The organism is Pseudoalteromonas sp. MMG013, assembly GCF_018100885.1.
In the GTDB taxonomy this organism is placed as follows: domain Bacteria; phylum Pseudomonadota; class Gammaproteobacteria; order Enterobacterales; family Alteromonadaceae; genus Pseudoalteromonas; species Pseudoalteromonas aurantia.
On record NZ_JAGJEE010000009.1, the window covers coordinates 115,343 to 173,013 of the forward strand.

Annotated in this window: 28 protein-coding genes (2 of these 28 running past the window's edge); 5 read left to right on the forward strand and 23 right to left on the reverse strand. The window is 42.1% G+C overall.

Translation table 11 applies throughout. From position 1 onward, the window contains the following. The 20 genes from J8L98_RS10990 to sbnA form a co-directional block, all read right to left on the reverse strand. Positions 1 to 199, reverse strand: the 5' portion of a protein-coding gene (locus J8L98_RS10990) for a non-ribosomal peptide synthase/polyketide synthase (RefSeq protein WP_210996446.1). 22,796 nt of this gene lie to the left of the window's left edge; only the first 199 of its 22,995 coding nucleotides appear in the window; its start codon is at positions 197 to 199; its stop codon lies beyond the left edge, outside the window. Between the two features lie 105 nt (positions 200 to 304). Beyond that, complete coding sequence (locus tag J8L98_RS10995; RefSeq protein WP_210996447.1) at positions 305 to 1,630, reverse strand: NAD(P)/FAD-dependent oxidoreductase; 1,326 nt, start codon at positions 1,628 to 1,630, stop codon at positions 305 to 307. Then, positions 1,631 to 2,407: a DUF6875 domain-containing protein gene (locus J8L98_RS11000; protein ID WP_210996448.1), complete on the reverse strand. Its 777-nt coding sequence runs from the start codon at positions 2,405 to 2,407 to the stop codon at positions 1,631 to 1,633. Positions 2,408 to 2,541: 134 nt separating this feature from the next. Continuing rightward, positions 2,542 to 3,525: a hypothetical protein gene (locus tag J8L98_RS11005; RefSeq protein WP_210996449.1), complete on the reverse strand. Its 984-nt coding sequence runs from the start codon at positions 3,523 to 3,525 to the stop codon at positions 2,542 to 2,544. A 1,137-nt stretch (positions 3,526 to 4,662) separates the two neighbouring features. Then, the gene (locus tag J8L98_RS11010) at positions 4,663 to 5,484 is read right to left on the reverse strand and encodes a hypothetical protein (protein ID WP_210996450.1); all 822 of its coding nucleotides are present in this window, start codon (positions 5,482 to 5,484) and stop codon (positions 4,663 to 4,665) included. A gap of 12 nt (positions 5,485 to 5,496) precedes the next feature. Then, positions 5,497 to 6,279, reverse strand: coding sequence for a thioesterase (locus tag J8L98_RS11015; protein WP_210996451.1), 783 nt, complete (start codon positions 6,277 to 6,279; stop codon positions 5,497 to 5,499). Positions 6,280 to 6,347: 68 nt separating this feature from the next. After that, positions 6,348 to 11,618, reverse strand: coding sequence for a non-ribosomal peptide synthetase (locus J8L98_RS11020; protein ID WP_210996452.1), 5,271 nt, complete (start codon positions 11,616 to 11,618; stop codon positions 6,348 to 6,350). A gap of 228 nt (positions 11,619 to 11,846) precedes the next feature. Continuing rightward, on the reverse strand, positions 11,847 to 13,562 hold the full coding sequence (locus J8L98_RS11025) for a cyclic peptide export ABC transporter (protein WP_210996453.1): 1,716 nt from the start codon (positions 13,560 to 13,562) through the stop codon (positions 11,847 to 11,849). 9 nt (positions 13,563 to 13,571) lie between these two features. Beyond that, positions 13,572 to 15,938: a penicillin acylase family protein gene (locus tag J8L98_RS11030; protein WP_210996454.1), complete on the reverse strand. Its 2,367-nt coding sequence runs from the start codon at positions 15,936 to 15,938 to the stop codon at positions 13,572 to 13,574. A 65-nt stretch (positions 15,939 to 16,003) separates the two neighbouring features. Beyond that, complete coding sequence (locus J8L98_RS11035; RefSeq protein WP_210996455.1) at positions 16,004 to 20,437, reverse strand: type I polyketide synthase; 4,434 nt, start codon at positions 20,435 to 20,437, stop codon at positions 16,004 to 16,006. A gap of 99 nt (positions 20,438 to 20,536) precedes the next feature. Then, a complete protein-coding gene (locus tag J8L98_RS11040; protein WP_210996456.1) occupies positions 20,537 to 21,391 on the reverse strand; it encodes a cupin-like domain-containing protein in 855 nt (284 codons plus the stop codon). A 77-nt stretch (positions 21,392 to 21,468) separates the two neighbouring features. Next, on the reverse strand, positions 21,469 to 22,437 hold the full coding sequence (locus J8L98_RS11045; protein ID WP_210996457.1) for a hypothetical protein: 969 nt from the start codon (positions 22,435 to 22,437) through the stop codon (positions 21,469 to 21,471). A 15-nt stretch (positions 22,438 to 22,452) separates the two neighbouring features. Further along, complete coding sequence (locus J8L98_RS11050; protein ID WP_210996458.1) at positions 22,453 to 23,283, reverse strand: sulfotransferase family 2 domain-containing protein; 831 nt, start codon at positions 23,281 to 23,283, stop codon at positions 22,453 to 22,455. An 8-nt stretch (positions 23,284 to 23,291) separates the two neighbouring features. Continuing rightward, entirely contained in the window at positions 23,292 to 28,679 is a 5,388-nt protein-coding gene (locus J8L98_RS11055) for a non-ribosomal peptide synthetase (RefSeq protein WP_210996459.1), read from the reverse strand. Positions 28,680 to 28,760: 81 nt separating this feature from the next. Next, entirely contained in the window at positions 28,761 to 29,576 is an 816-nt protein-coding gene (locus J8L98_RS11060; RefSeq protein WP_210996460.1) for a methyltransferase domain-containing protein, read from the reverse strand. Between the two features lie 61 nt (positions 29,577 to 29,637). Then, a complete protein-coding gene (locus tag J8L98_RS11065) occupies positions 29,638 to 31,026 on the reverse strand; it encodes a hypothetical protein (RefSeq protein WP_210996461.1) in 1,389 nt (462 codons plus the stop codon). A 73-nt stretch (positions 31,027 to 31,099) separates the two neighbouring features. Continuing rightward, a complete protein-coding gene (locus J8L98_RS11070) occupies positions 31,100 to 34,507 on the reverse strand; it encodes a non-ribosomal peptide synthetase (RefSeq protein WP_210996462.1) in 3,408 nt (1,135 codons plus the stop codon). Continuing rightward, entirely contained in the window at positions 34,504 to 42,129 is a 7,626-nt protein-coding gene (locus J8L98_RS11075; protein WP_210996463.1) for a non-ribosomal peptide synthetase, read from the reverse strand. The genes J8L98_RS11070 and J8L98_RS11075 overlap by 4 nt, the downstream gene beginning before the upstream one ends. Beyond that, a complete protein-coding gene (locus J8L98_RS11080; RefSeq protein ID WP_210996464.1) occupies positions 42,126 to 45,461 on the reverse strand; it encodes a condensation domain-containing protein in 3,336 nt (1,111 codons plus the stop codon). The genes J8L98_RS11075 and J8L98_RS11080 overlap by 4 nt, the downstream gene beginning before the upstream one ends. Positions 45,462 to 45,552: 91 nt before the next feature. After that, the gene (gene sbnA, locus J8L98_RS11085; protein ID WP_210996465.1) at positions 45,553 to 46,488 is read right to left on the reverse strand and encodes a 2,3-diaminopropionate biosynthesis protein SbnA; all 936 of its coding nucleotides are present in this window, start codon (positions 46,486 to 46,488) and stop codon (positions 45,553 to 45,555) included. Positions 46,489 to 47,548: 1,060 nt separating this feature from the next. Between sbnA and J8L98_RS11090 the strand changes: the two genes are divergently transcribed. The 5 genes from J8L98_RS11090 to J8L98_RS11110 all read left to right on the forward strand — a co-directional run bounded on the left by J8L98_RS11090 (position 47,549) and on the right by J8L98_RS11110 (position 52,554). Beyond that, positions 47,549 to 47,725, forward strand: a complete 177-nt coding sequence (locus tag J8L98_RS11090; RefSeq protein ID WP_210996466.1) for a bacteriocin — start codon at positions 47,549 to 47,551, stop codon at positions 47,723 to 47,725. A 119-nt stretch (positions 47,726 to 47,844) separates the two neighbouring features. Beyond that, the gene (locus J8L98_RS11095) at positions 47,845 to 48,918 is read left to right on the forward strand and encodes a hypothetical protein (protein ID WP_210996467.1); all 1,074 of its coding nucleotides are present in this window, start codon (positions 47,845 to 47,847) and stop codon (positions 48,916 to 48,918) included. Next, positions 48,918 to 50,768 (forward strand): asparagine synthetase B family protein, encoded by a 1,851-nt coding sequence (locus tag J8L98_RS11100; RefSeq protein WP_210996468.1) that lies wholly within the window; start codon positions 48,918 to 48,920, stop codon positions 50,766 to 50,768. Before J8L98_RS11095 ends, J8L98_RS11100 begins: the two co-directional genes overlap by 1 nt. Then, positions 50,753 to 51,610 carry a transketolase gene (locus tag J8L98_RS11105; RefSeq protein ID WP_210996469.1) on the forward strand — a complete coding sequence of 286 codons (858 nt, stop codon included), beginning with the start codon at positions 50,753 to 50,755 and terminating at the stop codon, positions 51,608 to 51,610. Before J8L98_RS11100 ends, J8L98_RS11105 begins: the two co-directional genes overlap by 16 nt. Beyond that, entirely contained in the window at positions 51,607 to 52,554 is a 948-nt protein-coding gene (locus tag J8L98_RS11110; protein WP_210996470.1) for a hypothetical protein, read from the forward strand. The genes J8L98_RS11105 and J8L98_RS11110 overlap by 4 nt, the downstream gene beginning before the upstream one ends. Positions 52,555 to 52,600: 46 nt before the next feature. Here J8L98_RS11110 and J8L98_RS11115 read toward each other — a convergent pair whose 3' ends face one another. The 3 genes from J8L98_RS11115 to J8L98_RS11125 form a co-directional block, all read right to left on the reverse strand. Then, entirely contained in the window at positions 52,601 to 54,379 is a 1,779-nt protein-coding gene (locus tag J8L98_RS11115; protein WP_210996471.1) for a M1 family aminopeptidase, read from the reverse strand. Then, a complete protein-coding gene (locus tag J8L98_RS11120) occupies positions 54,380 to 55,132 on the reverse strand; it encodes a TrmH family RNA methyltransferase (protein WP_210996472.1) in 753 nt (250 codons plus the stop codon). A 13-nt stretch (positions 55,133 to 55,145) separates the two neighbouring features. After that, the coding region annotated (locus tag J8L98_RS11125; protein WP_210996473.1) for a non-ribosomal peptide synthetase crosses the window boundary (this coding region is incomplete at its 5' end): on the reverse strand, positions 55,146 to 57,671 show 2,526 of its 3,435 nt. Its footprint extends 909 nt past the window's final position.

Consider the following 57,671-nt stretch of genomic DNA (forward strand, 5'->3'; position numbering starts at 1 on the left):
GGTAAAGTAGAATGACACGATCACCCTTATTCGCCTTTTGTAATATTGTATTAGCTAGCGTATTGGATTTTTGAAATAGTTCTAGGTAGCTGGTTTCAGTCCTTTCATTTCCATTATCAAAAATAAAGGCTGTTTTGTTTCCGTTTTCTTCGGCTCTGATTTTTAATAAGTCAATTAACGTCATGTTTAAAGAATTCAAATTGTTTACTGGCATCTGGTTTTGATCGCTGTTTTTATTTTACTTTGCAGCTGATAGCGCAAAGTTAGCCATTATTGGCGCACTCAGAAGGTACTTTTAGTTGATTTAAATTAGAGAGAAAATCAGACTAAATAAAACCATAGTAGTTGCAACTGCTATACATGCTGCTACTGAGTTTATTATCCTGTTTTGTTTTATTGAGCGTACTAACGCCTGCTTATATGGCACAGTTGTGTGCGCAATCATGGTGTACATTGGTAGCCAATGTTCAGGGAATAATTTATTTAGAATTAGATCTAACTTCTTGCGCATTAAGAAGATAGGAGACTTTACTTTATCTTTTAGTTCAGTAAAGTTTTCTTTCGATAGCTGAGCTAACACATCCGTATGCGGACGTCTTAAAGATTCATAGCCTTTAAATGCGTTAGAAAGGTCAAATTGAGTTGCTTGGAGTGAGTCTAGCAACACACAGCAATCTTCAAATGCAGAGTTCATTCCTTGGCCATAGAATGGGTATTGTGCATGACAGGCATCACCGACTAACACCATCCAATCTTTGTAATACCACTGACTCGTTTTTGTGGTGATTAATGAGCCTACTGCATTACGTTCCCACTCTTCAACTAAGCTTGGTAACATACTCACTAGGTCACAGAAATGCGTATTAAAGAAGTTTTCCACTTCTTTCTTTGTAGACACCTTTTCAAAACTAAATTCACCAACAAATGGCATAAAAACAGATAAAGTGTGCGTACCGTCAAGATTAGGGTGAGAGACAATCAAGCCATGTTCTCTAGGCCAAATATGCAGTGCATCTAATTGAATGAGCGAAGTGCTATCATCTTTGGCCGGTAGAGAGAGTTCTTTGTAACCCCACTCTAAAAACTCTTGCTGATAACTCGCTCGCTCACCTCTTTGCATCTCTTTACGTACGTTTGAAAAGGCCCCGTCAGCACCAATCACCCATTTGTGTTTAATGACTTTGATTTGGCTGTCTAATTCTATTTCAATCGTTCTTGCATCTTTATTGGCTTTTACAAACCGGTGATTAAAATGCAATGTAACCTTTTCGGACTGATCTGCCTTGTCCAATAACAATCGATTTAACTCATTGCGATCAATGGAATGTAAAACCTGCTTGCTGTTATTACCATATGCCTGAAATATGGCTTCCCCATCAGGGCTATGAATCACCCGGCCTTTCATCACAACAGCACGCTCTAGCACCGTATCGAGCAGGCCTACTCGTTTAAGAGCTTCCATACCACGCTTCGACAAACCAAGGTTAATCGAACGTCCAGCCTCCTCACGATTTATCCTTGGGTCTGATCTTTTTTCATAGACATCAACCTCTAAGCCTTGCTGCGCTAGAGACAGTGCCAATAAAGAACCAGATAATCCCCCACCCACAATAGCAATACGGTCACTCATTTAGTATTCCTTCTTTGAAGCACACAAACCCATTGCATGTTTACAAGTTTGGCTTTCCATTACTTCTGCAAACTTAGTTGACATTGAAGCATCGAGTTCTATTTCTAAACTAATTAGCATATCTAAGGATTTTGTGAACTGAACATCGTTTAATTCACCTTTGAGGTTTCGTAGATAAGAACGCAAGAACAATATACGTTCTTCAATTAAATATTTTGGAGACATCATAAACGGCAGATCCGAATCTACCATATGCCTGATAGCTAACAGAGGTACTGGACTGCGCAACGGTTTGAAATTTGGATTTCTCAGCCCAGAGCCTTCGTTTTTGGAGTGAAACTCACCCAACATTAGCCCTTGTTCAACAAAATATGGTTTTAACGCATTTTGTACTTCATCCACTAAATGGGTTTGATCTCGTCCTAACGATGTAAACACGACAATAAACGCATTATTCAAATTTCTATTTTGATTACTTCCGCTTTTTTGCACGAATAAATCACCAAACTCTTTGATGATTTTTGACATGCTGCATGTATCCAACAGCTCCTGCTCTATTTTGGCAAGATAAATTGAATTCGATTTAAGAGAAAATGGTACAAATGGGCAAACAGCACCACTTCTGCCTAAATCTTTATGGGGCTTTGCTAAATACTCATGAACCCAATCGACTACCTGAACTATTTTCGGGTCATCCAAATGACTCTGATCTAAATTTTCGATGGCAACGAGTTGATGTTTTTGATGTGGTTTTATTATTATATTGTCGTCTAACATAATGTTTAATTTTCCTTATCAATTATACCCTCCAAGTCCAGTTAGAAAATACAATTGGCGTAAATGAAGAACTACAGACAATACCCGCTTATAAAGCTAAAGAGAGGCGACTGTAGTTTTGATTTACATAGCAACTACGCAAACGCAACGGCTATATTTCTCTTACCTGAACTAGGCTCGTAATTATTTGATGAATGCGTCCATGTCATGTTGTTTTGAATCACAAAATCACCTGGCTTTAAGTCAATCGTCAATTTGCTTGAAAACAATTGAGAGAAGTCTAAACCAGAACGATAGACCCGCTTTTCTCTTACTGGATCCATCTGCTCGCTCTTCATGTCGCTCGGAGGGTAGCGGAATAGTCCCCACTGTTTTAAGAGTCTCAGGTATTCATCAAACGCATCGAAGTCAACACCTGCCATATTTGCCCAGTAGGTATGTACATCTTTAGATAGGATTTTCGAGTAAGACTTTCTTGCTTGAGCTAATGCGTCATAAAACTTAGCATCAGTACCTGGAATTGAGTGCTCTTCTAGGACTATATCTGACTCTAATAACACATCTTTTTCAGGATCAATAGATAACATTGCTCGTGCTTTAGCAATTTCATTCGTCGTTAGCTTTTTATCCCCATACTTGATCCTAACACCTCGTTCTTTAAGAAACTCCCAGCAAGGTGAATTGGGGTCAAGATGTAGTAGGATCGTTTCCCCACCAATCACATCATTTTCGTGACAGTAAAATGAAGCCAGTTGCATGTCGGAAAATCGGGAGCTTTCGCAGTGAGGTGGAATAACTTGATAATCAGTTCGAGGGTTGGAAGTCATAAAGTATTTACCAACGTTATCTCTTATTTCCCTAAGAGTGGCAAAACCAGACTGTAATTTAAGTTGATCACCTAATTCGAATTTTTTAGCGATAGTAAGCATTAACTCATCAGCTTGTTCTTTATCTACATTCCTTATTATGACTACTGAATCATTTTGCAGTGAAGTACAGACATCTTCTACTTTAAAATCATCGCTCTTATATTCGACCAACTTACTTCTGTCTTCAAGAATATCTCTTTCATTCTGACTTTTCCCATTTTCCATAATATGAAGGCTATCTTTTTGCAAACCAATACTCTCTTGTTATAAATTATTCTGGCAAGCAGTAGCATTTTAGAATCCATTAAAAAATCCGTGCTAGCTGTAGTTGCAGTAAGCAATTTCTCCTACCGAATTAAGTCAGATATGAAGTGACTACTTACTCAAGCCAGATACTTATTATTATTGTGCAACATTACACAATGAAGTGGGCATCGTTAAACGATACCTGCCGACACCAGCTATATTCGACATTTTAAAGCCGAAAGTATAATTTTATGCAATGCTTATCTATACATAAAAAAATATTATTAATTTAATACTACACGGTAAGAAACTGTAAATAAAGACTAATTTTTCAATAGGCAAATCTCAAAAAACACGATACGGGAATTTCAAGTTTTACGAAATACGCAATACTTTAAGATTACTACTACATACGCGGGCCACCCCTTAATTGCTATAATACGTATCCCTCTTTTGATTATTAACAAATAAAAAATAATAAAAATAGACCCATTACGTCATATATTGGATCTATAAAGCGTTTTTAAAGCCATTTCTTTGTTACATTTTCCCGATAATATAAGCGGCAAACAAGCTTAGTTTAATGGCCTTATAGATAGCCAGTCGTGATTTTTGACAAAAACATGGTAAAAAAGGCTGAGCCAAACGTTCCATTACTAGAAACGCGCATTAATAATAATATTATTTTTAAATCGGTACTCTAAAGAGAGCATCGTGTTGTGAATTGAATACATTTGAAATAACGCGGTGCAGAAAACCATAAGCTCAAACATATATCTAAATAAAAAATGTGAGGACAGCATCGTAGTTACATGAGTTTCTTTTTTACTTCTATGTACTGTATGATAGCAGCAGTGATTAGCCTCACCGACCGCTATACTCGTATTTCTATAAGCAGCATTGTAATTTAATATCAAATATACTTGGTCGCTGCTCTAAGCGTAATAGCAGCTTTTCGTCTGTACTTCGCTATGGGTTGCAATACTTTAAATGTCATTCTCAATGGCCCTGAACTATGTAACCACAATTTAGTATGATGTGTTCTTTTGGTGTAATGAAGCACGCCTTAAACATGCTCGCACCGTAAAAGCGCCAAGGAACGCAAATTTTATATGATTAACCCACCTTGAAAATATAACACTATGCAAATAAGAGCATATTTGCCGAATGTTCAGTGCTTGCATTTTGATTTAAGTGTGTAGGTTGCCAATATAGCGCTTTTTCATACCCTAAGTACTGACTCAATAATCGACCGCTTTGCTCACTGAACAAATACTCCAGTTCCAATGTCAGGCCATTCTGTTGATTAATATATCGTTGTGCGCTTAGGTGATAGCTCGTGATATATTGTGCAATACAGAACCTAGTTAACTCGTCTTTATACTGCTTATCATCGTAATTCATAACATGATGTGATTTTAATAAAGTGGGGTAACAAGGGTCCCAAGGGTCTTGGGACCAACCTCGACCAGCATGATCTATCCAATGATTAAATGGCGTAGAGCGTTCATTCTTAAGTTTCACGAATGATTCAAGTGTCGCCTTATACCCGCGTTTCAAAAATATCACCTTGATACTGCCTAGAGCATTTTCAACTGTATCTAAGTGAGGCAGCCACCAATGGGATACATCTCCAACATAGGCGTAATACCTGCGTGCAATTCGCATAAATTCTATATGAAACTCAACTCTTTTATCGCAGTCATTCCAGTGTATTAAAGGCGGCCTTTCATGACTCATTAAGCTATCAGGTAGAGCCATTTTCAACGCACCTGCGATGCTGGTTGAACCACACCGCCCAGTCCCAATGACAATTACAATCTGTCCTAATGTTTTACGTTTAGGGAGAGTATTCGCAAGGTATGCTTCGAACTTTGCTAAAAATGGGTCTTCACGTCCCAAAGTAGGATGCCCCTCTGCCAATGAACCAAGATATTGATTAATCTCTTGCTGAGTTAACAAAGCGAATTCCTTTTAAATTGTGATCATATCCAAATGGTGGCCAATATGGCGTGTTAATTGTTGCAAGTCGTGATTAAAATAAAAATGATCACCTTTGAGCACGTTAACATCGGGTACTGACGTGGTGTACTGCTGCCATTCATTCAAACGATGAACATCGACAAAAGGGTCACTATCTCCAGAGAAAACAACAACTTTTTGCTCAAGCAGCAGATCGGCTTTGCATTCAAAGGTTTCACCCACACTAAAGTCTGCTCTTATGGACGGTAACACAAGCTCCATAAGCTCTTCATTTTCCCATAGAATTTCAGGCGTACCGTTATATTGCTTTAAGCGTTCAATCAACGCTTCTTTGGGTAATTTATGTATCCCTTCTTGCTGTTCGATATGCGGCGCATTTTTTGCGGATAACATGACCAATTTCGGTATCGGTAAACACCTTCTTTGTAACTCACGAGCCAATTCGAACGCTACCAAAGCCCCATTACTATGGCCAAAAAATGCAAATGGCACATCAAGTAATCCAGAGATTTCGTCCACAAGCTCATTAATTAAACTATCCATATGCCTGTGTGCTGGCTCCATTAGTCTGCAACCACGCCCAGGCGGTTCAATACCAATTACTTCCCAAGAGATGGGTAAATGCGCTTGCCAACTTTTATATAACGTTGCACTACCGCCTGAATAGGGAAAACAAAAAAGTCGCATCGGCGCATAGGCGTTGTTGGACTTCCTAACTAACCAGCGGCTGCACTTTTTATGATTCTGTTGAGGTCTATTGAATACTGGTTGCATTATTTTTTCTTATAAAAAAACTTAAAAACATGATGCCTACGCAAGTAAGCATCACAAACGGTTGTGGATTATCGCTTTCCTTTATTTATTCTACGTAGCGAGTTCTTCCTTTTATCTGCTCGTGATTGTGCAGCGCTATTCTGATCTATTTGAACTTCCGATGCTAAATGAGCAGCTAACTTACGAATGCTACTGTGCTTATACAGATCTGTTAATGCTATTGATTTATCAGACAACTCTTGCTGAAGCCTTGCATACATTTTGGTTAACAACACAGAGTTGCCCCCTAATTCAAAGAAGCCATCATTCACATCAACTGCCGACTCTTCAACTTGGTTGACTTGTGCCCACACTCTCAGTAAAAGTTGCTCATAGTGATTACTCGGCTTTTCAACCTGTCGTTTTAAGTCTCCAACAGAACTCACTTTCGGTAGTTTGCTTCTATCAATCTTACCAAGCTCAGTTACAGGCATCTCGTCAACTCTGACAATAAACGCAGGCTGCATATAATTTGGCAAAAGCTGTTGTAAAAATTGCTTAAGCTCAAGCTCAATATTTACCTTATTAGCCACCACGTAGCCAACTAATGCCATCTCTTCATTTGCTAATATATCTACTTTAACAACGGCTTGTACGATGTCAGGGTGACTTAATAGTGACGCTTCCACTTCGGCAATATCAATTCTATGGCCACGAATATTGACCTGCGTTCCTGCACGACCAATGACTCTTAAATCGCCGTTCATATCTATCATCGCCATATCCCCAGTACGATACCAGGTTTGAGAACCGCCACATGCCAGCTGAACGAACTGCTCGCGGGTCAACTCCTCGGCCATGAAGTATCCGCCTGACAAGTTGGCACCACTCACATAAAGCTCTCCTAAAACACCTCTAGGTAATGGATGCTTACCCTCTGCATCCGTAATAAGTAACTGCGTGTTATATAGCGGCTGACCGACTTGGACATTGGCATTTTGGGGCACATACTCCTGCGGCACTTTGAAATAACTGACATCAGAGCTTATTTCTGTAGACCCATAAAAATAAGTGAGCTGCAATGATGGTTGATGTTGCTGAATTGACTTAACTAACTCGCCTTTTAACACATCTGCACCAATAAACCAGTGTTTAAGAGTTGTTATTGTTCTGAATATATCCCCATGCGTTCTTAAAATCATTTCCAACAGCGAAGGTGAGGAGGCTGTAAAAGTAACGCCTCTTTGCACTATGGCATCCAGCAATAGCTTTGGTTGATTCAGCGCTTGTGCATTCGCAAAAGTGAGTGTTGCACCACAGCTCAAAGCAAATATTAACTCTCGCTCGCCACGTACATAGTTCATGGGGGTACAGTGTAATAACTTATCTTCCACTGTGAGTGAGAATTCATCTCGCATCCACACAGTGCGATTGATTAAACCACGATGTAAGCCTTTTACCGCTTTTGGCTGACCGGTAGACCCTGACGTAAACAATAGATAAGCAACATCTTCGTCACATATTTTGCTATTAACATTGTCACATGAGTATTGTGACAACGAAAGTTCACCGACGCTGATCTGCCGATATTCAGAGGCCCACTCCAGTACTTGATCATTCGTTAAAACGCATGTTGGTTTACAAGTGCTAAGCATATATTTACGGCGTTCCATCGGTATGGATGGATCAAAAAATAGCGCTGTGGCACCTGCTTTTAGCACCGCCAAGAAAGCAACAACCATATCAATATCGCGCGGGAAATATAACGCCAATATATCCCCTTTGCAGACGCCTTGAGCAATGAGATAGTGACTTAGTTGGTTTGCCTTGTCATTTAAACAACCATACGAAATTTGTTGCTGCTCCTGTTGAACAGCTATCTGCATTGGATTAGCCACTGCTTGTTGTTCAAATAATTGATGTACACCTTGTACATCATGCGTTCTTTGTTGGCCGCTTTCTAAAGCCGGCTCAACCACATTATGAAAGTCACTAGACAGTAACGGTACTTCGCTCAACTTCACGTTGATATTGGAAGTACAGTAGTTAAGCATAGACTGGTATAAAGTGGCTAACATCTCAATACGTTCCTTACTGAATAAGGATGTATTGTAATTAATCGATACATTCAACTGGCCATCAACCTCGCAGACCGTAAATAGTAAGTCTGTTTGTGCCATATCATTCTCTAAGGGGTATGGACAAAGGTTGAAATTACCAAATTGCAGATTACCACGCCCACTGACAAATGCTTCAGCCCCTTTGAGGGTATGCGCTTTATGCAATACAAAGCGAACATTAGGGAATAGCTGATCAGCCGACCTATCCAACGGTTCACAAAACGACTCCATCATGCGAGAAGTTGTAACATGGCGGTGAGTTAACAGTTCCTTCATCAGTGCTGTTAACTCTGCTACGTAGGCCGTAAACGTTTGCTCAGCTTCATAGTTAAACGGTACAAGTTTAACGTCGACAAAACAGCCAATCACATTCTCGCTTTCAACCCCTTGACGCCTTGAAACAGGAGTTCCCAAGACAAACTTGTCTGCATGCGTATATTTGTGCATCAGCAGTTGAAAAATAGCCAATAAGTAATTAAAGAAGGTCGTACCTTTTGTTTGGCAATATGTATTTATCGCTACTAAATCAATATCTTCCAGTTTGAAATGCGCAGTTTTTCCTTGAAAGTTAAAATTTGCAGGTCGAGCAAAATCTACAGGTAAAGGCACAGAATTTAGCTTACCACCGACTTTACTTGTCCAGATTGGAAAATCAGTTGCATTTGGTAGTCCTTGATCGTGCCAATGTTCTTGAGATAACATCAATTCGTTGTATTGTATTGTGTTACTCTCAAGCCCTGCATTCTCATAAAGCTCAAGTAGCTCTTTGATCAACACAAGTACTGACCAAAAGTCCCCAGCAATATGATGTAATACACAATGGAGTAAAGAGCTATGATTAGAATTTAAAAAGCAATGGATTCTAAGTACAGGCTCACAGGCTAAATTAAATGGCTTTCTGGCTTCCTCACGCACCGTACTTTTCAGCGCATCTTCATCCCAAGTCGTGGCATCGGTGACGGTTAAAGGAAGATGGTCATCTATGATACGTTCAACAGGCTGACCGTCTACTTCAGGATAAGTGGCATTGAGAATACGGTGTCTCTTTAGTAAAGCCGCAACAGCATTACGCAGCCGTGTTGGGTCTATCCCTGTGTTGATCTCAAACGGAACAGAAATATTGTAAATGCCCTCTTGTTCATGGATATGTTGCAATTTCCAAAAGTTGAGCTGGCTATCAGTTAATTGGTGGACTTTGTCAAAGAGTTGAACCTGCTTAGAGTGTACTCGCTGAGGCTGGTTAATCAACATTTGTTCGCACTCTTGTATTGTAATGCCGTACAAAATGTCCGTTAGCTGTAAAGACAACCCTAGCTGCTTTTCAAATTGCCCTTGTAGCTGAACCGCGGTAATAGAGTCAACACCTAGGCTACTGATACTCATAGTGTGATCGAGTGCCTTCGGGCTGATATCCAAAACCTGCGCCAATATTGAAATTATCCGTTGAAGTATGTCAGATTGATCTTGATTGGCTGGCACCTGCTCAGAAACAGATTCAACACTGCTCTGCCTGTCTCGATAAATATATTCAATATCATCAGCTAAGTATCTTTTTTTACATTCACGGCGGCGAATTTTGCCACTCGACGTTTTCAATACTCTATTTGGTCGCGTCAATACAACATCATGTAGACTCAATCCACAAGCTCGACGAATCGCAAGTTTTATACGCTGTACACAGGCTTCTTTATCTAATTTGCGAAGCTCCGTACGTTTTATTTCATTTACCAGTACTAATTGTTCAGTACCATCGATATTAACGCTGAAGCAGGCGCCACTTGAGATATTAAGTTCTCGTACTGCTTGCTGAACAGCAAACTCAATATCTTGAGGGTAATAGTTTTTACCTCGGATAATAATCAAATCTTTCAAGCGCCCTGTGATAAAGAGCTGTCCTCGCAAAACGAAGCCCAAATCACCGGTTCGCATATATGCTTCAGAGCTTTCCGCTAATTTAGCGTTATATGCCTGCTCGTTCAATTCGCTGCGATTCCAATACCCTAGTGTCGTGCTATCTCCTCTTAGCCAAATTTCGCCAACACTTCCTTCCGTGCATAGCTGCTGTGTTTGATAATTAACCACGCAGGCCTCTGAATCTAAGATAGAACCACAGCCAACAACCGTCACCGCATCAGGTGAATCACTAGACACTTCTACTGCTTGATTATTTTTAAGCGCATTTACACACACCGTCACTTCTATCGGTAACGCTGAAGCCTCCCCACCAGTTGTTAATAAGGTAGACTCAGCAAGCCCATAGCAAGGGTAAAACGCCCGTGGAGAAAATCCACATTCCGCAAAAGCTTCGCTAAATAGTGCCAAAGTTTTAGGATTGATTGGCTCAGCACCATTAAATGCTACTTTCCAAGATGATAAGTCTAAACTTTGCTTCTGTTGCTCTGTGATACGCTCAGCACAAACTTGGTAAGCAAAGTTTGGTCCACCACTTGTGGAGATTTTCCGGCTCGAGATTAATTCCAACCAACGAATTGGGTTTTGTAAAAAAGCGGCTGGTGACATAAGCACAGCACTAGTGCCTAAGTAAATTGGTTGCAAAATATTACCGATCAAGCCCATATCATGATATTGCGGTAACCATCCAGCAACAGTGGTAGAGCTGTCATGAGCAAACTTTTCTTTAATGAACTGTTGATTCGCTAGCAAGTTCCCATGACTTACCATCACACCTTTTGGATCACCTGTAGAGCCTGAGGTGTACTGTAGGAATGCCAGTTCGTTCAAACTACTTTGAACCGCTTGAACATCAACCCAATCTGTTCGCAAGCCTTCATCAATGTCAAAGTTTCTGTTCACGAACCAGCTTTCTTCTGATAACCATTTATTTGCTTGTTCTTGATTATGCTTATCTAAGACAAACATTGACGCACCAGAGTCTTTGGCTATCGTAGAGAGTTTCATCCAATCTTCTTTACGGCCACTTGGTGGATAAACTGGCACAGCCACTAGACCAACATACAAACAAGCAAAAAACGCTTGAATAAATTCCAGGCCAGGCTGAAACATCAATACAACGCGATCGCCTTTTTGTGTCCGCTCACTAAGAAATTGAGCAATATTTTTTATGTTGTTATTCAACTGTGCATAGTTTAGTAGCTCTACTTGGCCATTATCTTTAACAAACTCATATGCTAGCGTTGAAGGGGTTGCTATCGCATGCAAGCTTACATAATCATAAATCGTTGTTGGGACGTAAGCACATGGAGTGTCATCGGTATGCATGATAGTTATTTCCTTAACTTCTTATATTGCTCAAAGAGCCATGCAGCAGGTTTCATTGATGAAAAGTGACACATCAAGAACACCACTACATAAACAGCTTGGTTTCAAATTTTATATAACCATTGAACTTCAATGGATTAGTATTTTCTCAATATTAACATATTGATAAACTATTAAAGTAAAAAAGAGCGTTGCACCAATCTCAAAGACAAACAACACTCCTCATATTTAGCTCACTGCTTCTGGTTCCATGTCTGGCATCGTATTAGATAGGTTAATCAATTGCCCGTCTTCCATCCTTATCAGCTGATCGGCGATATCGAAGTACTTATCGTCATGACTAACAATGACAACGATTTTCCCCATATTCTTCAGTTCAGGAAGGATCTCCGTATAAAAGTACTTTCTGAAATATGGATCTTGATCAGCTGCCCACTCATCAAACAAGCATATTTTCCGATCTTCCAAAAAGCAGTTTATTAGGGCGAGCCTTTTCTTTTGTCCATCAGAGAGCTTTATCGTTGAGTAGCACCCATTCTCGATGGAAACTTTATCTTTGAGCCCTAATTTATCTAAATAATATTGTGCTCGCTTAAGATGTTCATCTGACGCTATAAACAAACGCTGAAATAAATAGAAATCTGTGAATACCGTACTAATATGACTTCGCGCCGTATCTATATTTTGGGCATCCACTTTGGTCTTTCCAAAATAGATAGCACCACCACTTGGACGATATTGACACGATATCACTTTTGATATGGTTGATTTACCAGATCCATTGCCGCCTGTGATCACCGCAATTTCACCCGCTTTCAAGGTCACATTGACAGGGCCAACTTGAAATCCATCTTGATCGCCATAACGATAGCCAACTTTATCAAGTGTGATACTGTCAAACTCTTCAATATTTGGCTTTAGCCCTTGTGCTTCTAACGGCATTTCTTTAAGTAAATGTTGTAATTTCCTTAACGAAACCATTCCCACCGTCAGCGGCGTGATCAGGTTCATAATTGAGTTAAGCGGCGCGGACAAGTATAAAATTGCCATCACCGTACTGATTAAACTTTCATTAGACAATGCAATTTGGTCAGCTAGGATAAACGTTGCAAAGGCTATGATCAGAAAGTTAATCATACCTCCAGCGTTGTTAGCAGCAATGATAAGCGCCTGGCCTTTTACCTGCTTATTAACAAAGTTACTCTCAAAAACTTCACTGTTAAGCCTTTCTAGTTCCAGTCTTTTTTCTCTGTTTAATTTAAGCTCTTTGTGTCCTGCATGGGTGGCCGTGAAGTTGCTCTGAATATGATCAAACGTATCGCGAGAACGATTCAAAAAAGATTGACCAATAAAAGTGGGAATGCGGTATAAAATAATGCCGCCTATCACAACACTGGTAACTAGCCAAAATACACGAATATCCAAAAATGCTAGGAACATCATAATCCCTAACACAGATGCAAGGTTAATCAGTATTTGCGGGTATACCGCTGCACCATTCATGATCCTAGGCAAGTCAAATGTAAAGGCCACGGTTAGACGATCATGGCCAATTCGTTCAAGCGCATCTAAAGGTAGTTGATTAATACGAGTAACAATATACTGCCTCAAGTAGCTCGATGAGCGAATCACTATCTTATTGAAAATCATTTGAGAGGTTGTTCTTAGCGCGAGAATAACAGCACACAACCCCAAAAACGCGTAAAAGAATTCTGGCTGATTCACTTCAGCTGCCCAGAGGACAAGCGGTTCATTTTTTTCAAATGTGACAAACAATGATTCTTGCTGATTAATTGACATCATGATCAGCGGGATCACCAGTGCATAGAAAATCCCAGCCAGTGCGCCCAGCGTAATCGTTAAAAAAACTCGTTTAGGGTAAAGTGAGGACATTAGATAGAACATGCCACTCAATTTACTTTCCGTGATATTTATTTTATTCATAAGGTGTATTTATTTTTCTCTGGCTGAAAAGGGCACTAACGTACCGCTATTATGCAAACGCACAAAGTCATCATAGTGCTCACTTAATAGATGACCAGATTGACCTGCGTCTATAGAAAACAGTCCCTCTAAAGGTTCTTGCATATCTATAACTTGCTTATAACTGGCACCGAGTGATTTCACATACCCAATGCCCTTTTGATAGCGTCCTTGGGAGACATTTACACTATAAACACTACCATCTGCTGAGTCTGAAACATTAAAGACTCGCTGCAAAAATTCATGTTGACCAAATCCTAAGTGAGGCAACTCCACTTTGTGTATATCCCCCCAATGCCAAGAGTCAACATTTTCACTACCAAAGTGCAAATGCAAATCTTTAAACGCTTTATTTAAAGCCTGTAGTGCGATATCTTCACAGTTTTCATTATTCGTCGTACGAATATCATCACACCAAGGGTGATTCATGTCTGACATGATACTTTGCATCAGTAATGGACGAGGGCGCTGCACAGCGGCACTGAGGATGCTCTCATTTTGGCTAAATGTGAGATCTGGTTGTAGGTCATCTTCGAAAACTAACTGAGTAAAAGCATCATACCAAGCGCGAAATATCGTTGCAGACACAGACTGAAGTGACGCCTCTAAGTCCCACTCCTTGAGGTGTGCTAACAACGCCTGCTGCTGCGGTGTTTTACCTGATAGCGTATTCAAAAATAACTGTGCTTTTTCCCCTAGAGGGCTGTAGGTATCTGTTTGCATGGCGGCCATGAACGCCTTATCCATCTTCTGATCCATCGATATTTTATTTGTGATCATATCTGTAATGCGATCAGCACGATAAGCAGGTTGCCAGTTATTGGATAAAACATTAGGGTACTCATTACTGTGTATTTGATTATTTGCAGAAACAACAAATCCTTGTGCAGGGTTATAAGTCTTTGGCAATTGCTGAAAAGGAATATACCCCTGCCATTGATGCGCATCAGACACATCATTGATAAATCGGCTATCATAATCACGTGCAGGTATATTTCCCGCCACCGTCATCCCAATATTCCCATTAATATCCGAGTACACAAAGTTCAATGCTGGTGCATGAAACTGACTAAGCGCTTGATTGAAACTAGACCAGTTTGTCGCTTTATTTAGCGCTAATAATGCCTCTAAAGTAGTATCTTCTGCGTCAAGTGCACTCCAGCGCAACGCTAACGTACTTCCATCATTATGAATAAAGTCACTGATAATAGGGCCATGACGGCTTTCTCTTACAGTCCAACTGACAGGTGCAATTTTTGGGCGTAAAAAACTTGGAAAAGGAGAAGCTATAGAAACCGTTTCTGTTCGCGTATCAAAAGCAGTCCATTGACCACCTACCTTGTATTGCATGGGATTAGTTTGGTCAACTTCCTCTCTAAATAGATCTTGCACGTCCGCTGCGAGGTTGGTTCCCGCCCATGCAATGTGCTCATTATTACCAAAAACAATGACAGGGATCCCAGGTAATGACGCTCCCTGCACCATCAAATCACCACCTTTTAACGATGCTAAATAAAAATGAGATGGCAAACTCAAACCTAGGTGCGGATCGCCAGCCAAAAGTGGCTTCCCTGACAAACTATACGCTCCCGAGATAGCCCAAGCATTGCTACCAACACCTTCTTTACCCCACCCAGATGTTGTAAAGACTTCATCCACACTGCTTAATAACACGTTGATTGCTTGCTCGTAATGTGCGCTATTACCTGCACTTTGCAGCGCATCAAATCCCAATAACTGCGCGAATTTTCTATCACCAAGATGTTGCAGTAATACCTCATTGCTCAGTTCATCGCGAAAGTTAGCCCCCAAATCCAAGGCCATCAGCTTGACGAGCATAATCGCATCGGCAGGCTCACACTTCATCGGCGTTATATCCAGCATGTAAAACTCTGGTGGCAATAAGTTATCCGTTTCGATCCAAGCGTTCACCCCATCACAATAGGCAGATAAAACCTCTTTGGTACTATCTGCCAACGTTTGATACGCCTGTACACTGACTTTTTCTATCCCTAATGTGCGAATAAACCGGTCTGAGTTTAACGCGCTTTGTCCCAATACTTCACTTAATTTACCCTTAGCCAATCGTTTATTGAACTCCATTTGCCACAAACGATCCTGTGCATGGGCATAGCCCAAACCATAGTAAGCACCGAGCTCGGCGTTAGCAGAAATATTGGTGACTCCCATTGGAGTTCGCGCAAGCTCGATAGTCTGAGTTTGAGAATACACTAAGTTGGTTATGGCTTTCGGTAGCGTTTGCAAATACATCAACCAACCAGCACTTAGCAGTATAACCAAGGGGATAACGAGCCATACAATGAACAACCACAGCATAGGGAATCTTATTTTTGCCTTTGCTATAAAACTCATTGGGCTTATAGAACTGTCTTTACACATCGTTAAAAAACCACTTCTTCAAATTCATCTTCATTCTCATTATTGCTATTCATCACGGCGTCAATTTCTTCCGCCATGTCAATAAAAGCAGAACACTCTAAAAACCTTTTTGTTGGAATACTCACACCAAATGCCTTTTCAATCTGTGCCAACACTTTAAGTCCAATCAATGAATCTCCACCGAGAAGTAAAAAGTCGTCAGATTTTTTAACATTCGAAAGGCGCATGGTCGAGCACCAAATATCAGCCAGAACTTGCTGAGTTGTCGTATCAAACTGCTCAGTTGCATGGATATCCGACTGGGTAACAGTACTTGGTACTGCTTCTGATATGCGTCGCTGCCCCACAATATGATCAGATAGGGCACGTGAGGACACAACAATAGGGGTTGAGGGTTTGCTTTGCAAGATACGCGATAACATATCGAACCCCTCTGTACTTTTAAGGGTATGAGGGTTATTCGCTTTAAGGTGCGCTAATACCTCACTCTCGCCTTGAGCACGCTCCCACCTATCCCAGACCACTGATATAACAGACGTTTCTCCTTCACTTTGAGTACTCAATCCATTCATATAAGCGTTGGCCGCAGCATATTCGAATTGTCCGATGCCACCTATCAAGCTAGAGATGGATGAAAACAGCACCATAAAGTCACAGCCTTGCTGTTTAGCCAGCGCTAACAGCTTTTGGCTGCCCTCAACTTTAGGTGACAAGCTTGCTGATAAACTACCCGCTGACTTCTCCGTGACAATTTCCTGACTTTTGACACCCGCTAGATGGAAAATTCCATTCAGTGGCAGCCCACTACAACGAGACACAAGTCGCTCATTAGTTAACTCCAGCGACTCCACCGAGCTGGATACAACAGACAAGCTCAAACATTGAGCTTTTAATGCCAAAAGGAATTTCACCAGTACTTTATTCGCGTCACTCGTGCTTTCGTCATTAAGCATATCGGGCCACTGTTCATCATCAGGAAGTGCGTGTCTTAACAATACAGTTAAATGCACTTTGTATGAATTGGATAGCCACTGACATAGTTGTTTACCCAGTTCACCGTTGGCCCCCGTTACCAAATAGTGACCTTGGTCTTGTATAGGTTGTCCTGCATCTTGAACTAGATCATGAGGCTCTAAGCGCTCAGACCAAGCCATACCGAACCTAAATCGTTGCACTGTGTACTGTGATTGGCCCACCAGCATATGTGCAAGTTTGGATTGATAATTAGCAGAACTCAATTCATCCTCATGATGACATACATCAATACAAGTCACTGAGGTATCATGTAATTCTTCGTCTAGCACCATACACGCCGCGCCTAACGCCCTAAAGGTGGCAGTGCTAGCTAAGGGATTACCTTGTGCATTCACTGGACAATTGAGTACTTTGACTTGTCTAATGCTGTGATGCTTGTCTTGATCTAACACTTTTGCAATATTCATGATATCGCATAAATATGGCTGCAACATATCATCATGACCTTGAAGTGGCTGAGCATAGAAAATGCTATGCACAGTTACTCTGCTCAGTGTCATAAACTCAAGCAATGCGGCTAAATCACTGTACACCCCTGTACGTACAACTAATTCCTTGCCTTCTTGCAAAACAAGTTGCTGTCCTAATAGAACGTGGATGATTGTATGCCCTGTTGATTTCAACGCTGACACAATACACTTTGCCAATCCATCTCCCTTTGAAAGCACTAAATGGCAACGGGCAGCTTCATCTGGCTTGTTGTAAGCGTCTACAAGTTGCTTAATCACTGGCACCCAGGCTTTTGGTGTTGCACAGTTTGGTGAAGGTCTATCAACAAGTTCTGATGACACCCAAAACTGAGTACGCTTAAATGGATAATTAGGTAATGAGCAACGCTGAGCTGAAATTGGGTGGTATACGCTATGCCAATCAATATCAATCCCCGCAACCCAGCATTGGCCTAGTGCCAACATCAATTGCGACCACTGTTTGTGTTGGCTTAGTTCCGAGAATTGCTGTGAGGCCAATATTTGTGAATAAGTAATACCATTTTGCTTGGCCAATTCCCCTAGTACTGCTGCTGGGCCCATCTCAACAAACAAATGATTTGGGTAGCTCACTTTAAGTACTTCCATGGCATCAACAAACTGTACCGACTGGCGCGCATGTTGTAACCAATAGTCAACATCTTTAGCTTGAGTCTGCGTCAACCACTGACCAGTTAATGTTGACACAATGGGTAGATTCAAATCACCAAATGTGAGGGTTGAGAGCCTAGTTTGTAATGCTTCAAGAATAGCTGTCACACTCTCACAATGAAAAGCCCTGGTTGTTGGTAATAGTTTGTGAGCAATATCTACCTTAGACAAATTAGCTTGCAACTGTATGATTTTCGCATCAGGCCCAGCAATCACAAGCCTTTGTGGTGCATTGTAAGCAACTACCTCACAGCCATTTGGTAAGTGACTATGGATATCTGACGCACTGGCTGCAACAGATAACATTTTTCCTGGGGTTGTTTTTTGCATGAGTTGCGCGCGTGTCACCACCAGCTGTAGTGCATCTTTTAAATCCCAAACCCCGGCCAAACAGGCCGCGACTATTTCGCCCAACGAGTGACCAACCATCGCAACAGGCTTAACACCCCAGCTCATATATAATTTGGCAAGTGCATACTCAAAACAGAACATTAGAGGCTGCGTTATATTCGTTTCATTCACAGCCTGTTGATCAATCGAAACCGAGCTGTCTGAAAAATAATCGAGCAGTACTATGTCACTGACCGTGCTCAACTGCCGTGCACACAGCTCTATATTGCTTCTAAAAACTGGTGAGTATTTATATAGGGCTATGCCCATTCCTAGATACTGACACCCCTGTCCAGGAAACATAAACACAACACCATCATTGGCCAACTCTGTATTAGTCTGATGTTCATTGTTGATATGTTTTATGCCAGAGTTTGGGCAGGGGACTAGAGCACCGCGGGTTTTGAGTATGGAACGACCAAATGCAAGTGTGAAGGCAGCGTTGTGCAGATCATTGTTACTTTTTTCATGCAAATGATTTTGCAAACGCTTTGCGTACTCGCTCAGTATGTCATGACCATAAGCCGATATAGGCATCGCCATCATGGGTATAGTTTCGCTCGGTTGTTGCGGTTTCACATACTCCTGAACCACCAAATGACAGTTGGTACCACCTATACCAAATGCACTCACTCCAGCGATCCGTGGCTTATTATCTGACCACTGTCGAAGCTCCGTATTAACAAATAGCGCAGAGTTTTCGAAGTCTATAGCTGGGTTAGGTGAAACAAAGTTTACAGATGCTGGTATTTGTTTATTTTTGATTGCTAAAATTACTTTGAGCAAACTTGCTATGCCTGCGGCTGAACCACAATGTCCGATGTTGCTTTTTACCGAGCCGAGCGCACAAAAACCTTTTTGCGATGTTGATGCGCCAAATGCAGATTGTAAGGCCGCGACCTCTATCGGATCCCCCACTAAGGTTCCCGTCCCATGTGCCTCAATATATGAAATGTCTTGCCCTGAAATCCCCGCCAGTTCCCACGCTTCTTTAATAACTTCTGTTTGACCGATTTGTGAAGGTGCGCTAAACCCAACTTTATCATTACCATCATTGTTAATCGCATACCCACTAATCACAGCATGAATATTATCTTTATCTGCAATAGCATCCGTTAACCGTTTAAGTACGACAACCCCACATCCATCAGCAAAGATAGTCCCTTGAGCATCTTTATCAAACACTCGACAATGACCGTCAGGAGAGAAGATACTGCCGGGCTCAAATTGATAGCCTTCACGCATGGCCAGATCAACTCTCACCCCACCAGCGAGCGCCATATCCGTTTCATAATTTAACAAACTAGAACACGCTTGGCTGACAGCAACCAATGATGTTGAACATGCAGTATTAATGCTCACACAAGGACCCTTTAGGCCCAACTTATAAGCAACAAGCGTAGTTAAGTAGTCTTTGTCATTGCCCCACAGAACTTTCGCTAATCCTGTTCTATCAACATACGTACGATTTGGGTAAAGGTTTTCCAAAAGGTAGGTGCTGATACTTGAGCCCGCAAAAATGCCACAGCGAACATCTTCAACTTCACCAATATTGGTGTATCCGGCATCCTCTATGGCGTGGTAGCAAGATTCTAGAAATATACGTTGTTGTGGGTCTAACACCTCTGCATCAGCAGGAGTCATGTTAAAAAATTCCGCATCAAATGCTTTTATATCATTTAGTGTGCTATGTGCATGGATAAAATTACTATTTTCACTCTGGTGATGAGCAGCGCTACTTTGCTCCTTTCGCTCAATAGACTCACGCCCCGAGGCTAAGTTCTCCCAATAGGCTTGCAAATTTTCTGCTTGCGGAAAACGTCCTGCCATCCCAACAATGGCAATTAAACTACTACTGTCTTGCTCTGTCATTTTATTTAATTCTTTATCATTATATTCAGTCGGTTAGATTAAACTAACAGCCAAGCTTCTGGCTTATTCCCTATGAGGTTAAGGCTCTACTACAACGCATCACAACACAGCTTGTTTAATTCTTCTCATCATGTACATCGGCGCATTAATTGCGCTTAAGCTGGCTGGGTAATTTAATTTCCAATTCTTTAATGAAGAAGACCAAAAGTAGGCAATTGACATGTTCCACCCAGCACCTTGTGTGACATGCAGCCAATGTACGGGGATAAACAATACATCTCCTGGACGTACAATCAAGTCAATGCTTTCAAGCTGGCCGACTTGTGGATACACACTAAGATCAACACCTTGGTTGTTGGGAAAAGCATCCCGGTTAAGCTGATAGAAATTGATTAAACTACGATTGAAATATTTTGAAAGCGTAGGAAAAGGTGCCAGCGATTTGAATTGCTCAGGTGAGTACAGTCGAACATGCTTTTCACCGCTAATTTGTGTCAACATTGCTTCCGAATAAGGGTGAAAATGACCCACACACTGCGTATTTCTACCCACAAAGACTTCCGCAAAATCTTTTTTAATTTGTGCAAGAACATCAGGTTCAGATGAAACTTCCTTGAGCTTAGGCAGAAGATGCAGCTTCAAGCCTGGAACATATATTTCGGAATGTGGGTCTGTGGGATTAACGCACGACTTAATAATATTGCAAAAACTATCAGGGCGCTGAGTAATACTCTGAAAGTCTATCTGGGCTGTATCAAAAGGTGTACTTCTCAATGGCGAAAGAACTTCTTTTTCACTTTCGATTAATGCAACCAGATCCTCTGCCTGCCAATTCAGGATATCCGATGATAACGCATTTCTTATTAGCAACGGTCGGTTTTGCGAGATAGCACTTTGCAGCATTTCACGATTATTGGCTGCGTTCTGTGAGTCCATTTCTATATTACTATTCATATCTATTCTCGATTAATGCTCAGCTAGTTTTTTTTGTAAAATAGCAGGCAAGCTTTACGCATTGCCCATTCACATATTTAGGACAAAATCGTCCCTATTCCTTGTTGTTTTGAAGCTTCACATACGTAGTAGCCCGTCGCTATATCAAACACAGCCATACCCATCGGGTTCAACATAACCACATCATCATCATTAATAGTGCTAAAAACTTTGCTACACACAAGCTCTGCCAAGCTAGTGGTTTCTTCTTTATTTAATAGCCCAGCTTTATACATGTATTCCACGTCGGTGTTTTGGCGACAAATCTCTTCCCATTTATCCACCAACATACAATTAACCTGCCCTCTAAACTGTGCATCATAATCTCGTAAAGATACGTTCAAATGAAGTGACCCAGGTTTTGCTTTACCGTGCATATACCCTTTAGCAGAAGTGGTCGCTGTAATTATCATATCGGCATCAGCAAAAGCTTCTTCCCAACTACTCACAGCGTTTACTCGGCTGGCTAGATTCTGTGGAACTGACGCAATATCCACCCCTCTTGGGTCATAAATCCTAATGCTGCTCACTTTGTCTGCAAACAAAGCTGAGATCATCGCAAGGTGATGTTGTGCTATCACGCCAAATCCAAGTATGCTGATATCCCACTGTTGGCGATGTGGCTTTGCTTCAAAATATTCTCTGATCACCAACCCAGTTACCGCAGCAGTGCGCATCGCGCTAACTAACGACGAGTTGATAATACTCTTTGGCACACCTGTCTTGGTATCATTCAAAATAGTGACTGATTGCGCCCTTGGTATTCCTAATTCTAAGTTTCCAGGGAAACTCGCTATCCATTTAATACCCGCAAGATCAACTTCTCCACCCAAGTGTGCTGGCATCGCGATGATACGGTTGGGGCTATTTTCAAAAGTAACATAAGGCTTGATCGGCTGACAATAATCTTCTTGGTATATCGCCTCGCAAGCATCACTCACTTTATCGATCAATAGGTTCCAGTTAACTTCCAAGTTTGTTAAATCCTGATGTGACAGGTACTGCATATGTTCTCCTAGCAATTATAAAGGGGTAACTTTGTATATAAGGTTTAAAAATAGTTGTTTGAATGCGCTGGCCGCATGTAATGCTTCATTGCGAGCGGTGAACTTTTCAAGTTTAAGGTCATGCCCTGCTTCGGCATTTCGTCGCTGAAACAGTTCACAGGCAAACTGATATAGCTCTATATCAAAACAGTTTCTTTCTTCTACCTGTTGTCGTGTTTGTGGCTCTAATCCATCAAACTTAAATTTATTGGTCGCGGTATTCTTGCGTTGATAATAAGTAATAGGCCAATTCATTGTTTGGCAAATATATAGTAATGATGCGTCAAACTGTTCGGTAATACCAAAAGCAGCAAAACGATGCGCTAAGTTATATTGTGCTGCCTCTAGGTGCTCCTTAGTAACCACTTCATTGGCTGTATTAAAGGATTGCCCACACAGCATTCTCACCTGGCAGTTATCTAACTCCGCAGACGCATTAGACGTAAGAAACTCTCTAATGCTCACCTTATTACTTACCAACCAATCATGCAGATAATGGTTTTCCAGCGTCATAATATAAAAGTAATAAGAGATCAAACGCTCCACCGGATCTCTTAAGAAAGTGATATGTGGTACGTCTTGGATCGAAGGGTCAAAGCCATACGGAAAATGCCCAGTGATCAAGTGAATATCAGCTTTATCTTGCTCGCTCAACGAAACAAAAGTTTCCAGTTGTTGAGTCGCGGTTTGCTGACCCTTTTCAATGTAAAAGTCAAACACATTGTTTGGGTCATACAAACTACGTAATATATGCCCAAACGTCGTGCCCCCTGTGCGGGGGATATGACTGAAAGCAATTCTTTGCATGGTCACTCCTATATCGCCATCTTTAATCGTAATTTTTCAATCAAAGACAATGATTGACTTGAGTCACTAGCGCGCAAAGTCTCACTGTATATTTGACATATAGTCGATGCTAACTCGTCAGGGCAATCTCTCAATAAATAGTGACCCACATCTGGATACTCCACAAGCATCACTTCAGCGCTTATTTGCAACCAATGTTTAAACTTGTGTTGATACCCTTTAGTCAGATGGTCATGTGTACCCGTAACGCAATATAACGGCAATGGGAGTTTAGATAACTGTCCATTTCTGATTGCCACAAGCTGATTGTTATAAAACACTTGAGCTAAATAAGTGTCGTATTTGAAATCCTTCAAAAAGAAATTTAATTCCGCAGGGTCTTCAGGTAGCGGTGCGCCCATACTGTTTAAGAAATCAACAACTTCAGTATCACTTCGTGTATCCCGTGGTGTCATTTTAACTCGTTGCAATGCCCCGCCCACCATCAGCCCAGTAATGGGAAGGTTGGCATTTTGCAGAGCATATGTAATAGAGATAGCCATTGCAGAGCCATTACACTGACCAAATACCAAAATTGGCGTGTTGATGTGTTCTTTAACAAACTCAACGGCCTGTTCTGTGAGACTATTAATAGCCTCCATCATCGCCGCATCATCGGGTGCCTTATCACGAGGTAAACGCAGTCCATATAGTTCGATGTCTACTTCTTTATTATCTAGCGCACTTGCGACATCTTTAAAGCTAATGGCATCACCACCAGAATTGGAGATACCGATCACCGTAAGCTTGGGTTTGTTGGTGTATTTTGTTAGCTTCTGGAGTGTTTGTTGAGCAAGCTTATCGCTATTTTCATCAACAAACTCTGCCAACGATTCGATTGTTGGGTAATCATAAATGTTAACAACCGACAAACCGCCACCAAACTTAGCAGCAATTTGAATCGCTTTAAACGAGTCTCCCCCCAATGCAAAGTAATTATCATTGACCCCCAGCTCTTGCTCTTTGAGCACTTCTTGCCAGACTTCCGCTAATTTAATTTGTGTTGGTGTTGAAGGTTTAACTTTACTGTCACTCATCACCAAGGAAATATCCATAGCTAACAGCTTTGGTCTATCTAACTTACCGCTTTTGTTCAGTGGGAGTTGTTTATGTGTCATCACAACATTTGGGATCATATAAAATGGTAACACTCTGCGTAACTGAGACAAAATAGCCTTGTTATCCAACTCTTCATTAGATTCAAGGTGAGCCACCAGTATCGTCCCTTTTTCGGGCTGATTGACATCTAGCACGACCGCATTTTTTATTCCCGATAACAGCTTTAAATGCTTCTCTATTTCTTCCAGTTCAATACGATAACCATGTATCTTCACTTGCTTATCTTTTCGACCGAAGAACTCAATCGTGCCATCTTTTGCGTAACGACCAATGTCACCCGTTTTGTATAAACGCTGCTTATAATGGTCCACAAAAGGACTCGTCATAAATGCAGCCGCTGTTTTTTCGGGATTATTAATATACCCACGACCTACGCCCACACCAGAGACAACAATTTCACCTTTCACGCCATGAGGCACCACCCTCATAGCAGGGTCAACAATGTAAATATCAAAATTCTTCAGCGTTTTACCAATCGGTACTGTATCGGTGAGGTTTTCAGCAGTCGCTAAATGATGCGTAATATCATCAGAAGCCTCTGTTGGGCCATACGCATTGAACACTGGAATATGGCTAAACTTCCCAAACCATTTCTTCAATAAAAAAGCATCTAGTGTTTCACCTGTCACCATCAAAAATTCCAATGTAGGGAGCGCTTTGATGTCACGAGCTTCTAGTTGATCCAATAACAACCCTAAATAAGATGGCACAACTTCTAAAATTGAAATCTTGTCAGTCTGTAAAGAGTCAACGAATCTGTCAATATCCAGTACTTTGTCTTGTGTGTAAATGTAGGTTGTCCCACCGACCAAGAGAGGACAGAACATTTGCCAAACGGAAATATCGAAGTTTTGAGAGGCATTTTGCACCAGACGTGATTGCGTATTCATACGCAGATCTTCTACTTTGTTTAGCATATGGTTCAATGCACCAATATGCTCAACCTGCGCTCCCTTTGGCTTACCCGTCGAACCAGAAGTAAAGATCACATAGCTTAAGCTATCCACAGATACCGTTTTATCAATCTTCTTTGCGCTGATAGTCTCGTCTATTAAAATAGATTCATTAAAAGGCGTAACCTGACCTTGCCATTCAACCGCTAAGCTTTCCCACTCTACTGCACTGACGACTAATTCAACCTGCGCATCTTCCAACATAGAAGCAATTCGCTGTGCAGGCAGTTCAGGGTCCACAGGAACATACCCTTTGCCCAGTTTCCAAGTGGCTAATATACTCAGGACCAGAGGGATCCCCCTAGGCATAACCAATGCGATGAGCCCCTCGTCAGGCCCACTTATGTACTGTTGTAAATGGTTTGCCAGTCGGTTTGAATAGCTCTCTAGTTGAGCATAAGTTACTTTTTCTTGTTCACAGATCAGTGCCACTTTATCTGCATATTGCGCACTCGTGCGCGAAATAATGTCATGAGGACACAGCGCTGGTAAATCTAGGGTATTTTGTTTTGCCCATTCACTTTGTAGCTGCTTGTCGGCCTCTGACAGAATATCAATTTCATTGAGCATAATGTGAGGATTAGCCGTTACATCTAGTAGCAGCTGACGATAAATATTCGCCAGCTTGTTCAGGTCTTCATGAGCGTAGCGGCCAGAGTCATACTTAAAGTACATATGAATATTATCGCTGGTCACGATATCCAAAGAGATTGGATAATGACTTGACTCCTCCATCTGGAAGTCACTCAATGTCAGTGATTTATCTTCACTTGCTCCAGCCTGTGAACTAGGCATATTTTGTACGACCAAGAGCGTGTTAAATAGCGCGACCCCATTGGTCACACCGCTTAACTTTGTGACCTCTTGTATTGGCAAGCTGCTATGCCGCTCTCGCTCAGCTTGTTGCCCTTGCAGCGCTACAACCCATTGCGCCATGCTCCCTTCATTTGGGATTTTGCTAACGATAGGTAGTGTATTCATGAACATGCCCAGCATGTTCTCAATTCCTTCAACTTCCGCTGGTCGCCCTGCCACGACAGTACCGAATACCACTTTACTATCACCACTGTAACGATGTAGTAAATAACTCCAACACGCACTTAATAAAGCGTTTGGCGTCACACTCATTGACTTTGCAGCAGTATAAAGCTGGCTCGATTGCTGCCCGTCTAAGCTTAACGTAACCTGCTCTCTTGCTTTACTCTGGACCTCTATTGGTAACTCAATATTCAAACTTGTAGGGGTATTAAACCCGCCTACTTGGTCTTGCCAATAACGCTTGGAATCATCTAATGGTTTTTCGCTCAACCACTTAGAATAAACCTTTGCTGGAATTTCTCGCTCTGCTAATCCTTTGCCTTTGTTAAAATAATTATCCCATAACTGGTCCATAAACAGTCGTTGACTCCACCCATCTAAAACAATGTGGTGAGCAATAAACGCAACATGGTAGTGTTCATCATCCAACTTAAATACCGACAACTTCGTCAATGGACCTGAGTTTAAATCTAGCGCTTTATGCTGTTCAATATGTTGCGAGATATGCGTATGCGGTTCATCAGTTACGGACAAATCTACATATTCAAAACCACTGACTACTTTGCTCAATACAACTTGATGTATGACTTCACTATTGATGTCAGTGAACACAGTTCTCAATGCACTAGCACATTGAACAACATGCTGATAAGCAGAATGTAACCGCTCTATATCAACATCACCAGTCATATTGATTGAGCCTACACTGACATATGCAGAGCGATTAATTAAACTTTCAAAATAAATACCATGTTGTAATGGCGTTATACGGTGCACCGACTCCATTTGTGGATAAAGAGTTACAAGACGCTCTAGCTGATCTTCGGATAGTTCTGCATTGGTATCACTCGCTAAAATTGCTTTATTATAATTTGCACAAAGACTCTGCGCTTGATTGAGAAACTCAGATTTGAATGCTGAAACCAGCTTGGTAAGCGCGTCTTTTTCTGACGCATGTAGCGCGAGGACTAGCTCATCATTACCACAAAATGCAGACACATGTACCTTATTCTTGATATTGTGTGCAACGTCCGCCACCACTGACGGGCTGATGTGCCTTAGTTGTATTTGATCAGAAAACTTGGGCGCACACTCTAAGTAACTGACCACCACAGCCAGCGCATTCTCATGAGGACATGCCCCACCGAAAACACTACGATCGCGGTTAGCTTTGTCATGAGCATCAAGTTTGAGGTGCTTTAAAGTCTGCCATACAGGTGATCTTTCCTGTGCATTTATCTGCCAAAGGTACCCAAGCTCCACACCCGCAATGTCATTGCTTACATCAACCCCTTGAGTAATTAAATCTCGCAGTCCCGAACGGCATACTAAAGCAACGTTCTTATTATCTAGGCCGCTTACCAAAGTACTCTCAACTAATGCAGATAAAACCATTTCACTTGTTGTATTAGCTTTGTCAGCGAGCTGTTTAAGCGTAGCAAAAGACAAGCCAGTACTAATTTGCTCTGAAAAGCAGTAACCAGATACAACATTGTCATTAGGCGCATTGAGTAACGGTGCACTGCTGTTTTGCAGCTGCTCTGAGAAGTAACTCGGCCAAATGCTCGCCAAGCTGGTTTTAGATAAAGGGTGTACTGTAGCTGAGCAATTTAGAAATTGCTCAGCTATCAACGACACAGTGCTTGTGTCTGCAATTAACCCATGTAATGCCAAAACAAATTCAACGTGCTGTTCATCGACAGGTTGCCAAAGTGCACAGCACACCTTGATATTTGACGTATCAAAACGCACTAAATCAAGTAGATTCTCTTGTGTTATCCCTGACAGCTTAGGAAGTGGTTCGTTTGCTAACTGAGCGCCAACTTGTAGCAAATGTTCGCCCTGTGCACTTTGACTTAGGTACGCTCTTAAAATCGCATACTGCTCCACAAGCGTGTAATACGTTTTTTCAACTTGGTCAACTTGAGTTTTATGAACAGTGAAACTCAACTGATGAAAAGCCGAGCCCCCTATTACCGTTGATGATCCAGCTAAAGATTTCTGTAATTCCGTCAATGGAATACTTACAGGTTGGACATCCCGACGAGACAATACTTGGTCAAAGGAATGCTCCTCCAGCACAAGCAACAGTGTGTCTTTGTGTTGCTTAAAATATGCAATATCTTCTTGCGTCAAAGCGCCCTGTGGCGCTGTGATAGAGATATTCTGGTCTCTATTCTCAAGTTTTACTTTTTTGGAAGCTAAATACTCTAGAAATGAGAAGATGCCAAATTCTTCTTTGTGCACTACAAAATCCTATTTTTATCAGAGTCTAATTTAAGAGATTGTGAATAGAGCTTTTTAAATTTAAAAAGCTCCTTTTTAGTACTACTTTGTATTACTTGGCTGTAGCAACCACGATACTCGTTTCGCATTTTTGTAATCAGTAAGTTGGCGCCAGTCGTCCACCCCTTGCTGATGCCAATCAACCTCTGTTGCATTGAAGTCAAAATGACTAAACATCATTCGCAGCGCATCGTTGGTTGCCCAAGCCATCAAACCACTCTTGTCAATGGTGGCCCCCGGCGCATTAGGGTCTTCATATAGCAGTACGATTGAGCCAGAAGGTTGTTTAACGATTTTTCTTAAATGGTTGAAGATATTCCATTTCCCTGTTTGCCTATTGTTCAATTGAACTGAGTCAATAGAACGATTAACGATATAGTTAACCATTTTATTTCTAAAGTTCTTAAACATTGGTTCACGAGCAACCCATGTGTCTAAAATAAACAAAGATGGTTGAATTCGTTTTACTTCTGCCAACACTTCAAACTGCGACACTAAATGAGAAAATACGCCAAAACACAAAATAACATCGAACTCGCCAGGTTCCACCGTTCTTAGGAATGCGGTGAGATCACATTGCTCAAAGTCATACTTACTTCTGTCAATTTGCATTTTTTCCATATTGCTAAATGCTTCATCTACCGCTTCTTGACGACCTTCAACACCTTTGACATAACTCGCACCGCACTGCAATGCGGAATATGAAAAGCGGCCATCATGCGATGCTAAATCCAGAACACGTTTGCCTTCGAAAAATTTGCGGTTTCTTGCAATCAACACTTCCGTTCGCCAATTTAAGCGCTTTGCGTGTGCTAATACCTTGCTGCTTTCAAGATAAGGTGTATTTGTAAAGTCCACGTACATTTGTTACTGCCTCTTATTCTGTTCCGAACTAAAATCTTTAACTATTCAGTTTTGTTTAACGCTTTGACACTTCGATGATCATGCCTTCTTTAGCTCCTTTAGCAGCATTAATTACGCCATCCGAGTTACCTTTTTCTTTCATACGACTTTGCGTGCCACCATATCCGTCACCTAAGGTAAAGGTGCCTAGTATGATGTCATAGTCTTTGAGGCCACAATCGCCAGATTGCGCCGTGAAAGGGACAGATTCACAAAACTTTTGAACAAGCCAACTCTTTTGTTGCAACGCAGTATCTATAGCAGCTATCCACTGTTCGTCGGTCATTGTTCGCCCGATGAATACATCATCTCCTTGCTTACCTGTTGCATCTTTGATAACTAGATTGTCTTTTTCTGAACGCAAATACTCACTCATCGGAACTGACTGGCCGTCAACATCGATATTTGCGTTCTTAAGCTCCCAGCATAGAGGAATATATTTGTCTATCGCTTCGCGCTCGGCGTCACTAAAATGCACACTGTTTTTGTACTCGTGAAGCAAGGCAAAATTCAACTTATTGTTATAAGCAAAACATAACGGGTTATCAGGCCAAATAAGGTTGTTGTTAGAAAATGCGTGGAGTAACTCAGAACACACATTCTTTGCGTTTGTTGTGATGACGACATGAACGCGATGCTCTCCTGCATACAGCACATCACCTTCAAGGTTGAGCGGGGTTAACTCATTAATAACTGGAATTATTTTCCCAGTTAATCCTTTCTTGGCAACTTCCTCCTCAAAGACACTGAATACTAACTTTTCTCTTTGTTTTGCCACGTCAGTCAGCTGTTCATTGCCAACCATTGCCATATTAAAGTGTCCATCGATACCCAGTTGATGAGCATACTTCGTAACTTCATCTGCAATAAAACGTGCGAAGCATCTAATCGTATTTCTAACTGCAAATTCATATTCATCAGCATGTTGTTCAAAGAAACGGCTAACCGGCAGTTCATTACGATACATACTAAAAAAGAACGGTAGGTTCCAGCCACCCAGTGTCGTTGAGCAGTTGAGTTCCAGCGCCTTTAAACCTGTGTTGGTCAATATGAAATCATTTCTGGCGATTGCCGGCTTATAAAACCCATTAGAAGCGGCGCATGCCTGTACTATGTCATCTCTTTTGTAACCATAAAAAGACTTCAATTTTTCCGCATCATAGCCAAAGATCCGCTCGGGAATATAAGAAACGAGCTCCAGCACTTTCTTACTCGCCTGTGCAAACTCATCTGCAAGTTCTTTGTCCATCAAGATGGGCACTGATTGCAGTGGTACATGGTAGTTTTTTAAATGCTCAGACATTTTTACCGTTGAATAATCAATAGGTAACTGACACTCTTTGTTATTTTTTATAAACTCTAGGTATTCGCTACCTAGACAGCTTAGATCGTAGTAATTTTCCATATTTGTACCTTTTACTGTCTACTTCATCACAGACTTAATTTAATAACCTACAAGCCAAATGCTTACCCAGCGCCTAAATTAAAATGTTTTCTTCAATGTGTTCTTCTGATTGTATCGACTCATCCAACGCCTTAGCCATGTCTAAAAGTCGAGGGTGTTGGAACATATCTGCCACAACCAACTCCAAGCCTAACGCTTTAAGCTTGGAAGATACTTGTACCGCCATAATTGAATTGCCCCCAAGAGCAAAAAAATTATCTTCTTTACTTATCTTGCTTACACCCAAAACGTCTTGCCAAATTGCAGCTAACTTGATCTCGCTGTCAGACTCTGGTGCGACGTATTGTCTTTGTGATCCCCCTGCATTATGTGTAGGGAGCGCCTTTTTATCTATCTTGCCATTCGGGGTCTTTGGCCACTGCTGTTGGAGTAGTAAAATATTTGGCACCATATAATTTGGTAACACACGACTTAACTGCGCCTTTAACTGAGCTACATATACTGACTCATCCCCCACCACCGCTGGCTCTGCCGGTTGCACATAGCCCACCAACTGATTGTTACCATGCACCTGAGCCGCAATAACAACCGCTGAACTCACTGCCTCTAGTGCCGCTAACTGGGTTTCTATCTCTGCAAGCTCTATTCTGTGACCATGTATTTTCACTTGCTCATCACTTCGCCCTTTAAACTCCAGTTGACCTTGCAAGTTATAACGCACTAGGTCCCCTGTCTTATACAAACGTGCTGAACTCCAAGACTTACCCGGCTCATAATAAGGATTCGCTACAAAACGCGATTGGGTCAGCTCTCTTTGACCAAGATATCCTCTCGCAAGCCCCGCTCCACTTATATATAACTCTCCTATTGCACCTTGCGGTAACAGCCGTTGCTGGCTGTCCAATACCAGTAGCTGGGTATTGGCTATGGGTCGTCCTAAATGACACTCCCCTGCCTTGAGCTCTCCCATGCTCGACCATACCGTGCTCTCCGTCGGACCATACATATTAAACACTCTACCCGCTGGGCAATGTGCATAGAGTCGCTTAAGTAATTCTTGTGGTAACGCTTCACCACCACTTAACATCGTCAGCACCTGGCTACTTTGCCATCCCGCATCAAGTAGCATCTTCCAACTGCTCGGGGTCGCCTGCATTAAACTCACTTCATGCTTTAACAATAATGTCGCTAGCTGCTCTGGGGCTCTTTGCTGCTCCTCGTTTGCCAACACCAAGGCACTACCCGTAGACAAGCTCAAATAAAGCTCTAAAACGTGAATATCAAAGTTCATTGACGTCAAGCCCAGTACTCTATCCGATGGCCCTATCGGGAAACTCTGCTTCATACTATCAATGAAGTTGCACACCGAACTGTGCTCTACCATCACACCTTTGGGTTTTCCTGTTGAGCCCGACGTATACAAGACATAAGCTAGATTGTTTGTCGTTAGCTCATTCACCTGTGGTCTATCGCTTGGGTATGTCTGGCTTATATCATCCACACAAATTGTGTGATGGGTCGTTACTATCTCTTTGGCATTAACCTCTGAACTCACCAACACATGAGAGATTTGTGAGTCTTGCAGCATAAATGCCAAACGCTCTTTGGGATAAGATGGGTCAAGCGGAACATACGCTCCTCCTGCTTTTAAAATCCCCAGCATACCAACAACCATATCTATCGAACGCTCTACGCACAGTCCAACCAATGTATCTGGCTTAACACCACACTGCGTAATTAAATAGTTGGCGACCTGATTTGCACGCGCATTGAGCTGCCCGTAGGTCAGTTGCTGTTGAGCAAAAAACACCGCTGGAGCATCACTGTGCTCCGCTGCATAATGTTCAAATTGCTGATGTACTAGCTGGCTAACATTACCCAATTGCTCGCCATTGTTATCGGACAACAGCGCCTGTTTATCCAATTGAGATAAGCCACCAACCAACTCCATTGCAGGGTGTTGAGTCGCTACGGCACAAAGTTGTTTGATGGTGTTACTCAAGTATTTGCTTATCTGCTCAATAAAATCAGGACAGAATAAGTCTTTATTATATATAAAGTTAATGTTTAGGCCGCTGTCTTTGAGAGCAAAGTTAATGCTCAAATCAAACTTGGCCTGTACCTGCTTCGTATGGAATGGCGTAACAGTCATACCTGATAAAGACACAGACTCTGTAAAGTTGGTTTGACCCAAACCAAAATCAGAGTTCATCGTCATTAATATTTGAAATAGAGGGCTGTATGCGGTACTGCGCTCAGATACCAACTTGTCTACCAATTGTTCAAATGGCACATCTTGATTGACTTGTGCGCCTAAATGCACCTGCTTGATATGCTGTAGGTACGCCTCTAGCGTGTCATGTGCTGTGCTCACTCTAAATGCAAGTGTGTTGGCAAAAAATCCGATCAGATCATGCAGTGTTGACTGCATTCGATTAGCAATAGGTGTACCAATAACAATGTCTTGAGAATGGCTAAATTTAGACAGCGTGAGCGCTAATGCACTATGTAATAGCATAAATGGTGTCACTTCATACAACTGTGCAACATCTCGTAATTTCACGACCTGTTCTGCTGGCAATGACTGAAACACCAACGCACCACGGTGCCGTGCTTTTTCAGGCCTATTCGCACGTAACGGTAAGCTGTGTAATGACGGTGCGCCTTGTAAACTGGTTTGCCAATAAGCGATTTGTTTTTCAAGCGCATTGGTGCCTAAATGTTTACGTTGCCACAGAGCAAAATCTGAGTATTGAAGCGCTAGCGCAGGCAAAGGGTTTGGTAGCCCATTTGCATATGCCTGGTATAGAGTGAAAAACTCTTTACTTAAAACCTCCATCGACCAACCATCTGATGCAATATGGTGCATGCTTAATGTCAATATGCCGGTATCAGATGACACACTGTAATAGCCGATGCGCAACATCAAGTCCTCGGCTAAATTAAAGGGTGCCTGAATGTCTCTAAAGACACGTTCTTTGAGTTGTCCATCTTCATAGTCTGAGCATTGATCACTGAGATCCTGAACAGTTAACTCAAAGTCAATGTCAGACATCGAACGGATTTGCTGTATTACTAACCCATTTTGTTCGAAGTACACAGTTCGCAATATTTCATGGCGTTCGATTATGGCCTCAAACACTTTCTTAATCAGTGCAGTATCAATCTGCCCATGCATCTTAAACACCAAAGGCATATTGTACTCAGTCGAGCCACCTTGTAGGTTATCGATAAGCCATAATCGCTGCTGTGAAAATGATGTTGAACATCCTTTATTGTCTTTTAGCACCGGTTTTATTGGTGCCTGTTCCTTGTCTTGCTGTAACCAAGTAATCAGATCCATCTTATTTTGTTTGATTTCACTTAATAGTTCAGGTGTTAGTAAAGACCTGTCTCCAACCACTTTGAGCGATTGATCATCATTTAGCGCAAGCCTGATATTACACTTTTTTAACTTGGCAAATAATTCATCTAGTATCATATGTTAAATTCAACTTCTTCATCATTCAGTTCATAATTATCAGCAAGCTGTAGCCCTTCTTGATGCTGTAAACCATCAATATGTTTTGCAATCGCTCGACCGTTACCTAAGGTGAAAATCTGCTCAAGCTTTAGCTCAACGTCAAATGCTGAATTAACGGCTGTGATAAGTTTAATGGCAAGCAGTGAATGCCCACCCAATGCAAAGAAGCTTGCAGTAACACTCACTTTACTTTCATCAATCATCAGTAACGAAGCCAAGATTGAAACTAAACGCACTTCGCTGTCAGACTCTGGTGCGACGTATTGGCTTTGTGATCCCCCTACATTGGGTGTAGGGAGCGCCTTTTTATCTATCTTGCCATTCGGGGTCTTTGGCCACTGCTGTTGGAGTAGTAAAATATTTGGCACCATATAATTTGGTAACACACGACTTAACTGCGCCTTTAACTGAGCTACATATACTGACTCATCCCCCACCACCGCTGGCTCTGCCGGTTGCACATAGCCCACCAACTGATTGTTACCATGCACCTGAGCCGCAATAACAACCGCTGAACTCACTGCCTCTAGTGCCGCTAACTGGGTTTCTATCTCTGCAAGCTCTATTCTGTGACCATGTATTTTCACTTGCTCATCACTTCGCCCTTTAAACTCCAGTTGACCTTGCAAGTTATAACGCACTAGGTCCCCTGTCTTATACAAACGTGCTGAACTCCAAGACTTACCCGGCTCATAATAAGGATTCGCTACAAAACGCGATTGGGTCAGCTCTCTTTGACCAAGATATCCTCTCGCAAGCCCCGCTCCACTTATATATAACTCTCCTATTGCACCTTGCGGTAACAGCCGTTGCTGGCTGTCCAATACCAGTAGCTGGGTATTGGCTATGGGTCGTCCTAAATGACACTCCCCTGCCTTGAGCTCTCCCATGCTCGACCATACCGTGCTCTCCGTCGGACCATACATATTAAACACTCTACCCGCTGGGCAATGTGCATAGAGTCGCTTAAGTAATTCTTGTGGTAACGCTTCACCACCACTTAACATCGTCAGCACCTGGCTACTTTGCCATCCCGCATCAAGTAGCATCTTCCAACTGCTCGGGGTCGCCTGCATTAAACTCACTTCATGCTTTAACAATAATGTCGCTAGCTGCTCTGGGGCTCTTTGCTGCTCCTCGTTTGCCAACACCAAGGCACTACCCGTAGACAAGCTCAAATAAAGCTCTAAAACGTGAATATCAAAGTTCATTGACGTCAAGCCCAGTACTCTATCCGATGGCCCTATCGGGAAACTCTGCTTCATACTATCAATGAAGTTGCACACCGAACTGTGCTCTACCATCACACCTTTGGGTTTTCCTGTTGAGCCCGACGTATACAAGACATAAGCTAGATTGTTTGTCGTTAGCTCATTCACCTGTGGTCTATCGCTTGGGTATGTCTGGCTTATATCATCCACACAAATTGTGTGATGGGTCGTTACTATCTCTTTGGCATTAACCTCTGAACTCACCAACACATGAGAGATTTGTGAGTCTTGCAGCATAAATGCCAAACGCTCTTTGGGATAAGATGGGTCAAGCGGAACATACGCTCCTCCTGCTTTTAAAATCCCCAGCATACCAACAACCATATCTATCGAACGCTCTACGCACAGTCCAACCAATGTATCTGGCTTAACACCACACTGCGTAATTAAATAGTTGGCGACCTGATTTGCACGCGCATTGAGCTGCCCGTAGGTCAGTTGCTGTTGAGCAAAAAACACCGCTGGAGCATCACTGTGCTCCGCTGCATAATGTTCAAATTGCTGATGTACTAGCTGGCTGCCTTGCGTGCTTTCAAACTCACCTAGACCAAGTGCTTTGAGGTAAGTAGTTTGTGCATTTGACAGTATCTCTAACTGACCCATTTGCAGTTGAGCTGATTGACGCAAAGCCGATATTAACGACGCAAAGTTGTCAGCTACTTGCTGCATTGTGTCCGCATAAAAGAGGTCTGTGTTGTACTCCCAAGTCAGGTGAATACAACCATCCTTATCAAAGGCACTCAGTTGAATATCAAACTTAGAAAACACTTCGTCGTGCTCATAAGATCCAATTTTCAGATCAGGAATATCAAAGCTTTCATGTTGGTAGTTATGATAAATAAAGGCAATTTGGAACAAAGCATGATGCTGCTGTGAGCGTGTCGGATTAAGCTTTTCAACCAGTAGCTCAAATGGCAATGACTGATTATCCATGGCACCGGCATGTACTCCTTTACACTGCTCTACAAACTCAGCAAAAGTGTCATTTGGCGAAACAAATGTACGCAACACTAAGTTGTTAACAAAGTTACCTATTAGCGCGGTAAGTTGTTCACTTTGCCTGTTCGCCACAACTGTGCCCATAACGACTTCTTCTTGCTGGCTATACGTAGCAATTAATAAAGCCAAGGCACTTTGCATGATCACAAATGGGCTTGTTTGAAATTCTCTTGCAATCGAAAATACATTGTCACTTAACTCTAAACTAAGCTGCTGTGATAACTTAGCTCCAGCAAAGCTTTGCTGTTTAGGTCGTGTATGGTCCAGTGGAAATTGATGCACTGTTGGTAAGCCTTGTAGCTGTTCCAGCCAGTAATCAAGTTGCGAATTCAAAAGCTGCTGCTGTGTGTCACTGCTCTGCCACAGAGCATAATCAGCAAATTGGATTTCAAGTGGTTCAGGCTTTGCTTTGCCATATAAAGCATATTGATAAAAATCTGAAAAGTCTTTAAGTAATACACTTCTAGACCACCCATCCGACGCAATATGGTGAGTACACAATAAAAATACATAGTGATCATTTGGCAATGCAATCAACTGCGCTCGTAGTAACACATCCTTTGATAAATCAAAGTGACGATTCGCTTCGCGATGGATTAACGTGTTTATTTGCTGCTGTAGATCTTTGCTTTCATCCAATACATGAATGGGTACGTTAAATTCAAACTCGTCCAATACCACTTGTGTGCCACTTCCATGAGCATCATTTTTATAAACGGTTCGCAAAATATGGTGTCGTTCAATGACCTCAGAGAGGCTCCACTGCAGTGCTTGATGCACTAATTCACCCTCTAACGTTAAAACAATAAATTCATTATAGTGAGAGTTGTTCGCGTACAACTGTTCAATAAACCAGATCCGTTGCTGCCCAAAAGACAGAGCTCCGATTTCATTTTCTGGATGTCGAATAATACGCTCATCAACTTTGGTGTGTGCGCTAGTGACTAATTTCGCGAGCTGTTCTAGCGTTTCTGTTTCAAACAATTGACGCAAAGATAAAGAAACATCGAGATCAGACTCAACTCTTTGTTGTACTCTTGTTGCCAGCAAAGAATGCCCACCCAATGCAAAGAAGTTGTCATCAAGGCTCACGCGATCCAGCGCAAACAGTTCAGCCCATATATCTGCCAGTTTGCGCTCTATGTCATTTCTTGGCGCACGATATGGCGCTTGGTTATGCTCTAACGAGATATGTGGTAATAGATTACGAGCCAGTTTGCCATTTGGGGTAAGCGGCAGAGTATCTAGCACCATATAAGCGGTTGGTACCATGAAGTCAGCTAATTGTCGGGATAACTTACTTTTTAGTATTTCTTGAAGCTCAGTATGATCTGCATGATGGGTGACAATATAAGCCGCCAAAAATGCCTGTTGCTGCGCATCATGTTGTACGGCGACTGCAGCATCTATCACTTCAGAACACGCTATCAACTTGGCTTCAATCTCTTCTAGCTCAACGCGAAACCCTCTCACTTTGGTCTGAGTATCATTACGACCAAGGTAATTTAGGGTGCCATCTGGATTCCAGCTAGCCAAGTCTCCGGTTCGATAAACCCTTTGAACTTCGCCATGAAGGCTAATATCCTTAAACGCTAAATTCGTTTTCTCTATATCTTTATAATAGCCACGCGCTAGTCCATCACCTGAGATATAAAGCTCACCCGGTGCGTAAATGTAGTTTGGTTGCATATGACTGGTGAGAATAAAAAACTGTGTATTAGCAATAGGTCCACCAATTTTGTTGTCAGCGGCGATGGGTTTAATTGCTGACCAAATACTCGTTTCTGTCGGACCGTAAACGTTAAAGCAACCTTCAGGTATTATCGCTTTGAGCGCTTGGGATACTTGCTCTGGAATAGCTTCTCCCCCTACTAGGCAACATGTGATGTTACTCAAAGCTTGGCGACTGCGTTGTTCTTTGAGCAGTTCCTTTATGTGCGATGGGGTCATTTGTAAGTGTGTCACCCCGTGTGTATCGATAAGCTCTGATACACTTACAGCTAACGCATTGCTGCTCAGGTACTTTTGCTGAGCCTGCATGCGTTTGAAGTGTCGTTGTAATTGGCAAATATTTTCCAGTCCATCAACAACAGTCGATTCATCGACACCAAAGTCAATCAAGCACGCAAGCTCATCTATACCAGCTTGGTGAATGCGAGCCAACGTATTTAAGCTGTCTTCAATACTACCTATCAAGCTATATTCACCAAAATACCGTTTGAACGCCGCATCCAGTATTTGCTCTAGGTGCTCTGGATTATCTAAGTCCAGTCCAGATGACTGTGTAACTGACTTAAGTAAATCTACGGAGGTACGCAAATACTCCCTAAATGCGGGGGCGACTTGTTGTGCGATTAACGCTTGGTCATCGTTGACAAACGTATGGACCATCAACGTCACTTTTCCAGCATTCGAGTCTAATCCAGCTTTCTCTCTGGCTTGGCGATATATCGTTACTTTTTCTGCCAACTCTTCGAAACTTTGACCAAGTAAGTGCGTTAACACATGAAAACCATGCTCGCCAGCATAAGCAAATGCGTCTTTACTTTTGGCAACGGTCAGCCAAATTGGCATTTCCGCCTGTTGTAACTTCGGGTATATATTAACCGAAACGGTTTGTCCTAACCCATTTTCTCGCTCAAGTGGCTCCCCTCGCCAAAGCTGCCTAATTTGTTCAAGCGCCGTGTTATTGGCTGTTCTTCTATCTTCGTAATTACTGGGTACCAATACAAAATCATTGGGATGCCAGCCTGGTGCAATGGACATCCCCACTCGACCGTTAGAGATATTGTCTAAAACAGCCCATTCTTCTGCGACACGGATCGGATCATGTAACGGTAATACAACACTACCCGCCCTAATTTGTAGGTGTTCAGTGCGCCCCGCCACGGCCGCGCCAACGACGGCTGGGTTAGGAAATCCCCCTCCAAATTGGTGAAAGTGTCGCTCTGGCAACCAAACGGCTTCAAAACCATGCTTATCCGCAAACTCAGTCGAAGCAAAAAGTAGCTGGTATGGATTTGCAACTTCTGCATTTGACGAAAAGAAACTCAAGCTAAAAGTAATTTCTTTATCACCCACAGGCGCCATCACTTTTTTTATTCGTTCAGGCTGAATGACAACCTTTGCGCCACGACTGAGGCTCCAAAACAGCTCTAATACAGAGATATCAAAACTAGTACTGGTCGCAGCAAGCCAAGTTTCTTGTTCATTACTTGTTCTACTAACAAGCCTGTCTAGATGATTAAATAAATTAACTGGCCCTCGGTGTTCCACCATCACACCCTTTGGCTGTCCAGTCGACCCCGATGTGTAAATCATGTACGCCAAGCTAGAACTGTCCACCTGACAGTCAGCCAGATTATCACCGCTGTATTTATCGAACAGTACAGAGCTTAATAACTCATCCACCACAACCGCTTTTGTTTTAAACTGCTCAGGTAGCATGTCTATCGTTTTTCGACTACACAGCACCTTGCTCGGCTGGCTATGTGTCAACATGTAGTCAATGCGACTTAGAGGGTAACTTGGGTCTAACGGAATATAGGCTGCCCCCGCTTTTAAACAGCTGAACAGTGAAATAACCAAGTCAATTGAGCGATCCATAAAAACAGCAACAAATTGTCCGACCATTTGCTGTTGATGACTCATATATCGAGCCAACTTGTTTGCGCTAACATTGAGCTCTTGGTAACTAATCGCTGAGTCGCTCATTTTCAACGCTATATTGTGAGCGGTTTGGGCTGCTTGGTACTCTATTGTATGATGAATACAAGCCGTGTTTTTTTGCCACTGATGGCTCGTATCATTCCACAGCTTCAAATTTTGCGTCTGCGCATCACTGAGGTGACTTAAGCTAGCTAAAGGTTTGGTAGAGTGGCAAGTTGCCGCATCCAACAGCTGCAACATGCTATGCGCAATCGCTTCTATTTGCTTATCACAAAACAGACTCGTGTTATATTCCCAGCGCATGTCACTATCATTTTGACCAGTCAACACATTAAGCGTTAAATCTAATTTAGCCTTTTGCTGTTGTGCAAGCTCTAGTTCCTGCATGCCACCAAGTTGCGAAGGTATAAGCTGTTGTTGAGCTTGCTGCACTGTGAGCATAATTTGAAACAGAGGGTTATAAGTTCTGTTTCTACCAATATTCAGCTCTTCAAGCAGTAGTTCAAGCGACACATGGTGTTGTGAATCTAACAGAAAGCGCTCTTTACACTGTGCTACCCACTGTTGCAAACTCAGAGATTCGTCAATCTGATTTCTAACAACGAGCGTATTTAAAAACAGTCCAACCGATTCTTGGTAGTCTCCTTGGTGACGCAAACTAACTGGCACACCAAATACAATGTCATCACTATTTGAGTATCGCCCAATCACGACCGCAAAAACTGCTTGCATTAGGTTAAATACCGAGCAGGCATTACTCTGACAAAAAGCGTTTATTTGCGCATGTAATGGCGCCTTGATACGCACGCTGACAACAGCACCAATGTTGTGGGCATCAGGTACTCTTGGGCTGTGTGTATGCAGTTCATGTAATTGAGGTAATTCAGATAAACGCTTTTTCCAATGCTGTTTCGAATGTTCAAGTTGCTCAGTCATAAACTGTGCTGACTCGTCCCGAGCAAATTGAAGAAAATGTGATTCTGAGGCTATTGAAAGGTGTGCCCCTTGCTCAATAGCCAAATAGTTTTTCAACAACGCTCGTAACACCAAAGACAATGAAATACCATCACAGATAATGTGATGAATGCTCAGCAAAAGTATGCTTTCTCCTGTGTTCATTGACACCAGTCCAACACGCATGGGGGTATCATTTTGTAGCTCAACTGGCTGAGATAAATATGAACAGACCACCTGTTCTAGTTCGTCTGGGGTGCTGCAAATCAACGAGTCAATATCAGGACATTGGTGGGTAATAAATTGCTCTATTCGCGCATTTTTTCGTTCAAAAGCAAGCGACAGTATTGGGTGCTGTTTGACCGTCGTAGCTAAAGCCTGCTGAAGTACTGATATAGAAATTGCGTTATCAAATCGATATCCTTTCGTTTGCTTATATGCAGAGCCAAGCTCGGTCAATTCTTCAAGTAACCATATCCGCTGCTGTAACATTGTGATAGGTGCGCGTTCCAATGCCGTCTCTTGCTCGCGTAAATGACTCAGCAATGCTTGCTTGTGAGTTCTTAATGTAGATATAAATTGTTCAGTGTACTGCGCTTCTTCTGCTTCTACTTTTAACTGTTCTTGCTCAATGGATAAAGTAATACCGTGCACGTCACAGTAATCCAATAATGCTTCAAGATTCATATCAAAAGCTCCTTTTTAACCGGCTTCTCGTTTTCTGTCTTTTGATTTGTTAGCGCAAGACTCACCAATGTATCTAACTGACGCAGCGTCGCATTGTTAAAGAACTCACTTAAATTGAGCTGCACTGCATACTTAAGCCTGATCTGAGAAAGCACTTTTGCAGCTTGAATGGAGTTACCCCCTAACTGTAAAAAGTTATCATCCATATACACTTTGCCCAGTTGTAATGTTGATGCCAGTATCGCGTGTAATTCGTGTTGCAGATCTGTGCTTGGTGGTACGCCAGCAAGTCGCTGCTCAGCTACATTCTCACACAGCGCCAGCAATGCATTTTGGTCGATTTTGTTGTGCGCATTAATTGGCCAGTGCGGTAATTTATGAATGTGGGCTGGCTGTTGGTAGTGCGCCAATTTAAGGGTTAAGTGGGCTCGGATATCACCATCATCGATATCCGCAGTGCTGATAATAAATACATGTAAAACAGTCAGGCCATTTTGTTCAAGTGCAACGACGCGCGATTCCTTGACCACAGGGTGCGCTAACAGTACATGTTCGATCTCCGAAGGTTCAATGCGATATCCGTTAACTTTTACCTGCCTATCTCGTCTTGCTATAAAGTGTAAGATTCCGTCAGGGCAAATCACACCTAGATCCCCAGTCCGATAAGTACGTAAACCGCCTGACTCCATGAATGGCTGGAAACCTTGCTCCGTAATGTAGCCCTGTGCCAACGCATTACCCACAAAGGTAATTTCTCCAAGCTGATTAGCAGTGCATAGCAGGTTAGACTCATCGCGTATTTCAATATGCCCTTGAGTTGTATACGCCCCAATCGCCACTCGCCGAGTCGATAAACCTCTTTGCTCTTTTAACTCAAATACACTGAGTGCCTGTTGAGTTTCCGTCGCACCATACATGCTAACAAACCGTGCATTTGGCATAACTTGCCGAACTTTTTCTAGCAATTCACGAGGTAAAGGTTCGCCACAGAAAAGTACCAACTTAACTTTTGGCAGTGAAATTGTATTGTCTGCAAGTAAAAACCGTGCGAAAGATGGTGTTAAGTTTAAAACTTGTACCGAGTGCTCTTGTAACCAGTTTCCACAGTAAGTCGCCGAGAACTGTTGCTCGTTAGGGATACAAAGTGAAGCGCCTCGACATAATGTCATCAGCACATCTCTGTGCAACGGATCATGTCCAATGCCTGAAAGCATCCCTCCTCTATCACCACTATCTAACTGATAATCAATATTAAAGTTTGATAAAGCACGATGCCAGTATGTTGAATTAGACATCACCAGTTTAGGAGAACCAGTACTGCCACTGGTTATACTCAAGTAGGCGCTGTCTAGTTCATTCACTTCCCACTGGAACAAGGTGTCAGGGATCGAGGAACCCATTTGTGCATGTTCAGAGTTTAAGGCTAATGTATAGCAAGCCATCTCCTCTTTGCCCCACGACTTGCTTTGACCTGTATTTAATATACACACGACATCACCCATCGCCAGAATAGTGTCGATTTGTGCCACAGGGCGTTCTTCAGATATCAATACAAATTGGCGTTTCGCCAATAATGCAGCCAGCATTGCAATAACAGTCAAGGGACTACGCTTGCCAATAATAGCGACCGGTTGTGTGGGCAAATTCTGAAGCAATTTAGCGTAGTACTTAACGTACCCAAACAGCGTTGCATAACTTAACACCGTATTATCGGATACAATCGCAGGGTTTGAAGAAGCCAGATGCGCCTGAGAAAAAATATCACATAGTACATTATCGGCCGCTGTCACTGGCTGTTGGCTGGTCGCTTTAGAGACAAGTTTTACAGGGTTACCCATACTTACTTTAGAGATAGGCAATAGATCGTTTTCAAGTACCTGTTCTAACGCATTTTGGAAGCTCGTCAGTAAAGAGCTTACAAATACATCGCCCATCACCTGTTTTTTAAATGTACAGCTTAACTCGTAATTATCTCCAGCATTGTGAACATAGAATGTGAGATCGAAGCTCGGTTCACCGCGCTGAACTGATACAGCACTCACTTTGGCATCAGCCATTGAGAATACATCTCGAAACTCATTTTGGTAATTGAAATACACATTAAATATAGGCTGAGAATCGTTTCTTCTTGGGATGTTAGTTGCTTCCATTACATATTCAAATGGGAAATGTTGATACTTAGAAGCGCGTCCAGTCGCTTCACTAAGAGATGCGATAAATGATCTCATTGTGTTCTTAGGTCTAATCTGACTACGGATCGCTAAGTGGTTGATAAAACAACCAACAAGCTGCTGAAGGTGACTATCATCACGACCAGATGCTGGGGTCCCAGCAACAATATCTGACTGGCCCGTGTATTTATATAAAACAACTTTAAATACAGCGAACAGTAATGCGAACGGAGATAGCTTATGCAAGTTACAGTACTGCTTAATCCTTTGAGATTTTAAAGCTGGAATAAAGGATTTGACGTAACAATTATCGCCAGAGGAATAGGTGGCATGCTCAGGAAACTGTATCGCGCCTTGGTAGTCCTTAAGCTGTGTCTGCCAATACTCAGCAGCTTCATTCGCAGCGGCTGTTTTCAACCATTTTTGCTGCGCCAGCGCATAATCCTTGTATTGATATGTTAGAGTCGTCAGCTGCGGCTGATGGTCATGTAGCAAAGCATTGTAGATTTTAAGCAAGTCTTCAATAAAGATCTGAGTAGACCAACCGTCTGTAACAATGTGATGCATCGCAAGCACCAAAGTGTGCTCTAACTCACCCAATCGTACAACGCTTAGGTGGAACAGTGGAGATTGGCTTAGTTCAAAGGTTCTTGCCTTTTCTCGCTCCAATACTTTATTCAACAATTGCGGCTCTTGAGTAAGATCGATTTCACTCATAGGTGCCGCAAAGTCCGTGTTGTAGCTAACACTGTAGTTACCATCAACTTGCTTAAATTGAGAGGCCAACACCTGATGACGAACAACTAATTCGAATAAAGCTCTGCGAAGAATAGGCGTGTTAAGCTTGCCGACAAGTTCAACAATACCTAACGGCATATTACTACTTTTATGCGCCCCCAAAGAAGCCAACATCAAAAATCTCTGTTGTGTATAAGAGATTACACTGTCCTGAACAACGACTCCTGGCTCCAAAACCGATAGTATGCCGGTGGGTTTGCTCAACCTTTTCAACAACTCCATCTTATGTGCTGAAATAGCCTGTTTTAATTGGGCACTCACCCCACTTTTTGGCAGTTTACCGACTAAATTTCCATTTTTGACGCTTAATGAAGCACCAATTCGCTCTAATTCTTCTAAAACAAGCTCTACATTTGTAAACACTGCTGCTCCCAACAACCGCTTCCTTCAAATATTGCCTAACCAATTATTAAATATTGAAAATTTATGTTCAGCCCCCTGCACATAAATCTATTTATTCAATATGTTTAGCGACCCACTCTTGGTCATAAATGGTGTTCAAGTAATTACTTCCTGAATCTGCGGCTATCGCCACCACAGTACTTCCGGCAGGTATATTATGTTGATATTGCTCTATACCCGACAGTAATGTACCTGTCGAGCCACCAGCTAAAAATCCAAACCTTTTTGCCATGCGATGACACATCTCAACGGTTTCTTTTTCTTTAACTACCACAACATCGTCAGCAACTTCAGGGCAAAATATTTTAGGCAACACATTACCGCCAATGCCGGGTATGTTGCGGTTCTTTATTTCTTTACCGAATAGGCTGGACCCCTCAGGCTCAACAGCAATGACTTTTACGTGTGGTAAGTGTTCTTCGAAGTACTTCTGACACCCCATCATAGTGCCGCTACTGCCTACACCGACGAATAAAAAGTCGATATCAGAAATATTTTTATGGATCGCTGCTGCGGTATACTTGTAATGAGAGCGCCAATTTGCCGAGTTTGAATATTGGTCTACCCAAACAGCATCTGGGTTTTGAGTGAGAATTTCATCAATTTTACGCAAGCGTTCTTTAACATAGCCACCATCTATCTTTGTGGTCACGGAAATAACTTCAGCACCAAATGCTCGCATCAAATTAACATTGCTTGGCGATATGTTCGGGTCTGTCACACAAGTGAATTGATAACCACGCTCAGCACAAATCATTGCCAGCGCAACCCCCATATTTCCCGAAGAAGATTCAACAACTGTTTGGCCTTTTTTAATCAAGTTCTTTTGTTCGATCTCTTTGATCATTTCAAGGGCCGGTTTATGTTTAACAGACCCTGATAAATTCATATTCTCTAGTTTTAAAACGACGTATCTATCAGATAGAAAATTATCCAAGTTGAGAAACTCTTCGTTTTTAATTATTTCCGATGTCTTGTCAAAAACCATTTTATTTTGTATTCCCTAGCCAACTAACAGGTGTTTTCAAGGTCATGTAAAACACACTAAAGCCGCAACATGAGCAGTAGCTAATTATGTTTAACAACAAAGAGGGTTTAAGCTATCAATTTCTGCATTATAAAGATGTGTCTGCGTGCAAAGCTTTTTGCACGAAGCACCTATGGAAATATCAAATAAACAAAAATGTCGTTAACACTTTACTGCAAGTTACAATGACTCTTTCAAACGTTTTAACCTTTCCTCATGTTTAAAATGTAACGTCCCTATTCCAAAGTGAATCACTTTATAAACATTTCCATCTCTTTTTGGAAAGACTTAATTATTAAGAATACCGAAATATTAACCTTGTTTTCGATACAAAACCACCGTTAAGTCAAAAAACAAATTAATTAATATGAAAGTTACCTGTTGAATTTTATAGAAATTAGAAAGAACGGCAAGTGCCTTGGGTACAATCAAGCAATATAAAAAAATTTATATGACCAATAAACAACCAACCTCTATCCATTGACCCTATAACACTTACCTAGAGAACCCAATCCAAGATCATTTTTAATTCACAAAAAAGCAACAATCGTAACGAGTTAGTGAATCATTGTAAGGTATTAGCGTTGAAACTAAAGTGATTAAAAAGCGGCTCCGCTCTTTGTATTATTTACTGATGCACGGCTGTTGGCTTTTCCCTAGGTAATCCCTATGTAATGGACCCAAAGCAGTGACTGGGATAACAATTAAACCTGCATAAAGCACATTGGGCGGGTTGGAACGCGCATCACCTTGAGCGGTATATTTTGGTGTTTGCTTTACAATAAAAGATAATAAAATGTTAATTAAAATAATGATGTATAACCAAATTAATTAAAAAGCATAATTGAATACAATATCTTAAAGAAAATCGAATCGCCTAAGAAAAACCGACATTTCAATTACATAAAAATTAAAGTATATCAACATTACCATTGTAACTCTCTAAAATATAAAATATTATCTTTGTGTGTACTTGCTTCGCTAAGTACATATAAAATTACACTAAATAAAGGAATTTAAGATGAAAAACGTACAAAAGCTAAAATTGGAACTAACTAACGAAGAACTACAACACGTTGCTGGCGGTAAAGCTGATATCTCTAAAGACGTTCTAGCTAACTTCACAGTTAGCCGATCTACTAAAGACGCCTCTTTCCTAGCATCTTCTACAAAAGATCACTCTTTCTTAGCATATTAATCAAGCTATGTTTGAAAAAGGTAGGCTTGTAAAGCCCGCCTTTTATGCCCACTCAAAATACCAAGTTTCTCAACACGACAACTTCGCAACAGCTAACACAAACAATAAAGCGAGATACTGTGAATAAACACAATACCTTACTCATTCTCGGCCTGGGTGATTTAGGAAAGCGTATTGCTTACCACTTAGCGTGTGATCCTTCACTGGCATATAAAAAGCTAATCATTGCAAGTACATCTAAACAAAAAGGCGAATCATTTTGTCGTCTTTTATCCGCATGTGGTAATCGCTCTGTCGAATTTCATCATGTTAACGCCTTAGTCCCAAGCCAACTGAAGTCACTGTTGTCTGCTCAACGACCAGATCTGATCATACAAAGTGCTTCACTTTTATCTCCGTGGTACTTATACAAAAATCAAGAACGTTGTGCTCGCTCAAAACTATTACTCGAGGCTGGTTTTGCCGCTCAGTTGCCAGCTCAACTGACTATTCCCATTAATTTAATGACGCTCTTATCTGAATTGAAAATGGACGTACCGGTTATCAATTGCTCCTTCCCAGATGTAGTCAACCCTGTATTAAACAATTTTGGATTACCTGTCAGTTTGGGTATTGGCAATGCTGGCATGATTAACGCGCTCGCTGCACAAGAGTTGATTGATGATAACCGAGCGTTACCGCAAACTTTTGCACATCACGCCCATGTTAGGGTTGTCGCTACAGGCTTTGTCCCAGAGCAAATGCCGCTGCCAATCATCTATTCAGACGGCAAAAGCTTAGACATATCGAAAGGTTTTGAAACTAGACCTAAAATCAACTTAGATCAAGATCTTAACGCGCTAACATCAGCCCATGCTGTACAAGTTATTCGCGCGATGCTCGGTGATGACACCCTCTATACTTCTGTTCCAGGCCCTTGCGGGCTAGAAGGTGGTTGGCCCGTTACAATAAAAGGCCGCGATATCCAGCTCAATTTACCAACGCAGTATAACGACGAACAAGAGATACTTAAATTTCAACGCAAAGCAGCTGAATTTGACGGTATCGCAAACATAGATCACGATGGCACCATTTATTTTACCGATTCATGCTTAGCCCAATTAGATAAACTCAATCCGATACTGGCTGAACCGCTGCACCCCAGTCAATGTGATGAAAAACTGAAACTAATATTCAGCTTGATAGGTGTGTAATGAACAAGAAAAACCATGATCTTTTCGCTATTGTTGCTAAGCATCGTTATATCAAGCCACACTTTTTGGAAAACTTCGCAGCCCTACTGCCAAGTAGCTTCCCTGATACAGACGCTCAATGGTGGTTACATCCCGATGCCGGTGTGGCAATCTTTGATCCCAGCCAAGAGTCTGAAAATCAAGAGAGAGTCAGCGGGTTAGGCCAATTATTTGTAAACTCAAACAGTACAACGCCTATAGACTTGCATCAGCCAGATGCTCAACAACAGCTCCTTTCGATACTCGCACCCTCACACATTAACAGCTTACGCGATTCATCTGGACAGTTCGCATTTATGCATTGGCAAGAGCAATCAAGCACCCTCACACTCGTGCGCGACCCTTTAGGCCAAAAGTCTCTCTACATCGCACAGAGTCAACATGTCTGGTACATCAGCTCGAGTTTAGAAGCCCTGTTATCAGCAGAAGGTTTTGAGTATGAGTTCGATCTCGAATCTGCATTTAATTACCTCAACTTTGGCGTGCCATTACCTGGACGCACTCTAGCAAAGGACATAACAAAAGTTCGAGCGGGACACTCAATTTGCATTCAGGTCGGTAATGCGCCGTGTGAATCTAGGTATTTCACCCCTATCAATTATGACTGCAGCGCCACAGCAACAGATAGAGTCGCAGCAGAGATTACAAACTCGTTAACACAGGCTATCGATAAATCAAGCCACACCGATAAAGCTGCAATACTTCTTTCATCGGGGATAGATTCATCCTTTATCGCAAATTATGTCAAACATCATAACAGCGACACAACCCTATGCGCCTATACGGTTGAGTATCAAGGCTTCCCGGAGTTAGAGCAGCTCAATGAGACCAAGCTGGCCAAACAATTTGCTGAGTCTTTGGGCATAGAACACCACAGTGTGACATTCGACCTCACCGATGTGCATCAAAGCTTAGACAGCGCGTTTTCTAGTGCGGAACCATGTAGTGCTGCTTCAGTTATCCCACACAACAAGTTGTTAAATAGAATAGCCAATGATGGGTATTCAAATATTCTCTCAGGCATGGGAGCTGACGAAATTTTTGGCGGCTACCTAAAGTACATAAAATACTACTCCAAAGTGCAGCTATTCGAATCTTCATTACTCAATGTCGGCAAGTTTGAACAACTGCTATGGCAGCCTGAACTATGTGACGATAACCTCTTTTGCGGTGTACCTCGATTCTTTGACCAAAGCGCATTAACCGAGTATTTATCTGAACCATTCAAGCAGTGGCAGGTAACGGGGCACCATGCTAGCTTCTACCAAGCATGTTTACAGATGAAATCATCAGCCAATTTATTCGAGCTTATGATTGCCCATGAATGTCAGCACCGCATACCTGACTTACTGCACTCGGTATATGAACCTATCAATGAGCGCAATGGGCTGACCACATGGTATCCATTTTTAGACCAACACCTTATTAAACAGGTAATTGGTCTAGGTGCAGCTGAACGCTTTGAACAACGCGAAGAAATTGGTTTAGATAATAAAATTGTTATGCGACGTATTGCACGGCAGTTCTTGCCCGATGACGTAACCATTCGTCCTCGCAAAGCATATGTTGTCCCCTTGCAAATTTGGCTGAAAGACCCTGAAATATTCAACCGGATCTGGTCAGCAATAGAAGATAGTGCATTACTTGATGCTGAGCCACTAATTGAACGCAGCGCATTAGGTACACTAAAAGACAAGGTACAAACACTACTCGAAACACACAATCCACCAAGTGACGCATTTAAACCTCTGGATCAACTTTGGGCACTCGCAACATTATGTGCTTGGTACGATAAATGGCTGAAAAAGTAAATATGATGAATCTCTCAATCCAAACCAATCCAACTCAGTCGTTACATGATGAAGCGCATGAGTTGCGTAAAGAAATATTAGAAGTACTTTACCAAACAGGCGGGGGTCATTATGGAGGCTGTCTTAGCGTTATAGATTTACTGCTAACCTTGTACAGGACTCAAATCAAGTGTAACCCTGCATTTGCAACCCACCCTAATAGAGATAGGCTCATACTTTCTAAAGGGCACGCTGCATTAGCACTTTATGCTGTACTGAAAAAGCTTAATTTCCATCAAGTGCCTTTAGATCAGTATGCTGATTTTGATTCACCGCTTGAAGGTCACCCGGATATGACTGCCTTGGCAGGTATCGATTTCTCCACGGGCTCACTGGGTCAAGGGCTTTCTGTCGCTCTAGGTATGGCATATTCGTTGCCAAAGCAAGTCAAAATCTGGACTATTCTAGGTGATGGTGAGTGCCAAGAAGGACAAGTGTGGGAAGCGGCTATGCTTGCAGGAAATATGAAAACATCTAACTTAAAAGCGGTGGTAGATAATAACCATTTTCAAGAGTGGGGCTGGGCTGAGGTTGATGACCAAATTCCACCTCCTGTCAGTAACTTTCGTGATAAGTGGCAAGCTTTTGGCTGGCACGTCATTGAATGTGACGGACATAACTTTGATGAACTTATCCAAGCATTTCAAGCGATGGGAGAAGTACAAGACAAGCCGGTTGTCTTAATCGCCAACACAATAAAAGGAAAGGGTGTTCCACTGATTGAAAAAGCCCCCAAAAAGTTTCACTGTAACCAAGTGGACCAGGAGGAACACACAAGAATTATGCAGGAGTACAGATCATGAAAAAACTCGCAGAAGAAGTTGGCTTGCAATTAACCAATATCGCAGATAAATACCCAGATATTTCTGTGCTTGATGGTGATTTGGCAGACTCAGATGGCGCATTTTATTTCGCGGATGCTTTTCCAGAGCGCTTTTTGATGTCTGGTATTTCAGAACAAAACATGATCTCCATGGCTGCTGGAATGGCCTCCACAGGGAAACGCCCATTCGCTTTCTCTTTCGCTGCTTTTTTATGTTACCGCGCCTACGATCAGATCAGAGTCAGCATCTGTCAGACAAAAATGCCTGTTACATTAGTTGGTTCACATGCAGGTGGACTGGCTGGACGCAATGGTAAAACACATACCGCGGTTAATGATATGGCTGTCATGCTCACGCTACCTGATATGCAGGTTTGGGCTCCTGCTGATTACGATGACGTCACCTATATGTTGTCGCAAATAATGAGCAACAGCGAACCGGCCTATATCAGAGCTTCTCGCGCACCAATTGGTGAACAACATGCGCTAGGCGGCAACTCCAGTGAACTTCGGTGGGTCTATCCAAAACGGAAGATTAATATCGTCAGCTGTGGTATTGCGAGTCAATGGAGTAAGCAGGTTATTGAGCAGCTGCATCTACAAGGGTGTGATATCGGCTTGCTCCACTGCTTACACGTAAACAACATTGAAAAGTTACGACATGAGTTGGTAGACAGTGAGCAACTGATCGTGATTGAAGATCACTGTCAATTGGGCGGGCTGGCTTCATTAGTACAATTGTTAAACCTCAAAGCACGTATCAGCGGTTTTGGTTGGCCAATTTCATTTTGTGGGAAATCAGGAGATGATGAACAACTGCGCGATGCTCATGGACTGTCTCAGTCACAACTTACACAAGCCATTTTAAAGCGCCACTTTCCGAATGTTAAATCAGTGCCTTTGAAAATAGCTGAACAGGTATAACAGTCGATGTATGGCCAAAAGGTTGGCCATACATACCTCGTCACATTTATAGGTTAGTTGGACACTTTGACTGCCACCAATCGGTCGCAGTGCGCAATATTCTCGCCCTACTGTGTGTGTCAAAATGCTTTAAGTAATGCTGAATAAGTGCGGGCTCTTGAGCACAATACTTTGAGTGAATTAAACGCTTCATACTCCAATATTGTGGCAAGGTTTCCTTGCTCTTTTCCACGTTTTCAACCAAGTATTCATCGATCCCGGTGACACTCACTGTGATTGGAAAATATTGTTGTGGGTCAACAACAATACTTGCTGGCTGCATTTTAAGCGCCTTAACAAATTGTTGTGTGTTTTTAGTCACTTGAAACTTAAGCAGTTGTGCCTTGCCATCAACGTCAATCTCAACCCATAAAGGCAAGTAATGGTGTGGGTAGCCATCGTGAGTCACGTCTAAAGTCAGCACATTGTGACTGTTAACCGCCACATCCACGGCCAACGTTGTCGTCTGCTTTGAGTGCACCCAGCGTTCAAAAAAACCATCCAATGTATGCCCAGCCGCCTTTTCAAAGGCTTTTCTCAATGCCTCTGTTGTCGCAACCGACTCCCAATTCTCTTGGCTATATATTCGAATTCCATCCCAAAAATCCTGCTCCCCCAGTTCGAGTCTGAGCATGTGGAAAAGGTAGGCCCCCTTAGAGTATGCGGCCTTTCTATAGGTAGATTTGAATTGTTCAAACGTTATTTCCTGCCGAGGTGAAACTGCAGGAAGAATATTGCCCTGCTTTTGTAGTCTAAGCATCGATTCTTTAAAGAGTATTATCTCTCTATCATACTCTTCTTTACCATAAGCGTGCTCTTTGAATGCAGCAACCATAAACTGAACCAGCCCTTCATTGAGCCAAAAATCGTTCCATGATTTGGCCGAGATTGAATTACCCCACCATTCATGAGCTAATTCATGAGGTGCCAACCAGTTTTCCCGCTTCTCGACTAACACATCTTTCATGAAACGCGCACCGACCAAGCTAAATGCTCCCGCTTCTTGCATTGTATTTTCTTTGGTGACAACAAAAGTGTAGCGCTTGTGACTCAACTCCTTATTACTGACCTTAGAAAAAAAGCGATACGCCTGCTTGATATCGGCAAAAATACTTACAACATCCTGCTGAGATAAATCCTGATATAGCACGCTATAGTGCATACCTTCAGCATCAAATTGATGTGTTAAAAAGTCGCCAGCGGCAAAGCCAAATGTGTAGATCGGACGGGCTCTATCTTCACGCCAATGATGCTGCATCAGTTCTCCATTGGGCTTGGAAGAGATTTTACGCCCATTGGCCACATGAGCCATTCCTTTAGGCAAGTTTAGCGTTAAATCAAAGGTCGCTTTATCGCCAATATCATCATGTGAGACAAGCCAATTAGCGGTGTTGTATAGCGTATACATGTAGCCGTCAAAAAACTTTAACCCCTTCTTTGGTGACGTATCATAATCTATGGTTACTTCAGTGGCGCCCCTTTGCCCATTCAGTCGACTATCCAATGCCAGTATTAATTGATCGCCTGTTACATGAAAGCCTTTGACCATGGGCCCATGAACTCGCTTAATCTGCATATCTGGAGCTTGCAGTCGAAACTCCAGATCGCTCTCTTTCGCTAGTTGCCCTGATGGCGCAATTCTAAAATCAACAGTAACACGCCCAGTTAAGCTGTGATTTTCAATATCTGGCGTTAATTGAGCGGTATAAGACAATACATCAAACCGCCCCATAGCGTTAGCGTTGAGGCTCACAACAGCAATAATCAGAAACAGCAGCCAACGCACTTAACCACCTACTAAACTATTTAGCAAAATTGCGCCAGCACTTGGCGTAGTCAGCGCATCAACACCATTTTTCATATCAATTTTAATCACGTGATGACTCTTATCAATCACACAACTTTCTATCCCTTCATCCTCTGAACCAAGTACAAGCACACATTTTTCTGGAAACTCAAACTCTCGCAACGATATGGCCTGTGCCGAGTTAGCAGTACTCACAATTTGATATCCTAATGCGGAGAGCTGTGACAATGTATCCGTAATATGACTACTTCGGTGTACTTTACAGCCCATGACGTGGCCTGAAGATAGATCAAATGCGCTCTGCTCATAGGGCGAAACGGCTTTAGGACATATCACGACTGAGGATATGCCCATCGCCACTGCACTGCGGACAAGATTTCCTGCACTCTCGGAATATTTTACACCGTTTAGTAACATGACTTTGTTGCCAAGCATATCCAGCGGCACATATTTAGGCATTTTAATCTTCGCCAATACCGCTCGTGCAGCGGCAACGCCTAAATATGGCGTAATCTGTTCGTCTTCAATAACCCCTATACGGCAACCGTGCTCACTCGGTAAGGCGTTTTTATAAAGTGAATAAAATGTCTCGCTACAAAATATCGCTACAATCTGCGCGTTATTTGCCAAGGCATTTTTGAGAAAATAATCTCGTTTTACTACAATTTCACCATCACCTGGCACCATAAGTTTTTCATATAACTCTGATGTTAAACTAATCTGCTCAACCATTGTTTCGCTTTCCTTAACTCGTTTCAAAACGCTTACTTTGTGTTTTAGATTTTTGCCTGTGACGCCGCATTGCTTCACTTTGTTGTAGTGCTATCGCTTGTCGTTTACCTCGGGTACTACCCATTTTTTCACCTGTCTCATTATGACTTTTGTTCGTTATGAAGTGAGCCAGAGATTCGACAGTAGGATGGCTAAATAGATCCATCATCGTCACCTCCATACCCAGCTGTTCTACTAACTTCACATGTACTTTTGAAAGACTGAGAGAGTTCCCTCCTAACTCAAAAAAGCTCTGTCTCGAGCCAACCGTTTCTAGCAATAGAATATCTTGCCACACACCAGCAATGGCTTGTTCTGTTGGCGTAGTACATTCAGAAAACAATTCACTATCTGTGACTTGTTCTTGAAACGATAACAGGGCCTTGGTATCCACCTTACCGTTACTGGTAACAGGGTATTCAGTGACCAAAACTATCTGATTAGGAACCATATACGAAGGAATGTGCCTAGATATATGTTGACGAACAGGGGCATTATCTCGCTGTGGATCAACTACTTTTATTACCGCTTTGAGTGCTTGATCGTCGTTTTCGTCAACAATATGGCGGCAAATTGCGCCTTGCACGAGTGGACACAGGAGAATAAGTCGCTCAATCTCTGACAATTCAATCCGAATGCCATTGTATTGGATTTGGTTATCCCGTCGTCCAAGGTATAAAACTTCGCCTTGGCTGTTATATTTTCCTAGATCACCGAGTCGGTACATACGCTGCCCAGACTCTGAGCTAAACGGATCAGGGACAAAGCTTGCAGCCGTTAGATCCGGCATATCAACATATGCCGTCGCCAAACTTGGGCCACTGACATATAACTCACCAACCACACCCGGTGGGCAAAGGTTGTAATATTGATCCAAAATATACACTTTCAGGTTTGCGACGGGTTTACCTATTGGCATCACCCCTTTTGGTGTTGCAATATCCGTTAATCGACTTGCCGTTGCATCCCCCACCACTTCAGTAGAACCATATGCGTTCACCATTACAACATGCGCCATGGTTGCTTTAACTTTTTGAACCAGTTCAGCGTTTATTGCTTCACCACCAACAAAGATACGTTTCAATGAACTAAGCTTGTCGACATTTTGCGATTCAAATAACAGCCTTAAAACTGATGGTGTGAAGAACACACGTGTGACTTTTTGCTGCTCGATCAGCTCTAGTAATGCGGTAATATCTTTAACCTGAGCTTCTGAGTTAAAAAATAGTTTGCCACCTTTGAGTAATGGTGCAAATACCTCTTGGACTGAGGCTATAAAGCTCGGACTTGTCTTGGCCAACACACATTCATTGTCACCAATCGGGTGGTTATGCCAGATCTCTACCAAATTATTAACCACTGAATAATGACTACCAATAACGATTTTTGGCATCCCCGTGGTACCAGATGTCAGATACAAATGTGCAGGTAGTAAATTGCTAAAATTCACAGCCAATGACTCATCACAGAGGCTTTGCAACTGATCCATAAAGTGCTGGTATGTGTGCGTTACCAAACTAAGCGTCGTCATAACATCCTTTGATACCACACAATTTAACTCAGCTCTTACAGCGATATTTTCTATCTGCTGCACATTAAGTTGATCATGTAGAGGTAAATAGCTTGCGCCAAGCTTAATCACGCCTAGCATTGACACTATCATGTCAATGCCACGCTCCATTCTTAGGCCAACTCGATCACCAACAGCGATACCTTGATGGCTGAGGTAGTGTGCAAATTGATTGCTAAGCCTATCCAGTTCAACAAAGCTCATCGCTTTATCTGGGCTTTGCAATGCAACTGTATGAGGTGTTCTCGCGACTTGCTCACAGAATAAGGAGGCCAAGCTCCCCTCTACAGGTAGTCTGACGCCATTGCTAGAAAATTCCCTTATATCATTGAATTGCACTTTAGACAGACTCGGCATATTGCACATTTCAGAATCCAGATTATCAGCAAGCTTACTCAGAAGGAGCACGTAGTTCTCCAGTAACTGCGCCACGTCTTTTTGCTGATACAACCCTTTTCGATAAACAAGATAGCCAGAGATACCTTCGTCAGATTCGGTTAAATCAAACGTCATATCCAACGTCGTTTTGTCATGGTGATACGCTAACGCGGAGGCATTTACACCTGGAATTGCTATCGACTCAGATGGCGTATTTTGCAGAATAAACATGACTTGATACAAAGGCGTATGATTAGTTGTGCGCTGCGGATTAATGGCTTCAAGTACTTTTTCAAAGGGCACATCTTGATGCTCAAAAGCGCTTAGACAACGCTCATGAACATGGCCGAGGTAATCTTTAAGCGTCTTATTTTCATCAACTTTAACTCTAATAACCAATGTATTCAAAAAGTAACCAATTAACTTTTCAACTTCAGGTTTGCGACGGTTAGCAACAGGGATCCCTACATTAATATCTGTTTGGCCGGCATAACGTGAAAGTAACAGCTGTAAAGTAGCGAGCAATACCGTTGATAAAGTTGTATTTTGGCT

What these genes read in the sequence shown, in the direction of transcription:
- J8L98_RS10995 (WP_210996447.1), bottom strand. Translation starts at nt 1,630, where the DNA reads ATGAGTGACCGTATTGCTATTGTGGGTGGGGGATTATCTGGTTCTTTA.
- J8L98_RS11000 (WP_210996448.1), bottom strand. Translation starts at nt 2,407, where the DNA reads ATGTTAGACGACAATATAATAATAAAACCACATCAAAAACATCAACTC.
- J8L98_RS11015 (WP_210996451.1), bottom strand. Translation starts at nt 6,279, where the DNA reads ATGCAACCAGTATTCAATAGACCTCAACAGAATCATAAAAAGTGCAGC.
- J8L98_RS11020 (WP_210996452.1), bottom strand. Translation starts at nt 11,618, where the DNA reads ATGCATACCGATGACACTCCATGTGCTTACGTCCCAACAACGATTTAT.
- J8L98_RS11025 (WP_210996453.1), bottom strand. Translation starts at nt 13,562, where the DNA reads ATGAATAAAATAAATATCACGGAAAGTAAATTGAGTGGCATGTTCTAT.
- J8L98_RS11030 (WP_210996454.1), bottom strand. Translation starts at nt 15,938, where the DNA reads ATGCTGTGGTTGTTCATTGTATGGCTCGTTATCCCCTTGGTTATACTG.
- J8L98_RS11035 (WP_210996455.1), bottom strand. Translation starts at nt 20,437, where the DNA reads ATGACAGAGCAAGACAGTAGTAGTTTAATTGCCATTGTTGGGATGGCA.
- J8L98_RS11040 (WP_210996456.1), bottom strand. Translation starts at nt 21,391, where the DNA reads ATGAATAGTAATATAGAAATGGACTCACAGAACGCAGCCAATAATCGT.
- J8L98_RS11045 (WP_210996457.1), bottom strand. Translation starts at nt 22,437, where the DNA reads ATGCAGTACCTGTCACATCAGGATTTAACAAACTTGGAAGTTAACTGG.
- J8L98_RS11050 (WP_210996458.1), bottom strand. Translation starts at nt 23,283, where the DNA reads ATGCAAAGAATTGCTTTCAGTCATATCCCCCGCACAGGGGGCACGACG.
- J8L98_RS11065 (WP_210996461.1), bottom strand. Translation starts at nt 31,026, where the DNA reads ATGGAAAATTACTACGATCTAAGCTGTCTAGGTAGCGAATACCTAGAG.
- J8L98_RS11070 (WP_210996462.1), bottom strand. Translation starts at nt 34,507, where the DNA reads ATGATACTAGATGAATTATTTGCCAAGTTAAAAAAGTGTAATATCAGG.
- J8L98_RS11075 (WP_210996463.1), bottom strand. Translation starts at nt 42,129, where the DNA reads ATGAATCTTGAAGCATTATTGGATTACTGTGACGTGCACGGTATTACT.
- sbnA (WP_210996465.1), bottom strand. Translation starts at nt 46,488, where the DNA reads ATGGTTTTTGACAAGACATCGGAAATAATTAAAAACGAAGAGTTTCTC.
- J8L98_RS11090 (WP_210996466.1), top strand. Translation starts at nt 47,549, where the DNA reads ATGAAAAACGTACAAAAGCTAAAATTGGAACTAACTAACGAAGAACTA.
- J8L98_RS11100 (WP_210996468.1), top strand. Translation starts at nt 48,918, where the DNA reads ATGAACAAGAAAAACCATGATCTTTTCGCTATTGTTGCTAAGCATCGT.
- J8L98_RS11105 (WP_210996469.1), top strand. Translation starts at nt 50,753, where the DNA reads ATGGCTGAAAAAGTAAATATGATGAATCTCTCAATCCAAACCAATCCA.
- J8L98_RS11110 (WP_210996470.1), top strand. Translation starts at nt 51,607, where the DNA reads ATGAAAAAACTCGCAGAAGAAGTTGGCTTGCAATTAACCAATATCGCA.
- J8L98_RS11120 (WP_210996472.1), bottom strand. Translation starts at nt 55,132, where the DNA reads ATGGTTGAGCAGATTAGTTTAACATCAGAGTTATATGAAAAACTTATG.